At 70.6% G+C, this 57,671-nt stretch carries 51 protein-coding genes and 1 pseudogene (1 of these 52 running past the window's edge); 32 read left to right on the top strand and 20 right to left on the bottom strand.

The window, feature by feature from the left end:
* Positions 1-361, bottom strand: partial view of a hypothetical protein gene (locus KF840_14305; GenBank protein ID MBX3026076.1) — the beginning only. The gene continues 1,232 nt to the left of window position 1, outside the view; 361 of the gene's 1,593 nt are visible here — the first part of the coding sequence; its start codon is at positions 359-361; the stop codon falls past the left edge of the window.
* A 170-nt stretch (positions 362-531) separates the two neighbouring features.
* On the opposite strand from KF840_14305, the gene KF840_14300 reads away from it, so the two are divergent.
* Complete coding sequence (locus tag KF840_14300; protein MBX3026075.1) at positions 532-762, top strand: type II toxin-antitoxin system CcdA family antitoxin; 231 nt, start codon at positions 532-534, stop codon at positions 760-762.
* Positions 762-1,070, top strand: coding sequence for a CcdB family protein (locus KF840_14295; protein ID MBX3026074.1), 309 nt, complete (start codon positions 762-764; stop codon positions 1,068-1,070). The genes KF840_14300 and KF840_14295 overlap by 1 nt, the downstream gene beginning before the upstream one ends.
* 176 nt (positions 1,071-1,246) lie before the next feature.
* Here KF840_14295 and KF840_14290 read toward each other — a convergent pair whose 3' ends face one another.
* The 5 genes from KF840_14290 to KF840_14270 form a co-directional block, all read right to left on the bottom strand.
* Positions 1,247-1,849 (bottom strand): nucleotidyltransferase family protein, encoded by a 603-nt coding sequence (locus KF840_14290; protein MBX3026073.1) that lies wholly within the window; start codon positions 1,847-1,849, stop codon positions 1,247-1,249.
* Positions 1,842-3,011, bottom strand: coding sequence for an XdhC family protein (locus KF840_14285; GenBank protein ID MBX3026072.1), 1,170 nt, complete (start codon positions 3,009-3,011; stop codon positions 1,842-1,844). The genes KF840_14290 and KF840_14285 overlap by 8 nt, the downstream gene beginning before the upstream one ends.
* 4 nt (positions 3,012-3,015) lie before the next feature.
* The gene (locus tag KF840_14280; GenBank protein ID MBX3026071.1) at positions 3,016-5,244 is read right to left on the bottom strand and encodes a xanthine dehydrogenase family protein molybdopterin-binding subunit; all 2,229 of its coding nucleotides are present in this window, start codon (positions 5,242-5,244) and stop codon (positions 3,016-3,018) included.
* Between the two features lie 11 nt (positions 5,245-5,255).
* The gene (locus KF840_14275) at positions 5,256-5,687 is read right to left on the bottom strand and encodes a (2Fe-2S)-binding protein (protein ID MBX3026070.1); all 432 of its coding nucleotides are present in this window, start codon (positions 5,685-5,687) and stop codon (positions 5,256-5,258) included.
* A 597-nt stretch (positions 5,688-6,284) separates the two neighbouring features.
* A complete protein-coding gene (locus KF840_14270) occupies positions 6,285-7,316 on the bottom strand; it encodes a ferrochelatase (protein ID MBX3026069.1) in 1,032 nt (343 codons plus the stop codon).
* A gap of 468 nt (positions 7,317-7,784) precedes the next feature.
* Here KF840_14270 and KF840_14265 point away from each other — a divergent pair, with 468 nt between their 5' ends.
* The 11 genes from KF840_14265 to KF840_14215 all read left to right on the top strand — a co-directional run bounded on the left by KF840_14265 (position 7,785) and on the right by KF840_14215 (position 20,507).
* The gene (locus KF840_14265) at positions 7,785-9,509 is read left to right on the top strand and encodes an arginine--tRNA ligase (protein MBX3026068.1); all 1,725 of its coding nucleotides are present in this window, start codon (positions 7,785-7,787) and stop codon (positions 9,507-9,509) included.
* 11 nt (positions 9,510-9,520) lie between these two features.
* On the top strand, positions 9,521-10,141 hold the full coding sequence (locus tag KF840_14260) for an SPOR domain-containing protein (protein MBX3026067.1): 621 nt from the start codon (positions 9,521-9,523) through the stop codon (positions 10,139-10,141).
* Positions 10,142-10,151: 10 nt separating this feature from the next.
* Complete coding sequence (gene trpE / locus KF840_14255; GenBank protein MBX3026066.1) at positions 10,152-11,645, top strand: anthranilate synthase component I; 1,494 nt, start codon at positions 10,152-10,154, stop codon at positions 11,643-11,645.
* Entirely contained in the window at positions 11,636-12,205 is a 570-nt protein-coding gene (locus KF840_14250; GenBank protein MBX3026065.1) for an aminodeoxychorismate/anthranilate synthase component II, read from the top strand. The genes trpE and KF840_14250 overlap by 10 nt, the downstream gene beginning before the upstream one ends.
* Before the next feature lie 84 nt (positions 12,206-12,289).
* Positions 12,290-13,303 carry an anthranilate phosphoribosyltransferase gene (trpD, locus tag KF840_14245; protein ID MBX3026064.1) on the top strand — a complete coding sequence of 338 codons (1,014 nt, stop codon included), beginning with the start codon at positions 12,290-12,292 and terminating at the stop codon, positions 13,301-13,303.
* On the top strand, positions 13,300-14,082 hold the full coding sequence (trpC, locus tag KF840_14240) for an indole-3-glycerol phosphate synthase TrpC (GenBank protein MBX3026063.1): 783 nt from the start codon (positions 13,300-13,302) through the stop codon (positions 14,080-14,082). Before trpD ends, trpC begins: the two co-directional genes overlap by 4 nt.
* Positions 14,079-14,687 carry a phosphoribosylanthranilate isomerase gene (locus KF840_14235; GenBank protein ID MBX3026062.1) on the top strand — a complete coding sequence of 203 codons (609 nt, stop codon included), beginning with the start codon at positions 14,079-14,081 and terminating at the stop codon, positions 14,685-14,687. The genes trpC and KF840_14235 overlap by 4 nt, the downstream gene beginning before the upstream one ends.
* The gene (gene trpB, locus KF840_14230; GenBank protein ID MBX3026061.1) at positions 14,671-15,864 is read left to right on the top strand and encodes a tryptophan synthase subunit beta; all 1,194 of its coding nucleotides are present in this window, start codon (positions 14,671-14,673) and stop codon (positions 15,862-15,864) included. Before KF840_14235 ends, trpB begins: the two co-directional genes overlap by 17 nt.
* An 11-nt stretch (positions 15,865-15,875) precedes the next feature.
* A complete protein-coding gene (trpA, locus tag KF840_14225) occupies positions 15,876-16,694 on the top strand; it encodes a tryptophan synthase subunit alpha (GenBank protein ID MBX3026060.1) in 819 nt (272 codons plus the stop codon).
* A gap of 145 nt (positions 16,695-16,839) precedes the next feature.
* Positions 16,840-18,141: a bifunctional folylpolyglutamate synthase/dihydrofolate synthase gene (locus KF840_14220; protein ID MBX3026059.1), complete on the top strand. Its 1,302-nt coding sequence runs from the start codon at positions 16,840-16,842 to the stop codon at positions 18,139-18,141.
* Complete coding sequence (locus KF840_14215; GenBank protein MBX3026058.1) at positions 18,138-20,507, top strand: LPS-assembly protein LptD; 2,370 nt, start codon at positions 18,138-18,140, stop codon at positions 20,505-20,507. Before KF840_14220 ends, KF840_14215 begins: the two co-directional genes overlap by 4 nt.
* Positions 20,508-21,076: 569 nt before the next feature.
* Here KF840_14215 and KF840_14210 read toward each other — a convergent pair.
* Complete coding sequence (locus KF840_14210; protein ID MBX3026057.1) at positions 21,077-22,480, bottom strand: hypothetical protein; 1,404 nt, start codon at positions 22,478-22,480, stop codon at positions 21,077-21,079.
* Between the two features lie 50 nt (positions 22,481-22,530).
* Complete coding sequence (locus KF840_14205) at positions 22,531-23,787, bottom strand: hypothetical protein (protein ID MBX3026056.1); 1,257 nt, start codon at positions 23,785-23,787, stop codon at positions 22,531-22,533.
* A gap of 563 nt (positions 23,788-24,350) precedes the next feature.
* On the opposite strand from KF840_14205, the gene KF840_14200 reads away from it, so the two are divergent.
* From KF840_14200 to KF840_14185, 4 genes are all read left to right on the top strand, one after another.
* On the top strand, positions 24,351-25,505 hold the full coding sequence (locus tag KF840_14200) for a VCBS repeat-containing protein (protein MBX3026055.1): 1,155 nt from the start codon (positions 24,351-24,353) through the stop codon (positions 25,503-25,505).
* 90 nt (positions 25,506-25,595) lie between these two features.
* Positions 25,596-27,335, top strand: a complete 1,740-nt coding sequence (locus tag KF840_14195; protein MBX3026054.1) for an ABC transporter ATP-binding protein — start codon at positions 25,596-25,598, stop codon at positions 27,333-27,335.
* 71 nt (positions 27,336-27,406) lie between these two features.
* Positions 27,407-29,161, top strand: a complete 1,755-nt coding sequence (locus KF840_14190; protein ID MBX3026053.1) for an ABC transporter ATP-binding protein — start codon at positions 27,407-27,409, stop codon at positions 29,159-29,161.
* A gap of 41 nt (positions 29,162-29,202) precedes the next feature.
* On the top strand, positions 29,203-30,210 hold the full coding sequence (locus KF840_14185) for an aminopeptidase (protein MBX3026052.1): 1,008 nt from the start codon (positions 29,203-29,205) through the stop codon (positions 30,208-30,210).
* Between the two features lie 50 nt (positions 30,211-30,260).
* Here the strand turns inward: KF840_14185 and KF840_14180 are convergent, their stop codons facing one another.
* From KF840_14180 to KF840_14165, 4 genes are all read right to left on the bottom strand, one after another.
* Complete coding sequence (locus tag KF840_14180) at positions 30,261-32,036, bottom strand: hypothetical protein (GenBank protein MBX3026051.1); 1,776 nt, start codon at positions 32,034-32,036, stop codon at positions 30,261-30,263.
* Positions 32,036-32,800: an ABC transporter ATP-binding protein gene (locus KF840_14175; protein ID MBX3026050.1), complete on the bottom strand. Its 765-nt coding sequence runs from the start codon at positions 32,798-32,800 to the stop codon at positions 32,036-32,038. Before KF840_14175 ends, KF840_14180 begins: the two co-directional genes overlap by 1 nt.
* A 115-nt stretch (positions 32,801-32,915) precedes the next feature.
* On the bottom strand, positions 32,916-33,365 hold the full coding sequence (locus tag KF840_14170) for an MGMT family protein (GenBank protein ID MBX3026049.1): 450 nt from the start codon (positions 33,363-33,365) through the stop codon (positions 32,916-32,918).
* Positions 33,365-33,640, bottom strand: a complete 276-nt coding sequence (locus KF840_14165; protein MBX3026048.1) for a hypothetical protein — start codon at positions 33,638-33,640, stop codon at positions 33,365-33,367. The genes KF840_14170 and KF840_14165 overlap by 1 nt, the downstream gene beginning before the upstream one ends.
* Before the next feature lie 92 nt (positions 33,641-33,732).
* Between KF840_14165 and KF840_14160 the strand changes: the two genes are divergently transcribed.
* The 4 genes from KF840_14160 to KF840_14145 all read left to right on the top strand — a co-directional run bounded on the left by KF840_14160 (position 33,733) and on the right by KF840_14145 (position 37,339).
* Positions 33,733-34,821 carry a DUF3187 family protein gene (locus tag KF840_14160; protein MBX3026047.1) on the top strand — a complete coding sequence of 363 codons (1,089 nt, stop codon included), beginning with the start codon at positions 33,733-33,735 and terminating at the stop codon, positions 34,819-34,821.
* Positions 34,822-34,888: 67 nt separating this feature from the next.
* Entirely contained in the window at positions 34,889-35,815 is a 927-nt protein-coding gene (locus KF840_14155) for an SDR family oxidoreductase (GenBank protein MBX3026046.1), read from the top strand.
* A 101-nt stretch (positions 35,816-35,916) separates the two neighbouring features.
* Complete coding sequence (locus KF840_14150; GenBank protein MBX3026045.1) at positions 35,917-36,855, top strand: SDR family oxidoreductase; 939 nt, start codon at positions 35,917-35,919, stop codon at positions 36,853-36,855.
* Positions 36,856-36,880: 25 nt separating this feature from the next.
* Positions 36,881-37,339: a MaoC family dehydratase gene (locus tag KF840_14145; GenBank protein MBX3026044.1), complete on the top strand. Its 459-nt coding sequence runs from the start codon at positions 36,881-36,883 to the stop codon at positions 37,337-37,339.
* Positions 37,340-37,523: 184 nt separating this feature from the next.
* Here KF840_14145 and KF840_14140 read toward each other — a convergent pair whose 3' ends face one another.
* The gene (locus KF840_14140; protein MBX3026043.1) at positions 37,524-39,122 is read right to left on the bottom strand and encodes an acyl--CoA ligase; all 1,599 of its coding nucleotides are present in this window, start codon (positions 39,120-39,122) and stop codon (positions 37,524-37,526) included.
* Between the two features lie 158 nt (positions 39,123-39,280).
* Here KF840_14140 and KF840_14135 point away from each other — a divergent pair, with 158 nt between their 5' ends.
* Together KF840_14135 and KF840_14130 are read left to right on the top strand one after the other, a co-directional pair.
* Entirely contained in the window at positions 39,281-41,542 is a 2,262-nt protein-coding gene (locus KF840_14135; GenBank protein ID MBX3026042.1) for a hypothetical protein, read from the top strand.
* A gap of 13 nt (positions 41,543-41,555) precedes the next feature.
* Entirely contained in the window at positions 41,556-42,785 is a 1,230-nt protein-coding gene (locus KF840_14130) for a metallophosphoesterase (protein ID MBX3026041.1), read from the top strand.
* On the opposite strand, the gene KF840_14125 is transcribed toward KF840_14130, so the two are convergent.
* Together KF840_14125 and KF840_14120 are read right to left on the bottom strand one after the other, a co-directional pair.
* A complete protein-coding gene (locus KF840_14125) occupies positions 42,757-43,686 on the bottom strand; it encodes a DNA-processing protein DprA (protein ID MBX3026040.1) in 930 nt (309 codons plus the stop codon). The genes KF840_14130 and KF840_14125 overlap by 29 nt on opposite strands.
* Before the next feature lie 43 nt (positions 43,687-43,729).
* Entirely contained in the window at positions 43,730-43,924 is a 195-nt protein-coding gene (locus KF840_14120; protein MBX3026039.1) for a hypothetical protein, read from the bottom strand.
* Positions 43,925-44,190: 266 nt separating this feature from the next.
* On the opposite strand from KF840_14120, the pseudogene KF840_14115 reads away from it, so the two are divergent.
* The 7 genes and pseudogenes from KF840_14115 to KF840_14085 all read left to right on the top strand — a co-directional run bounded on the left by KF840_14115 (position 44,191) and on the right by KF840_14085 (position 52,750).
* Positions 44,191-44,439: pseudogene (locus KF840_14115) on the top strand (hypothetical protein).
* Positions 44,440-46,158: 1,719 nt separating this feature from the next.
* Positions 46,159-46,710, top strand: coding sequence for a hypothetical protein (locus tag KF840_14110; GenBank protein ID MBX3026038.1), 552 nt, complete (start codon positions 46,159-46,161; stop codon positions 46,708-46,710).
* A 372-nt stretch (positions 46,711-47,082) separates the two neighbouring features.
* Positions 47,083-48,540, top strand: a complete 1,458-nt coding sequence (locus KF840_14105; GenBank protein MBX3026037.1) for a hypothetical protein — start codon at positions 47,083-47,085, stop codon at positions 48,538-48,540.
* 34 nt (positions 48,541-48,574) lie between these two features.
* The gene (locus tag KF840_14100; GenBank protein MBX3026036.1) at positions 48,575-49,711 is read left to right on the top strand and encodes a hypothetical protein; all 1,137 of its coding nucleotides are present in this window, start codon (positions 48,575-48,577) and stop codon (positions 49,709-49,711) included.
* 64 nt (positions 49,712-49,775) lie between these two features.
* Entirely contained in the window at positions 49,776-50,891 is a 1,116-nt protein-coding gene (locus KF840_14095) for a hypothetical protein (protein MBX3026035.1), read from the top strand.
* A 63-nt stretch (positions 50,892-50,954) separates the two neighbouring features.
* Positions 50,955-52,238, top strand: a complete 1,284-nt coding sequence (locus tag KF840_14090) for a hypothetical protein (protein MBX3026034.1) — start codon at positions 50,955-50,957, stop codon at positions 52,236-52,238.
* Positions 52,239-52,363: 125 nt separating this feature from the next.
* Positions 52,364-52,750 (top strand): response regulator, encoded by a 387-nt coding sequence (locus tag KF840_14085; protein ID MBX3026033.1) that lies wholly within the window; start codon positions 52,364-52,366, stop codon positions 52,748-52,750.
* A 169-nt stretch (positions 52,751-52,919) separates the two neighbouring features.
* On the opposite strand, the gene KF840_14080 is transcribed toward KF840_14085, so the two are convergent.
* Positions 52,920-53,456: a hypothetical protein gene (locus KF840_14080; protein ID MBX3026032.1), complete on the bottom strand. Its 537-nt coding sequence runs from the start codon at positions 53,454-53,456 to the stop codon at positions 52,920-52,922.
* Between the two features lie 6 nt (positions 53,457-53,462).
* Positions 53,463-54,644: a hypothetical protein gene (locus KF840_14075; GenBank protein ID MBX3026031.1), complete on the bottom strand. Its 1,182-nt coding sequence runs from the start codon at positions 54,642-54,644 to the stop codon at positions 53,463-53,465.
* Here KF840_14075 and KF840_14070 point away from each other — a divergent pair.
* Positions 54,634-55,167: a hypothetical protein gene (locus KF840_14070; GenBank protein ID MBX3026030.1), complete on the top strand. Its 534-nt coding sequence runs from the start codon at positions 54,634-54,636 to the stop codon at positions 55,165-55,167. The two genes, KF840_14075 and KF840_14070, sit on opposite strands and share 11 nt — an antisense overlap.
* Positions 55,168-55,190: 23 nt before the next feature.
* On the opposite strand, the gene KF840_14065 is transcribed toward KF840_14070, so the two are convergent.
* On the bottom strand, positions 55,191-55,439 hold the full coding sequence (locus KF840_14065) for a helix-turn-helix transcriptional regulator (protein ID MBX3026029.1): 249 nt from the start codon (positions 55,437-55,439) through the stop codon (positions 55,191-55,193).
* A 236-nt stretch (positions 55,440-55,675) separates the two neighbouring features.
* Here KF840_14065 and KF840_14060 point away from each other — a divergent pair, with 236 nt between their 5' ends.
* Positions 55,676-56,326, top strand: a complete 651-nt coding sequence (locus tag KF840_14060; protein MBX3026028.1) for a hypothetical protein — start codon at positions 55,676-55,678, stop codon at positions 56,324-56,326.
* A 15-nt stretch (positions 56,327-56,341) separates the two neighbouring features.
* Here KF840_14060 and KF840_14055 read toward each other — a convergent pair whose 3' ends face one another.
* Together KF840_14055 and KF840_14050 are read right to left on the bottom strand one after the other, a co-directional pair.
* The gene (locus KF840_14055; GenBank protein MBX3026027.1) at positions 56,342-56,776 is read right to left on the bottom strand and encodes a hypothetical protein; all 435 of its coding nucleotides are present in this window, start codon (positions 56,774-56,776) and stop codon (positions 56,342-56,344) included.
* 90 nt (positions 56,777-56,866) lie between these two features.
* The gene (locus KF840_14050) at positions 56,867-57,604 is read right to left on the bottom strand and encodes a 5-formyltetrahydrofolate cyclo-ligase (GenBank protein MBX3026026.1); all 738 of its coding nucleotides are present in this window, start codon (positions 57,602-57,604) and stop codon (positions 56,867-56,869) included.
* Between the last annotated feature and the right edge of the window lie 67 nt (positions 57,605-57,671).

Below are 57,671 nucleotides of genomic sequence, written 5' to 3'. Positions count from 1 at the left end.
TGATCGGTTGGCGAGGGGCGAGCACCTCGGTCGCGTGCCCCGGGCAGGCGGCGCTGATCTCGAGCCAGCGCTCGGCGCCGGAGAAGTTGGCGCCGAAATCGAGTCCGACGGAGAACAGCCCCTTGTCGATGCCGACCGCGAGCGGCCCGACGGTCGCCAGCGCGGAGCCGCCGTTCGCCGCGCCGAAGAGGGCGAACTGCAGGTTGCAGACGCCATCGGCCGGTGCGCCGTCGACGCTCAGTTGGCCCTGGTAGGTGAAACTGGTTCCCACCGCCGCGGCGGGCGTCGCCGCCGGGACGCCAAGCAGCGCGGTCGTCAGCACCACCAGCAAGCCTCTGGCGGCGAGTGCCGTGCAGGACATGCGCTTCCTCCGGACCGGCCGATGTCACGCTTGTGGGAAGGGAGTCAATCGCCGGACGGCACGACGGCGCACAGGGGATCGGCTTCGCGCGCCGAGTCCAACGGCGTGCCTTGCTTCTGGCGTGGCATGCGCATACCGTATGCGTATCGTTCGCAGGGTGAGGAGCTTGTATGAGATCTGCGCGCAAGGTGGCGACAAACGTGTCGATTCGGGCCGAGGTCGTGCAGGAGGCGAAAGCACTGGGCATGAACCTGTCCGCGGTGTGCGAGGCAGCGGTGGTCGAAGCCGTGCGGCGCGGGCGGCAGGAAACGTGGCTCGAAGAGAACCGCGCAGCTATCGAATCGTACAACGCTCTGGTCGCGCGCGACGGCGTGTTGAGCGACCAGTGGCGAAAGTTCTGATGGCGCAGTTCGACCTCTTCCGCCTGCCGCGCAACAAGCGCTACCCGTTCCTGGTCGACCTGCAGGCCGACCTGTTACGTGATCTGGCGACGCGCGTGGTCGCGCCGCTGACTGCGGTCACGCGGCTGAAGGGCGGACCGATCAGCCGTCTGAATCCGGTCGTCGAGGTCGAGGGAACGACGTACGTCGTGTTGTTTCAGGAGTTGGCGGCGCTTCCCGTCAGCGCGCTGGGTGCCGCGGCCGGCAACTTGCGCAGCCGTCGCGATGAGCTGATTGCCGCGCTCGATCTGTTGTGCACGGGCATCTGACCTGACTCGTGCGGGCGTGCGCGCCTGGGGGGCATGCATCCGATGACGGTGCACGCCGCTCGCCTGCACGTGGACGGAATCCCGGGCTGCGTGGCCACCGCGGGGACGATAGGTGGCGCCGGAGATGAATCGTCCTCCAGGGCGCGCCGCTCGCCGCCGCGACGAGCGAGCGCGGATCACGCTGATGTCCCAGACCGGGAAGCTCGCATGCGCGCGTAGTCGGCGGCGGTGTCCACGTCGGTGGCGGCCTCCGGACAGTCGACGAATGTCGCCTGCGCGCCGGCGGCGAGGATGAGCGCCTTGCAGCCCCGGTCGCGGTCGAGGGCGAGGAGCTGCGGGAAGACCTCGGCGGCGAAGAAGGCGGGGACGCCGACCGTTGCGGCGTAGCGCGAGGCGACGATCGGGTGTCCGGTCGCAGCGCGGGCGGCGAGGAGGCGCTCGATGCTGGCGGCGGTCACCCGCGGCTGGTCGGCGAGCGCCAGGACGGCGCCGGCGGCGCCATGCGCGGCCGCGGCGGCGATGCCGGCGGCGATCGAGGTGCCGATGCCCTCGGCCCAGCGGCGGTTGTCGACGATCCGGACCGGCAGGCCCACGAGCGCGGCGGCGGTGCGGTCGCGCTCGGCGCCGAGCACGACCAGGAGCGGCCGGCACGGCGTGGCGAGCAGCGCCGACGCCGTGTGATGGACGAGTGTGCGCCCGCCGAAGGCGAGCAACTGCTTCGGCCGGCCGAGGCGGCGCGAGCCGCCGGCGGCGAGCAGCACCAGGGCGACGTCAGACATCCCCGACCGCGAGCGCGCAGACGGGATGCTCGGCCGGCTCTCCGAGCGGCGCCGCGCATCCGATCTCCTCGACGGGCCGGTGGATGGGCCCGTCGCGCAGCCGCATCTTGCCGCCAGCGCGGCCGCTGAGCTCCGCCTGGATCTCGGCCACGATCGCGAGCGCGATCAGCTCGGGGGTGTCGGCCCCGATGTCGAGGCCGATCGGCGCGTGCAGATCGGCCGCCGCGCCATCGATCTCGGCGAGCAGCCGTTCGCGCCGCGACTGCGAGCCGAGGACGCCGAGATAGCGCGGGCGCAGCGGCAGCAGGGCACGGAGCAGGGCGGCGTCCTGCGGGAAATTGTGGGTCATGAGGACGACGATACTGTCGCCGTCGATCGTCAGCCCGGCGAGTGGCTGCTCGCGGGAGAGCAGCACGACGCGATCGGCGCCGGGGAAGCGGTCCGCGCGCGCGAAGCCGCGGCGGCCGTCGGCGATCGTGACGTGCCAGCCGAGCTGCGCGGCCAGCGTGACCAACGGCAGCGCGTCGTGGCCGGCCCCGAAGATGACCAGCGCCGGCGGCGGCACGACGCACTCGACGAACACCGCTCCCGCGGGCGTGTGCACGAGGCGGCTGCGCCCGCCGCGCAACGCCTCGCCGGCCTGGGCGCGGAGCGCGGACTGCCACCCCGTGCCGCACAGCTCGCCGCCGCGCGGGGCGCCGCCCTCGTCGAGGAACAGCCGGTCGCCGACCGCGAGTGGCGAGTCGGCGGCGGCGTGAACCACCGTCGCCACGCATCCGGGTCGCCGCGTCGCGCGGCGGTCGGCGAGGAACGCCAGTGTCTGGCGCACGGGCTCGGTGTCGGCGCGCTCGAGCAGCACGTGCACGACGCCGTTGCAGCCGAGGCCGAACTCCCACGCCGCGTCGTCCTCGGACGTGGTGTCGTAGACGCGGAGCGTCGGCCGACCGCCCTCGGTCATCCACCACGCCCGGCGGCAGACGTCCGTCTCCAGGCAGCCGCCGCTGATCGAGCCGACATGACGGCCGTCGCGGCGGATCAGCATGCGGGCGCCCGGCCGGCGATAGGCCGAGCCCTGGACGTGCACGACGGTGGCCAGCACCGCCGCCTCGCCCGTGGCCTCGACCTCCCGCCAACCGGCGAGGATCGCCTCGGTTTCGTCCATGGCCTCAGAGCCCGCCCATGCGCGCGCCGGGGAAGAACGGGAGCGTGCGCACCCGCTGTCCAGTGAGCGTGAAGTAGGCGTTGGCGATCGCCGGCGCGATCGGCGGCACGCCCGGCTCGCCGATGCCGCCGATCGGCACCGACGGATTGGGCGGCATGATCTGCACCGTGATGTCCGGCATCTGGCGTAGTTTGACCATCGGATAGGCGTCGAAGTTTCGTACGCCCGCCTTGCCGGCGGTGAAGTTGATCTGCCCCCACAGCGCGGCACTGATGCCATGCACGATGCCGCCCTGCATCTGGGCCGTGATCTGGTCCGGGTTCACCGGCCGGCCGCAGTCGACCGCGCACCAGACGCGATGGACGCGGATCTGCCCGGCGGTCGGTATCGAGATCTCCGCGACTTCGGCCACGACGCTGTTGAACGCCCACGCCAGCGCGATGCCGCGCGCCCGGCCCGACGGCACGGCGCCGCCCCAGCCGGCCAGCGACGCGGCCTGATCGAGCACCGCCAGGCCGCGCGGATCGCTGCGCAGCAGTTGGCGGCGCAGGAGGTAGGGATCCATGCGGATCGCCGCCGCCAGCTCGTCGATCATGCTCTCGATCGCGAAGGTGTTGATGGAGTGGCCGACCGAGCGCCAGTAGCCGACCGGCACCGGCGACGGATGGACGACGTGCTCGACGAGACGGGCGCCGAGCTCGTAGGTGAGGCCGGTCGGCGTCGTGGCGCCGTCGATGGCCTGGCTGTCGACGGCGGTGAAGGTCGGCCGCCGCTGCTGGGTGATCGAGGGCGAGCAGTTGCGGTAGGCCCAGGCGGACACCGTGCCGTCGCCGCCGACGCGCGCGCGCACCCGCACCACCGCCATGGGGCGGAACTGGTCGCGCGTGAAGTCCTCCTCGCGCGGCCACATCAGCTTCACCGGCTTGCCGATCGCTTTCGCGACCTGCACCGCCTGGCTGATGAAATCCTGCTCGATCTTCCGCCCGAGCCCGCCGCCGAGCATGGTCGTGTGCACGGTGATGCGGTCCGGCGACAAGCCGGTGATCGCCGCCGCGGTCGCGACCGTCGCCAGTTGTCCCTGGGTCGGCGCCCAGATCTCGCAGCCGCCGGCGGTGATGCTGACGGTGCAGTTCAGCACCTCCATGGTGGCGTGCGCCAGATACGGCAGCCGGTAGGTGGCCTCGACCAGCGTGCCGCCGCCGTTGCCGATCGCCGTGTTGGCGTCGCCGATGGTCTCGGCGACGCGTGGCGTGCCGTTGGCGATCAGCGCGTCGGCCTGCGAGAAGAGCGCGCTGGTCGTGATCGACTGCGACGAGGTGGGGATCGACCATGACGCGTTCAACTGGTTGGCCAGTTTCATCGCCTTCCAGGTGTTGTCGGCGACCACGGCGACGGCGTTGACCATGCCGGTCTGCTCGCTGCCGCGGTCGGTTCCGGCGAGGACGGTGAGCGGCACGACGGCGATGGCGCCGGCGGGTTTCGCCGGCGTGCCGACCAGTCGGCCGCCGAGCGACGGACAATGCTTCACCACCGCGTACACCATGCCCGGTACGCGCACGTCGATGCCGTACGTGGCGCTGCCGTCAGTCTTGGACGGGATGTCGACGCGCGGCATCGACTTGCCGATGATGCGCAGGGCGTTGTCGGGCACCAGCGCCGGCGCGCTCGGCACCGGCATCGTCGCCGCGAGGGGGGCGAGCTCCCCATAGCGCAGCGCGGCGCTGGTGAGGGTGTTGATCACCGTGCCGTTGCTGGCCCGGCAGAGGCCCGGCGAGATCCCCCAGGTCTGCGCCGCGGCGGCGATGAACATGTCGCGCGCCGTCGCGCCGGCGAGGCGCAGCGCCTGGTAGTAGCCGCGGATGCTGGCGCTGCCGCCGGTGAGCTGGGTGCGGAAGAGGGGATTGGCGTAGGCGCTCCCGGCCGGCGCCGCCTCGGCCTTCACGCGCTTCCAATCGACCATGAGATCTTCCGCGAGCAACTGAGCCAGGCCCGTCATCACCCCCTGACCCATCTCGGAGCTGCCGATCAGCATGGTGATCGAATCGTCGGTGCCGAGCTGGATCCAGGTGTTGATCGTGGTCGCGGCCCCACCGGCGGCGCGGGCGGCGCGCGTCATGCCTTCGATGCTGAAGGTGAGCAGAAAAGCCCCGGCGGCCGAGGCGGTGACCAGGAATTGGCGGCGGGTCACGCCGGGAGTGGCGGCTTCGCCTTCGTCGACGGCTTCATTCGCCATGGCGTCCTCCATCACAGACTCTTCAGCGCATTGCGGATGCGCAGGTAGGTGCCGCAGACGCACAGATTGCCGAGCTCGTTCGCCACTTCGGCTCCCGGCGCGCCGGCGCGCAGCCGCGCCGCCGCGGCCATCAGCATCCCCGACTGGCAGTAGCCGCACTGCGGCACCTGGTGGTCGATCCACGCCTGCTGCAGCGGATGACTGTGATTCGGCGACAGCCCTTCGATGGTCGTCACGTTCTTCCCCGCCGCTTCCTTCACCTCGTAGACGCAACTGTGCTCCTCCTGGCCGTTGACGAGCACGGTGCAGGCGCCGCACAGCTCGCGACCGCAGCCGTACTTCGTCCCGGTGAGCCCCAGCACATCGCGCAGCACCCACAGCAGCGGCGTCGTCTCATCGACGTTGACCTGGTACGACTGGCCATTGACGTTCAGCGTGATCACCTCTCCCTCTCCTCTCGTTGGGCGCACGCCTGCGTTGCAGCACGCGCGCGATCGTCGTCGTTGATCCTGCCACTGCTCTCGTTTCGTCGTCCCCCGGCGGCTGCTCGCGCTGAGCAAGCGCGAGACCAGACGACACGGCTAACTGGAAGATGGCGGCACGTGCGATTGTGCTGCGTGCGATCGCCGATGCGCGTCGACGAACGCGTGAATCGCGCGACACGCATGACACTTTTCCATCGGAATATGAGAGACGGTTCATTTCGTTCTCATGGACCGTGTCGCGCGGACCGCTGGGGCGCCGACTGCCGAGGCGGCGGGAGCGAGCTCGGATGGAAGCACCGGTCGCAGTCGCCGCAGCACTGCGCATCAGGGGTGGCGGCGGTTACGACGATCCGATCGCACCACCGTGCGCGACGCCGTTCGACGGCCGCCGTGACGCGACGTCGACGATGCGCATGCCGCAGAGGTCGACGGAGACGCCGACACGCACCCGCAACCCGACGAGCCCGCGAAGGCGACCCCGATGGAGTCCCGGGCCGCGCCTTGGCGGACGCGCGTCGCCGGTTGGCGCCTCTCTGGGGGGAAGCCGCCCTGGCGTCAGATCGCCGGCGGCCGTTGCGGCCGGTAGGCGCAGCAGCCGGGAGGGCACGGGAACGGCCGCGGCCCGCGGCTGCCGAGGGCGCGCGGGGTGCGTCCGGCGATGTGTCCGGCGATCAGTTCGCGCAGCCCGGCGACGAAGGCCGGCGCCGCGCCCGCGGCGCGCGCGCGCGCCATGCGCAGCCCGATCTCGTCGGCGACCGCTCGTGCCTGGATGTCGAGATCGAACCGGACCTCCATGTGGTCGGCGACGAAGCCGATGGGGACCAGCACCACGGCCTCGACGCCGGCCTGACGGAGCGCCCGCAGGTGGTCGCAGACGTCGGGTTCGAGCCAGGGCTGCGTCGGTGGGCCGCTGCGGCTCTGGAAGACGAGATCGTGGGGCGTGCCCGCCGGCCCCAGGCGCTCGGCGACCAGCGCCGCCGCCTCGCGCAACTCGGCCTCGTAGTCGCAGGTCGCGGCCATCGCGGTCGGAATCGAGTGCGCGGTGAACACCAGGCGCGCCGGCGACGACGCGCGCCCCAGGCGCGCCAGGGCGTCGCGCGTGTGCTCCACCATGGTCTCGATGAATGCCGGGTGGTTGAAGAAGGGCGGCAGCTTCTCGATGAGCGGCGCGCGCTCGCCGACGGCGGTCCGGGCGCGCGCGATGTCCTCGAGATACTGGCGGCACCCCGAGTAGGAGCTGTACGCGGAGGTGCACACGGCGACGGCGCGGCGAATCCCGTCGTCGGCCATTGCGCGCAGGGTGTCGGGCAGCATCGGGTGCCAGTGGCGGTTGCCCCAGTAGACCGGAAGCGCCGGGCCGTTGCGCGCCAGCTCCGCCCGCAGGGCGGCCAGCAGCTTTCGGCACTCGTCGTTGATCGGGCTGACGCCGCCGAAGAGTCGGTAGTGCTGGCCGACCGCCTCGAGACGGGCGCGCGGGATGTCGCGACCCCGGGTCACGTTCTCCAGGAAGGGGATCACGTCGTCGGGTCCTTCCGGTCCGCCGAAGGACAGCAGCAACACGCCATCGAAGGGCGGCGGACCCGTCATGATCGGCAGCTCCCGGCTCGCTCCCGGCGTGGACGAGGAGGATCGGGCGGGCGCCGCGCCGACGCCGGGCGAGATCCGCCCCGCGGCGGCGCCGACGGCGTCAGGCCAACATCCCCGATCATGCCGACGTCGATGTGCAAGATGTCCTCTCCCTGAAGGCAGCCGGCCGCGCGCCGGCTGGCCGCGCGCGGTGGTTCCCGCGCGCCGAGACTATCGGCAGGGCCGCGTCCTGCAAGTCGGCAGGTCGCGCTCGGCGCGAATTTCCGCCCGCGGAACGGAGCCGATCGGCGTTGTCAGGCGTGGAATCCGGCTGCCTTGACCCCCCATAGGGCCTCCGATACAACCCCGGCAACGTGTTCACGACGGGACAGACTTCTGCGTCGCTGCGAAGCGACACCGGTGACGGCAGTGCGTGGCGCTGGCGGGCGGGGGATGAGACACCGGCTTGAGGGGCTGCTTCAGCACGCGTTGAACCGAGCCAAAGAGGGGGGAGCGCTGAAGTTGGAGAGCCTCCCCCCTTTGTTTTTCGAGGTCCCCAAGGACTCGGCCTTCGGCGATCTCGCGTCCACGGTGGCGCTCGGCCTGGCGCGCGGCGAGCGCAAGGCGCCGCGCGCGATCGCCGAGGCGATCATCGCCCACATCGAGGATCCCGAGGGGCTGCTGGCCGGGGTGGAGATCGCCGGGCCCGGCTACCTGAACTTCCGCTTCTCGCCGCGCTTCTGGGCGCAGACCCTGCGCGAGATCGAGCGGCCCGACTTCGGCCGGCCGGACCTGGGCCACGGGCGGCGGGTGTTGATCGAGTTCGTCAGCGCCAACCCGACCGGCCCGCTGCACGTCGGGCACGGGCGCGGCGCGGTGCTCGGCGACGCGGTGGCGCGGCTGCTCGCCTTCGCCGGGTACGACGTCACCCGCGAGTACTACGTCAACGACGCCGGCAAACAGGTCGCGACCCTGGCCCGCTCGGCGCACGCGCGCCTGCTGCAGGCCTACGGCGTGCGCGCCGAGATCCCCGAGGACGGCTATCCCGGCGAGTACCTGCGCGAGCTGATCATCGCCCACCGCGACGAGCTGCTGCACGACATCGCCGCCGCCACCGGCACCGAGATTCCCGGGCTGCTGCGCGGCGCGCCGCCCGTCCTGCAAGCGGGCGACGACGAGGCGGTGGCCGATGCGGCGGCCTCCTACCTGCACCTCGCCGGCGAGGTCGGCTTCACCGTCTGCGGCCGGCGCGCCGCCGCCTGGCTGCTGGAGCAGATCAAGGAGGACATGCGGGCGATCGCCGTCGAGATCGACGTCTTCGTCAGCGAGCGGGCGCTGCACGAGGCCGGCGTCGTCGGCCGGGCGCTCGAGGAGATGGCGGCGCGCGGCTTCATCTACGAGAAGGACGGCGCCCGCTGGTTCCGCTCCGAGCCGTTCGGCGACGAGAAGGACCGGGTCGTGCAGCGCAGCGACGGCGAGCTCACCTACTTCGCCGCCGACATCGGCTACCACGGCGAGAAGATCTCGCGCGGCTATGACGAGCTGATCGACGTCTGGGGCGCCGACCACCACGGCTACGTCAAGCGCGTCGCCGCGGCGATCGAGGCGCTGGGCAAGGATCCGGGCAAGTTCCGCGTCATCCTGGTGCAACTGGTGCGGCTCACGCGCGGCGGCGAGCCGGTGCGCATGGGCAAACGCACCGGGGAGTTCGTCACCCTGCGCGAGGTGGTGGACGAGGTCGGGCCGGACGCGACCCGCTTCTTCTTCCTGATGCGCAAGGGCGACAGCCAGCTCGAGTTCGACCTCGCGCTCGCCACCCGGCAGTCGTCGGAGAATCCGGTCTTCTACGTGCAGTACGCCCATGCCCGCATCTGCACGCTGTTCCGCAAGGCGCGAGACGCCTCGCTGGCGATTCCCGACGCCGCCGGCGCCGATCTCGAGGCGCTGGTCGAGGCGGAGGAGCAGGAGGTGGTGCGCCTGCTGGCGCAGATGCCGGACGTCATCGAGGACGCCGCCGCCGAGCGCGAGCCGCACCGCATCGTCTTCCACCTCATCGAGATCGCAGGCGCCTTCCACCGCTGCTACAACCGACACCGCATCCTCGACGTCGAGCCGCGGGTGCGCGAGGCGCGATTGTACCTGGCGCGGGCCGTGCAACGGGTCCTGCAACTGGGACTCGGGTTGCTCGGGGTCCGCGCCCCCGAGTCGATGTGAGGGGAGGGGGGATGGCGGAGCGACGCGAGCGACGGAGCGCCGGACTGGGTTTCGGACAGTTGATCACGTTGACCTTCGGCTTCCTCCTCGCCTCGCTGTTCATCTTCGTCTTCGGCTTCTGGGTCGGGCACGACATGGCCGACCAGCGGTCGCTGCACCAACGGCAGCCGCTGCGGGTGGCGCTCGACGCTCCGCCGACGCCCCTGCCGGTCGCCACCGCGCTGCCGCCAGCCGTCGCCTCGCCGGCGGTGCCGGCGGCACTGCCACCGACGGCCGCGCCGACCCACGCCGCGCCGGTGTTCAGCGCGACGCCGATGCCGCCGCCGGCGACGCCGACCGCGGCGCTCGCCGTCAGCACGGCGACCAAACGGCCGCCGCAGACGCCGACCGCGGCGGCCGGGAGCTGGACGGTGCTCGCCTACTCGACCAACGATACCGTGCGCGCCGTCATGCTGGCGCGCACGCTGCGCGCCAAGGGCTACGACGCCAGCACGGGCACCAAGCAGGTGGGCAACGCGACCTGGTACACCGTCAAGGTCGGTCGCTTCCGCGACCGCGCGGCGGCGAAGGCCATGGAGAACAAGCTGCGCGAGGCGGAGGGGCTGGAGGCGGCGACGGTGATGTCGCAGTGAGCGCGCCGCGATGACCGCCAGCCATCAGCCCGAGTTCGACGCCTTCTGCGCCCACGCCGCCGAGGGCAACCTGATCCCGGTGTACCGCGAGATCCTCGCCGATCTCGACACGCCGGTGTCCGCCTTCCTCAAGCTCGACGACGGCGGCGACGCCTTCCTCTTCGAGTCGGTCGAGGGCGGCGAGAAGTGGGCCCGTTACAGCTTCCTCGGCACCGGGCCGTCGCGGGTGCTGATCTGCCGCGGCGGCACGGTCTCCGACGGGCCGCCCGGCGGGCCGTTCACCAGCCGCGCGACGGCCGATCCGCTCGGCGAGGCGCGGGCGCTGCTCGCCGCCTATCGCCCCGTGCCCATCGCCGGGCTGCCGCGCTTCACCGGCGGGCTGGTCGGCTTTCTCGGCTACGACCTGGTGCGCAGCTTCGAGACGCTGCCGGCGACGGCGCGCGACGACCTCGGTCATCCCGACTACTATCTGATGCTGATCGACGCGCTGGTGGTGTTCGACACCGTGGCGCAGAAGATGAAGGTGGTCGCGCACGCCCTGGTCGAGCCGGGCGGCGACCTGCGGGCCGCCTACGATGCCGCGTGCGCTCGCGTCGACGCCGTGGTCGAACGCCTGCGGCGCCCGGTCGCGCCGCCGGCGCCGGTGCAGTGCGCGGGGCCGCCGCTGGTCCGCTCCAACTTCGAGCCGACGGCGTACGAGGGGATCGTCGAGCGGGCCAAGGAGTACATCCGCGCCGGCGACGTCATCCAGGTGGTCCTGGCGCAGCGCTTCCAGTGCCCCCTGCGCGCCCATCCCTTCGACATCTACCGCTGTCTGCGCACCTTCAATCCGTCGCCGTACATGTTCTTCCTGCGCACCGGCGGGCGCATCGTGCTCGGCGCCTCGCCCGAGGTGATGGCGCGGCTGGAGGGCCGCGAGCTGACGGTGCGGCCGATCGCCGGCACGCGGCCGCGCGGCACCGACGAGCAGCAGGACCGCGCGCTCGAGGCCGAGCTCGCCGCCGATCCGAAGGAGATCGCCGAGCACATCATGCTGGTCGATCTCGGCCGCAACGACGTCGGCCGCGTGGCGCGCATCGGCACGGTCGCCGTCACCGAGCGCATGGTGGTGGAGCGCTACTCGCACGTCATGCACCTGGTCTCGAACGTGCGCGGCGAGCTCGCCGCCGGATACGACTGCTTCGACGCGTTCCGGGCGACCTTCCCCGCCGGCACCCTGTCGGGCGCGCCGAAGATCCGCGCCATGGAGATCATCGAGGAGCTGGAGCCGATCCGCCGCGGCGTCTACGGCGGCGCGGTCGGCTACTTCGGCTTCTCGGGAAACATGGACACCGCGATCGCCATCCGGACGATGGTGATCGACGACGGCGTCATCTATGCCGAGGCGGGGGCCGGCATCGTCGCCGATTCCGATCCCGAGCGCGAGCACGCGGAGTGCGTGAACAAGGCGCGGGCGTTGTTCCAGGCGGTCAAGCTGGCGGAGTCGATGTCGCCATGCTGCTGATGATCGATAACTACGACTCCTTCACCTACAACCTGGTCCAGTACCTGGGGGAGCTGGGCGAGGAGGTGCAGGTGGTGCGCAACGATGCCATCACCGTCGACGAGATCGCCGCCCGGCGGCCGCAGCGCATCGTCATCTCGCCCGGTCCGTGCAGTCCGAACGAGGCCGGCGTTTCGGTCGCGGTGATCGAGCGCCTCGCCGGCCGCCTGCCCATCCTCGGCGTCTGCCTCGGCCACCAGTGCATCGGCGCCGCGCTCGGCGGCCGGGTGGTGCGGGCCGACCGCATCATGCACGGCAAGACCTCGCCGATCCTGCACGACGGCCGGACGCTCTTCCGCGACCTCTCCAATCCGTTCGACGCCACCCGCTATCACTCGCTGGTGATCGAGCGGGCGACCCTCCCGGAGGTCCTGGAGATCTCCGCCTGGACCGCGGAGGGCGAGATCATGGGCGTCCGCCACACGTCCCTGCCGCTGGAGGGCGTCCAGTTCCACCCCGAGTCGATCCTCACGCTGGAGGGCAAGCACCTCCTGCGCAACTTCCTGGAGCAGACTAGATAATTCACACGGAGAACGGAGCACCGGAGAGCGCTGAGCCCAGAAGCGAAGCTCCGTGTCTCCATTCTCCGCGTGAAGGCCTTTTCGATGGACATCCGTACCGCCATTGCCGAGCTGACGGCGCGCCGCGACCTCTCCGAATCGGCGGTGGAGGGCGTGGTGCGGACGATCATGGACGGGCAGGCGACGCCGGCGCAGATCGCCGGGTTCCTCATCGCCCTGCGCATGAAGGGCGAGCGGGTGGAGGAGATCGCCGGCGCGGCGCGGGCGATGCGGCGGCACGCGACCCGGGTGACGGTGACGCGCTCGGTGGTCGACACCTGCGGCACCGGTGGCGACATGCGGCACACGTTCAACATCTCCACCGCCGCCGCCTTCATCGCCGCCGGCGCCGGACTGGCGGTGGCCAAGCACGGCAATCGCGCCATGTCGGGGGCGGTCGGCGGCGCCGACGTCCTGGAGGCGCTCGGGGTGCGCATCGACCTCGACGCGGCCGGGGTGGCCGCCTGCATCGACGAGATCGGCATCGGCTTCCTGTTCGCCCAGTCCTTCCATCCGGCGATGCGCCACGTCGCCGCGGTGCGACGTGAGCTCGGCGTGCGCACGGTCTTCAATCTGCTCGGGCCGCTCACCAATCCGGCGGGGGCGCAGCGCCAGCTTCTGGGCGTCTTCGGGCGCGAGTGGGTCGAGCCGCTGGCGCGGGCGTTGGCCCGCCTGGGGAGCCATCGCGCGCTGGTGGTGCACGGCGAGGACGGTCTCGACGAGCTGTCGCTCACCGGGCCGAGCTGGCTGGCCGAGCTGCGCGACGGCGCGGTGCGGACCTTCCCGTTCGCGCCCGGCGAGGCCGGACTGGCGCCCTGCCGGATGGAGGACCTCGCCGGCGGCGACGCCGCCGCCAATGCGGCGATCATCCGCGCCATCCTCGGCGGTCGCGCCACGCCGGCGCAGCGCGACATCGCCCTGCTCAACGCCGGGGCAGCGCTGTACGTGGGCGGAGTCGCCGACTCGATCGCCGATGGCGTCGCCGCCGCTGCCCGGTCGGTGGACAAGGGCGAAGCGCACCGTAAGTTGGAGGCGCTGATCGAGCGGAGCAACCGATGATCCTCGACGACATCATCGCGGCGCGGCGCGGCGACATCGCGGCGGCGAAGCGGGCGCGGCCCCTGTCGGCCCTGCGCGAGCAGCCGGGGTGGGCCCAGCCGCGGCGCGGCTTCGCCGCGGCGCTGCGCGCCCGCCGGCCGGCGGTGATCGCCGAGGTGAAGAAGGCCTCGCCGTCGAAGGGCGTCATCCGCGCCGATTTCGACCCGGTGGCGATCGCCGGCCGCTACGCGGCGTGCGGTGCGGCGGCCATCTCCGTGCTCACCGAGGAGCGCTATTTCCAGGGCGCCCCGGCCCATCTCGAGGCGATCCGCGCCGCGGTGGAGGTGCCGCTGCTGCGCAAGGACTTCATCGTCGACGGCTACCAGGTGGCGGAGGCGCGCGCCTGGGGGGCGGACGCCGTGCTGCTGATCGTCGCCGCGCTCGACGACGGGGCGCTGCGCGACCTGCACGCCGAGGCGGTCGGGCTCGGGCTCGACGTGCTGGTGGAAGCGCATACGGCGGCGGAGGTCGATCGCGCCGCGGCGGCCGGGGCGACGCTGATCGGCATCAACAACCGCGACCTGCGGACCTTCGTCACCACCCTGGAGACGGCGGAGCGTCTGTTTCCGCGCCTGCCGGCGGGGGTATTGGCGGTGGCGGAGAGCGGCATCGAGACCGCGGCCGACATCGCCCGCCTGCGCCGCGCCGGCTACCACGTCTTCCTGGTCGGCGAATCGCTCATGCGCCGGGCCGACCCGGGCGCCGCGCTGCAGGCGTTGCTCGCCGAGGAGCGGCCGTGACGCGGGTGAAGATCTGCGGCGTCACCCGGCTGGCCGACGCGCTGCACGCGGCGCGCGCCGGCGCCGACGCCATCGGTCTCAACTTCTTCCCGCGCAGCCCGCGCTGCGTGTCCGTCGAGGCGGCGGCCGCGATCGCGGCGGCGCTGCCGCCAACGGTGTGCACGGTGGGGATCTTCGTCGACGCCGATCGCGACGCGATCGCCGCGGTCGCCGAGCGCGTCGGCCTGACCGCGATCCAGTTCCATGGCCAGGAGCCGGCGGCGCTGTGCCGCGGCTGGAACCGCAAGACCATCAAGGCGGTACGGGTCGACGGCCCGCAGGCGTTGGCCGCGGCCGCGGCGTATCCCGTCGACTACGTGCTCGCCGACGCCCACGTCGCCGGCCAGGCCGGCGGCACCGGGCGCCGGGTGCCGCTGGCATGGGTGGTCGGGGTGCCCAACGAGCGCCTGATCCTGGCCGGCGGGCTGACGCCCGATACGGTGGCCGACGCGGTGCGCGCCGTGCATCCGGCGGCGGTCGACGTCGCCTCCGGGGTGGAGTCGGCGCCCGGTATCAAGGACCCGGAGAAAGTGGAACGGTTCATCGCCAATGCCCGCACTGCCTGATCGCCTCGGACACTTCGGCGCGTTCGGCGGCCGCTACGTCGCCGAGACGTTGATGCCGGCGCTGCTCGAGCTCGACACCGCCTACCGCGCGCTGCGGCGCGACCGCGACTTCCGCCAGGAGGTGCGCGACTATCTGCGCGAGTACGCGGGGCGCGAGACCCCGCTCTACTTCGCGCGCCGCCTGAGCGAGCAACTGGGCGGGGCGAAGATCTATCTGAAGCGCGAGGACCTCTGCCACACCGGCGCGCACAAGATCAACAACACGGTCGGCCAGGGACTCCTGGCGCGGCGCATGGGCAAGCCACGCCTGATCGCCGAGACGGGCGCCGGCCAGCACGGCGTGGCGACGGCGACGGTGACCGCGCTGCTCGGCATGCAGTGCGAAGTCTTCATGGGCGCCGAGGACGTGCGGCGCCAGTCGCTCAACGTCTTCCGCATGAAGCTGCTCGGCGCCACCGTGCACCCGGTGCGCAGCGGCAGCGCGACGCTGAAGGATGCGGTGAACGAGGCGCTGCGCGACTGGGTGACCAACGTGCGCACGACCTACTATCTGGTCGGCTCGACGATGGGGCCGCACCCGTATCCGATGATCGTGCGCGACTTCCAGTCGGTGATCGGCATCGAGGCGCGCCGGCAGATCCTGAAGCGGGAGGGGCGGCTGCCGGATCTGCTGATCGCCTGCATCGGCGGCGGCAGCAACGCGATGGGGCTGTTCCATCCCTTCATCAATGACGCCGGGGTGGCGATGACCGGCGTCGAGGCGGCGGGCGACGGCGTCGACACCGGTCGACACGCGGCGTCGATCAGCGGCGGCATGGTCGGGGTGCTGCACGGCAAGAAGACGTACGTGCTGCAGGACGAGCTGGGACAGATCCGCGAGGCGCACTCGATCTCGGCCGGGCTGGACTACCCCGGCGTCGGCCCCGAGCACGCGTGGCTGCACGACACCGGCCGCGCCCGCTACGTCGCGGTCACCGACGCCGAGGCCGTGGCGGCGCTGCAGCGGCTCACCGCCACCGAGGGGATCATCCCGGCGCTCGAGTCGGCGCATGCCGTCGCGCACGCGATCGCCGTCGCGCCGTCCATGGGGCGCGACCAGATCGTCGTCGTCAATCTCTCGGGTCGCGGCGACAAGGACATGAACAGCGTCGCCGCCTATCTGGGCGTGACCCTCTGACGGAGAGGGAGATGAGCCGAATCGCGAATACCTTCGCCGCCCTGGGGCGGCGCGGCGAGGCGGCGCTGGTGCCGTTCCTGATGGCCGGCGATCCGGATCTCGAGGTGACGCGGGCGCTGCTGCTCGAGGCGGCGGAGGCGGGGGCCGACCTCATCGAGCTCGGGGTGCCGTTCTCGGACCCGACGGCCGACGGTCCGGTGATCCAGCGCGCCGGGCTGCGGGCGCTGGCGCGCCGCACGTCGCTGCGCCAGATCCTCGAACTGGTCGCCGAGCTGCGGCGCGGCGGCATGACGACGCCGATCATCCTCTTCGGCTATTACAACCCGATCTTCCACTACGGCCCGGCGCGTCTGGCCGAGGACGCGCGGCAGGCCGGCGTGGACGCGCTGCTGGTCGTGGATCTGCCGCCGGAGGAAGCCGACGAGCTGTGGAGCCCGGCGCGCGCCGCGGGCCTGGACATCATCTTCCTGCTGGCGCCCACCAGCGATGCCGGGCGGGTGCGGACGGTGCTGCGAAAGGCGAGCGGCTTCGTCTACTTCGTCTCGATGACCGGCATCACGGGCAGCAAGGCCATCGACGCGGGCGATGTCGAGCGCATGGTCGCCGACCTGCGCGCCACCTGCCGGCTGCCGATCGGCGTCGGCTTCGGCATCAGCACCCCGGCCGAGGCCGGCGCGGTGGCGCGCTATGCGGACGCGGTGGTGGTCGGCAGCGCCTTGGTCCGCATCATCGAGACGCAGGCCGGATCGCCCGGTCTGGTGGGCGAGGTTGGCCACTTCATTCGGGCGCTGAAGGGCGCCTGCCGGCGCACCACGCCCGCCGCCGGGTAGCCGCGGCCCGCGCGCCGCCCCCGCACCAGCGACGCGCACGAGCCGGAGCCGTGCGGCCAGCAGCCGGCGCGGTAGCGCGGCATTTCGGCGTTGCGTATAGGACAACGTCGGCCGCGACCGCGGACGGCACAACCGGCAGCGATAGATGACCGACTACCCGCGCACGCTCGACTGGCTGTACGCTCTCGAGGCGGCCAAGGGGATGGATTTCAAGCTCGAGCGGGTGGCGCTGGCGCTGCGCCGCCTCGGCGATCCCCAGCGGGCCTACCCGGCGCTCCACATCGCCGGCACCAACGGCAAGGGCTCGGTCGCCGCCATGCTCGACGCCTGTCTCGGCGCCGCCGGCTACCGCGTCGGTCGCTACACCTCGCCGCATCTCGTGGAGCTCGGGGAGCGCATCACCATCGGCGGCGTCGCGATGTCGCGCCAGGCGCTGGTGGCGACGGCCGATGAGGTCCGGGCGGCGACATTGGCGCACGGGATCGGCCTGACCTTCTTCGAGATCCTGACCGTGATGGCGTTCCTTCACTTCGCGCGCGTCGGGATCGACGTCGCGGTCGTGGAGGTCGGACTCGGCGGCCGCCTCGACGCGACCAACGTCATCGACCCGCTGGCAGCGGTCATCACGACGATCGGCCTCGACCACACCCAGTGGTTGGGGGACACCGTGGCGGCGATCGCCGTCGAGAAGGGGGGCATCATCAAGCCCGGGCGGCCGGTGGTGTTGGGGCGCATCGGCGGCGAGGCGCTGGCGGTTCTGTTGCGGCTGGCCCGGGAACGGGGGGCGCCGGTCCTGGCGGCGGGACGCGACTACCGCGTCGAGGGCGAGGAGCGGCTGTCGTTGCGCGGCGCGGGATGGACGCTGCGCGACCTCGAGGTCGGCCTGCGCGGGGCGCATCAGCGGGACAACGCGGCGACGGCGCTGGCGGCGCTGGGGGTCGTGCGCGCGGCGCTGCCGGTGAACGAGACGGCCGTGCGCCAGGGGCTGCGGTCGGTGCGCTGGCCCGGGAGACTCGAGGTGATCGGCCGGGCGCCGCTGACGATCGTCGACGGCGCCCACAACCGCGACGGGATCGACAGCCTGACGGCGGCGCTGCCTGGGCTGACCGGGGGGCGCCCGGTGGACCTGTTGTTCGCGGTGATGGCGGACAAGGACTGGCCGGCGATGGTGACGCGATTGGCGCCGTTCTGCCGCAGCGTCGTCGTCACCGAAGCGCTGCCCCGGCGGGCGGCGCCGGCGGCGGCGGTGGCGGCGGCATTTCCCGCCGCCTGTGCGGCGCGGGCGGAGCCCGACGTCGAACGCGCCTGGGGGCTGGCGCGGCAGCGCGCCGGGCGCGACGGCGTCGTGCTGGCCTGCGGATCGCTGTTTCTGATCGGCGCCCTCTATGAGCTGGGCGTCGCGCCGGGGGCGCCCGTCGCGTCGGCCCAGGGAGCGGCGCAGCCGTGAAGGGGGGATGCGGGCGCGGCGCCGCCGGGTGGATTCGCGGCGCCGCGGTGCTGCTCGCGCTGGCGACCGCCGGGGTGCGCGTCGCCGCCGAGGAGCCGGCGCGAAATGAGGAGATCACCATCGACGCGCAGTCACTCGACTACGATCAGCGCGGCGAGATCCTGTCGGCGACCGGCGACGTGCTCATCCGCCGCGGCGACACGACGCTGCAGGCGGACACCGTGGAGTTCAACCGCCGCACCAGCGAGGCGCGGGCGATCGGCGACGCGGTGCTGCTCAGTCCCGAGGCGCAGATCAGCGCCGATGCCATCTTCCTCGACATGAACAACGAGACCGGCGAGCTGCAGGGGGCGCACATCAACGCCGACCGGCTCGGATACTCGTTGAGCGGCGACCGCATCGAGAAGGGGTTGGGGCAGCGCTATCGCATCGAGAACGGCCGCTTCACCACCTGCAACTGCGAGGACGGGAAGCCGGACTGGAGCATCGCCGGCGACACCCTGGACGTGACCGTCGACGGCTACGGGACGCTCGAGGGCGGCACCTTCGACATCCTCGACGTTCCGGTGCTGTGGCTGCCGCGTGCCGCCTTCCCGGTGTTCCGGGAGCGGCAGAGCGGGTTGTTGTTTCCGCGCGTCGGCATCTCCAACCGGCGTGGCTTCCAGCTCCTCCAGCCCGGCTACTGGGCGATCGACAAGAACCAGGACCTGACCGTGAGCGGCGACATCGAGACGTCGCTCCGGGTCGGCGTCATTCCCGAATACCGGTACGCATTCAGCGAGGCGACACAGGGCCGGTTCCAGTTCGGCTACTTCAACGAGTTCTTCCGCGGCAAGACCAGCAACGTGAAGGTGCCTCCGGGCGCCAACCCCGACACCCCGGAGAACCGCTGGGGCATCATCGGCCACCATCAGCAGGGAATCCCGCAGATCGATGGCCTCTCCGGGTATCTCGACGTGTTGGCGGTGGGTGACGATTTGTTCCTGCGCGAGATGAACACCTTCGCGCTCGACGAGCAGGAGGAGGTGAGCCTGCGCACCAAGCCGTTCACGACCTCGCAGGGGGGGCTGCTGGAGGTGTGGAGCCGCGCCCAACTGCAGGCCGGAGCGATCTTCTACCAGGACCTGGTGGGACCGACGGTGGACTCGCCGACGCCGAGCTGCACCCCATCGCCGACCAACGACTGCATCACCCAGACCGAGAACGAATCGCTGGTCATCCAGCGGCTGCCCGAATTGCGCGTGATCAGCCAGAAGGATCTCGGGTTCGGCCTGCTGGGAGACTTCGGCGGCAGCTTCACCAACTTCCAGCGCTCGTTGGGCCTGGCCGGCGTCCGCGCCGACCTCAAGCCGCAGGTCGAGCTGCGGCTGCCGCTCGGGCGGTCGGTCTTCGGCTCGGTGCGCGCGGCGTTCCGGGAGACGGCGTATGGGCTGACCCAGAACCAGATGGCCGGCGGCTTCACCGGGCAGAATCTCGTGGACGGGCCCTACATCGACCTGCCGAGCGGCAACAGCCGCGAGCTCTTCGAGCTGCACGGCACCGTCGGCACCCAACTCGAGCGGGTGTTCGACTTCCCGTACTTCGGGCTCGACAAGCTCAAGCACACGGTGGAGCCGGAGCTGGACTACCTGTTCATCCCGGACGTGACCCAGTCGAACCTGCCGGTCTGGGACGGCATCGACAGGATCAATGAACGCAACCTGATCACCTACGGATTCGCCACGCGTCTGCTCGGACGGACCGCGGCGTCCACGGACGGCGAGCGCGGCGAGGTGTTCGAGCTCGGACGGCTGGCGCTCCAGCAGAGCTACGATCCGTCGCGCGACATCCCTCCGACCTCACAGCTCAATCCGACGACCGGGCAGCCGACCAATCCCGGGAAGCCGGGTGACCATCTGTCGGACATCGATCTGTCGCTGCGCGTGAATCCCGGACCGATCACCTCGATACGGGCCTACACCACGTACGACACGAGTCAGAACAACATCTCCTCGGCGACGGTGGGTCTGCGGCTCACCGAGCCGTTCCGTCGGTTCGATGAGGCCGGGCGGCGCCGTCTCTTCACCCGCGCCAGCTTCGCGGTCGAGTACCGGTTCATCACCGACAGCATCCTGCAGCTCGTCGACTCGTCGGTGGCCCTGCCGCTCACCGATCGCATCGCGCTCCTCTACACCATGCGGTACAACATCGACTCCGACACCTTTCTCGAGAACTACGCCGGCGTGCGGTTGCTCTCGAGCTGCAACTGCTGGGCGCTCAACCTCGGCGTCACCGACACCAGCAATCCCAACGAGGTGCAGGTGCAGGCGCAGTTCACGCTCGCCGGTCTGGGCAACTCTCCGGGCGGCGGCTTCCAGGCGTACTGAGCAGGGCGGGGGGCTCGCTCCTCCGGCTGAGCCGCGCCGCTCCGCGCTGCCCCGCGCGGCGCACCGCGGAAAGGGGAGTCCAAGCCCTCCGCTCGCTGAGTGGGGGAGCGAGCCGCGTGGAGGCGGGCTGCTCTCAGCGAGCCCTCTGGTCGCTGCCTTGGGGGCGGTGCCTTCCAACCTGATTGCACGCCAACAGGGCAATGGTCTGTTCGGCTCCGGCGATCGCCTTCCACGTGCGCCCAGCGGGCGAGGGGAGGCATCTCCCGTGCGTGGTTTCACACCCCACCCACGCCGGTCCCAACCTTGATTGGTGGGGGGAGTGGCGCTCTCCCCGGTGGCGCGTCGACGGGACTGCCGGTGGTACCCCGTTGCCGGTTGCAGGGGCGACGCTCGCGGCGCGCCCTGGGGCGGAAATGGCCGAGTCGTCTGTGGCGCGGGACGGAGGGGCAAGCAGGTGGCGACCTGGACCGCTCGGCGGCGGGGGCGGAGTCGAGGGACCGATCCTGAAAACACGAAGGCCCGGGGGATTGCTCCCCCGGGCCTTCGGACCGGTCAGGTTTCGGATCAGATCAGGGCAGCGGGATCAGGATGCGATCGCCCTGCGGCCGCGAGCCCTGGAACTGAACGTTGGCATCGGCCGTCGCCACGAACGGGTTGGTGCAGCTCGAACCCTGCGGGCAGTCGGAATCCGTGGCGCAGAGCTGGAGTCCAGGCTGCGGGATGCTGGCGCCCGCGCTCCCCAGGGGCGAGCACACACCGGCTCCCCAATTCTCGCCCACCAGGGCGAGGATGGTGCGGCCGTCGTAGCCGTTGACGTTCGGCCCGGCGACCGAGCGCAGGCGGGACATGCCGGTGAGGGTGCCCTGGACGCCGACCGAGAAGATCGACGACGAGTCGCCGGCCGGGCCGGGGCGGGTGTCGATGTCGGACAGCGGCGTCTCCTTGTAGCAGTCGACGCGGGTCGAGGTGGAGAAGCGCTGCTCGAACTCGTTGTAGATCAGGAACTGGACCGTCGCGCCCGGCTCGTTGCCCGTCTGCGTCAGATAGTCGCGCTGGCAGGGCACGATCGTCAGATCGGTGCGCACCCGCGAGCCGAGGTCGCCCCGGTGGGTGATGACATTGGCGCCGTCGAAGAAATGGTTGACGGTGAGGACGTTCGGGCAACCCGTGAACGGCGGGTCGACGTTCTCGTTGATGACGCCGTACTCGGCGTCCGGGCCGCCGATGTTCAGCACGCCCGGCGTGCCGTCCTGGCGTCCCTCGATCGCCTTGATGCCGATGGCGTTGTACTTCGCGTCGTCGATGCGCTCCCCGACGCTCTTCACGATCGACGCCTCACCCTTGAGGTCGTTGCGGTCGGTCGGCTCCTCGGTGGTCACGTCGACCTGCACGCAGAGGAGCTCGCCGGTGAACGGCACTTCGAGCACCGGCGGGATGCTGCCCTGGTTGAACTGCGGCGGCGAGCCCTGACCCGGGGTCGAGGCCAGAGGCAGGGAGGAGAGGCCCTGGTTGACCGACCACGAGATCGGCTGGCGCTTGGTGAGCGTCAGCCGGAAATCGGTCTCCTGCCAGCCCTGCACGCAGAGGCCGCCGGCGGGACAGACGGAGCGGAAGTTGGCGTCCGTGCAGATCGTCTCCGGTGAGTTGCTGCAGTGGCTGTTGGTGTTGGTGTAGAAGCAGTGCACCTTGGTCAGGAACTCCGAGGTGTTGGTCAACTGGACGATCGTGTCGACGCCCGCGACCGCCGGATTCTGGCAGTCGGAGTTCGTCGAACACGAGGCGCCGTTGAGCGAGCAGGTGCCCGCGATGCAGGTGTTCAGATCGACCTTCAACTTCGGGTACAGGACGATCGCCGCCGATTCGTTGGTCGTGACGCCGGTCGGGTCGATGACGCGCGCACTCGCCGTGCCAACGGCCAGCAACACCACCGCTCCCGCGAGCGCCCCCCGCCAGATCCCCATCTTCGTGCTCATCACTAGTCTCCTTTCCTCACCCGTGGAGAACACCACTTACCCGATGCCGCTCAGAAGCTCTCGGGGATGGTGATGGTGTCCACCACCGGCCCGCCCGGCAGATTCACAGTCGCATCGAAACGATTCCCCGTCTGCTGCAGGTTCCAGGCGCCACGCGCCACGCGGATGTCGGGGCTCGCGCCGACGTTGTTGTTGTACATGTATTCCTCGGCGACGCCGATCACGCCGCCGTCGAGGTCAACCGGGCTGATGCGGGTGAAGGCCGAACCGCCACCCAGGGTGCCCAGCGAGAAGACGCTGTTCTTGTTGCAGAACCCCTGGCCGCTCTGGATGCACTGCGAGTCGCGGGTGCACGGGGCGCTGTTGCCGGTGCAGGTACCCGTCGGCGCGTCGATGTCGGCCAGGCGGGTCGTCTTCCAGCAGGTGACCGTCGTGCTCGCCGAGAAGACCTGCTCGAACTCGTTGACGATCGCGAACTGGACCGTGACGTCGGCCGGCACGTTGTTCTCGAAGTCCTCGGAGCAGGGCACCAGCGTCAGGTAGGTGCGGATCGGGCACAGGCCGTCGGCGCAGGCGGTCGGATTCAGCGAGGTGTTTCCAGCGATGACCGGGTTGTTGTAGCCGTCGACGAAGTGGTCGAGGTAGAGCTGGTTCGGGCAGGCGTTGTACTCGCCGTCGTTCTGCGGCGTGTTGTTCAGCAGCAACTGGTTGGCGGGCGAGTCGCCAGCGAGGTCCGGGTTGGCCAGGATCGCGACCGCGTTGTGCTTGCTGACGTCGCCGTCCGCCGACTGGATGACGGCCTCACCCTTGAGGTTGTTGCCGCCAAAGGGGGTGCCCGAGGCGTCGATCTGGACGCACTTGAGCTCGCCCTGGAAGCCGGACGGAACCGGCGGCACCGCGCCCGGATCCAGACCGGAGCCGTTCTGGCCGGGAGGATAGTTGTCCGAAGGATTCACCTGACGGCCCTCGCTGGCGACCCAGTGGGTCGGCTGCTGGCGGGTCAGCCAGATGGTGAAATCAGTCACCTGCCAGAGCGGATTTCCCAGCGCATCCGGGGCGCCGTTCACATAGAAGCAGTGGGCGTGCACCAGGTTGTTGCTGGTGTTCGAAATCTGGATGACCGTGTCGCGGCCGTCGTTGCCGCTGTCGACCATCAGCCCGCCGTCGAAGACGACCTTCGGGAACACCAGCACCGACCCGCTGACATCCGTCGAGACTTCTGCCCGCGCCACCGAGGCCAACGCCAAGACGCTTCCCAGCACTCCGCAGAGGCCCCACACACAGCGCATCCCCAGTGCCTTGCTCATCACCCGTCTCCTTTCGTGGCGGAGAAGAATTCTCGCTCTCCTGTACCGCCTCAACCGTGTCCGACTATCTTACGAGTCGCCCTTCGCGCAAACATACAGCCGGCAGGTCTATCCCGGCTGGTCGAAAGCTGCCTCCGATTACTCGAAGGTCTCAAAGTTGTCAAGCGGAAAAGGGCGGCGCTTGTTGCAAAACCGTGGACCTCGACGCGGCTCCGACCTTTTGGGATACGCGGTCCATCCGTCCGGGGCGCGATTTCTTGACCCCTGGGCGCGGGCTCTGGTAATCCGGCGCCTCGTTTCCTGCCGTTCAGCCCCCAACCCGGCCGAATAAACGGGCCGCGTCGCAGTCTGTGGCACATCGGAGGTTTTACATAATGAGGATGGGTATCGGATGGGTGTGTGGTGTGGGCGTCCTGGCCGTCGGTCTGGCCGGGTGCTCGATGTTCGGGGGCAAGCCGGCGGCGCCGGCGAAAAAGGGGGTCGCGGAGGTCGGCGCGCCGGCGCCGATGGCTTATACGGAGGCGGACAACGGTCTGCCGGCGGGACGGATCTGGAAGTCCCAGATGGCTCTCGGGGACGTCAACGGCGACGGCCTGGACGACATCGGCGTCGTCTCCCGGCTGGCCGACGGTCCATGGATCTTCGTGGGTGACGGCCAGGGCAACTGGCGCGAGTTCGCCAACGGCCTGCCGCGCGAGCCCTTCTGCGGCGGTGGCATGGACTTCATGGATGTCAACAAGGACGGCTTCATGGATGTTGCCATCGCCGACCACTGCAAGGGCGTCTACGTCTTTCTCGGCGACGGCCAGGGCAACTGGCGCACGGCGTCCTCGGGGCTGCCGACCATCGGATCGGAGGACGTGACGCTGGGGGACTTCAACAACGACGGCTGCCCCGACCTGGCCTCCGTCGCCGCTGCCGAGGAGGGCGTGCGCGCCTTCCTCGGGAACTGCAAGGGCGTGTGGAAGGAGAGCTCGAAGGGGCTGGCGCTCACCGAGTGGGGCAACGCCATCGAGCTGCGCGATCTCAACGGCGACGGCAACCTCGACATCGTCGCCGCCTATTCGGCCGGGCCGCGCGCCTGGCTGGGCGACGGCAAGGGGCAGTGGACCGAGGCGTCGCAGGGGCTTCCGGCCCCAGAAATCCACGGCTTGTTCTGGGGCATCGATGTCGGCGACGTCAACGGCGACGGCAAACTCGACATCATCTCCGGCTCGCAGATGCCGCCGCTGCCCGAGGGGTGCGGACCTGGCGGTCCCGTCTGCTCCGGCGGCGGCGTCGAGGTCTTCCTCCAGCAGGCGGACGGTAGCTGGGTGGCCGCCAACGAAGGGCTGGTGCCGATGAACGCGCTCGGTGTCACCCTCGCCGACCTCAACAAGGACGGGAAGCTCGACGCCATCGCGGTCGGCAAGCGCGCCCTCGACGAGATCGGCGGCGTCTACGGCGTCTACACCTACCTCGGCGACGGCACCGGCAAGTGGACCGCGGTGGTGCCCGCCGGTCTGCCGCAGACCGGGAAGGAACGCGCCTGGGGCGTCGGCGTCGGAAACATCGACAACGACGGCTGGGGCGACATCGCGGTCGCGTTCGGCGACGTCGTGGCGCCCTCCTGGAAGTCCGGTCCGGTCAAGCCGGGTGAATCGGGGCCCGATCAGAAGGCGCCGCAGCGCGGCAAGTTCGGATCGATCGGCGTCTGGCGCGGCGGCCCAGCGCAGTAAGTCGCTTGCGCGCGGCGGCGGAGGCCTGCCCTCCGCTGCCGCGCCCACCGCCGCGTTGATTCGCGCCGACGCGGCGACCATGATGCCGGGGTGACACGCCTTCTCGGCTACCTGCGCCGCTATCTCGTGCGCTACGCCGTCGGCGGCATCTGTCTGCTGATCACCGCCTCGCTCGCGATGGCGGTGCCCTACCTGCTCAAACGCGGCATCGACGCCATCCAGCGCGGCGAGCCGTTCCGCGTCGCCGCCGAGCTCGCCGCCGCCATCGTCGTCATCGCGATCGTGCAGGCGGTGACCCGTACGCTATCGCGCGCCTTGATCTTCAACGTCGGCCGCGACGTCGAGCGCGACCTGCGCGCCGACCTCTTCGCCCACCTGCAGCGGCTGCCGCTGACCTACTATCAGCACCAGCAGACCGGCGATTTGATGTCGCGCCTGGTCAACGACGTCACCGCCATCCGCATGCTGCTCGGCGTCGGCGTTCTGAACCTGGTGAACACGCCGATCTACTACGCCTACGGCCTCACCATCATGCTCACCCTCGATCCGCTGCTGACGCTGCTGTCGCTGCTGCCGTTCCCGGTGCTGCTGTTCGCGGTCAAGCGGGTCAGCCGCACCCTGATGGAGCAGACGATGCGCGTCCAGGAGGGGCTCGCCAGCCTGAGCAGCGCCGTGCAGGAGAACATCAGCGGCATCCAGGTGGTGAAGGCCTACGCGGCCGAGGACGTCGCCGTGGCGCGCTTCGCGCACCTGAACGAGGCGTTCACGCGGCAGAGCGTCGAGCTGGCGCGCGTCCGCGGCCGGCTCATGCCGCTGATGAAGCTCGCCGCAGGCGCCGGCACGCTCGTGGTGCTCTGGGTCGGCGGTTGGCAGGTGATCGGCGGCCGCATCGGCCTCGGCGACCTGGTGGCCTTCATCGGCTACCTCAACCTGCTCGCCTGGCCGACGATGGCGCTCGGCTGGATGCTGTCGATCGTGCAGCGCGGCCGGGCGGCGTTGCTCCGCCTCGAGCACATCTTCGCCACCGTGCCGGCAATCGCCGACGCCGCCGATGCCGCTCCGCTGCCGGCGGTGCGCGGCGCCGTCGAACTCCGCCACGTCAGCTTCGCCTACCCCAGTCCCGACAACGGCCATCCGGTGGTGAACGATCTGTCGCTCACGCTCGAGGCCGGGCAGAAGCTCGGCATCGTCGGACGCACCGGTGCCGGGAAGAGCTCGCTCGTGCAACTGCTGCCCCGTCTGTTCGACGTCTCGGAGGGCGCCGTCCTGCTCGACGGGCGCGACGTCCGGACGCTGCCGCTCGCGCAACTGCGCCGCGCCATCGCGGTCGTGCCGCAGGATCCGTTTCTCTTCTCCCGCCGCATCCGTGACAACATCGCCTTCGCGCTCGACAACGCCGATCCCGACACGGTGCGGCGGGCCGCCGAGATCGCCGGCGTCGCGGCCGACATCGAGGCCTTTCCGCAGGGCTACGACACCGTCGTCGGCGAGCGCGGCATCACGCTCTCCGGCGGTCAGAAGCAGCGCCTGACGCTGGCGCGCGCCATCGCGGCGGCGCCGCGCGTGCTGGTGCTCGACGACGCGCTGTCGAGCGTCGATACCCGCACCGAACACGCGATCCTCGCCCGCCTGCGCGAGGCCATGGCCGGCTGCACCCGCATCGTCATCGCCCACCGCGTCTCGACGGTGATGGACGCCGACCACATCGCGGTGATCGACGACGGCCGCATCGTCGAGCTCGGCACCCACGCGGCGCTGGTGGCGCGCGACGGCCTCTATGCCGAGCTCTACCGCCAGCAGCAGATGGAAGAGGAGATCGAGGCGCTGTGAGCGCGTCGGCCCCCGTCGTCTCCGACCTGCAGCGCGAGGTCGACATCGGCAAGGCGTACGACGCCCGCCTGATGCGGCGCCTGTGGGCCTACATCCGCCCGCACCGCGCCACCTTCTGGGCGGCGATGCTCTGCCTGCCGCTCACGTCGGCGTTCTCGCTGGCACAGCCGTATCTGCTCAAGATCGCCATCGACCACGCCATCGCGGAGGCGGATCGCGCCGGCCTGCTGCGCATCGGGGCGCTCTACGGCCTCGCCATGGTGGCCGAGTTCGGCCTCCTCTACCTGCAGTACTATCTGATGATGCTGGTGGCGCAGCGCAGCCTCGCGGCATTGCGCGTCGATCTCGTCAGCCACCTGCAGACGCTGCCGACGACGTTCTTCGATCGCAATCCCGTCGGCCGCCTGGTCACGCGCCTCACCACCGACGTCGACGTCATCAACGAGATGTTCGCCGCCGGGGCGCTGACGATCCTCATGGACGTCGCGACGCTGCTCGGCATCGTCGCCATCATGATGGCGATCGAATGGCACCTGGCCCTCGTGACGCTCGCCGTCGTGCCGGTGGTGTTCGTCGCGATCAACTACTTCCGCGTCAAGGCGCGGCAGAACTACCGCGCCATCCGCGATCGCCTGGCACGCCTCAACGCCTACCTGCAGGAGGCGCTCGCCGGCATGACGGTCATCCAGTTGTTCGCCCGCGAAGAAACCAGCCAGCGGCGGTTCGACCGCCTCAACGAGGACTTTCGCGACGCCAACCACTACGCGAACATCTACGAGGCGGCGCTGTTCTCGATCATCGAGGCGATCAGCTCGGTCGCCATCGCGCTCATCCTCTGGTACGGCGGCGCCGGCATCGTCGCCGGGACCTTCGCCTTCGGCACCCTGGTCGCCTTCATCGAGTACATGCAACGCTTCTTCGTGCCGATCCGCGACTTCTCGACCAAATACGCGGTGATGCAGTCGGCGATGTCATCGGCCGAACGAATCTTCGAGCTCCTCGACCAGCCGGTGCCGATCGCCAGCCCGGCGGCGCCGCGCGTGCCGTCGACGGTTCGCGGCCGCATCGAATTCGACCGCGTCTGGTTCGCCTACGTCGACGAGGAATGGGTGCTGCGCGACCTCTCGTTCACGGTGGCGCCGGGCGAGACCATCGCGCTGGTGGGTCCCACGGGCTCGGGCAAGACGACGATCATCAAGCTGCTCAATCGCAGCTACGACGTGGCGCGGGGGCGGGTGCTGGTCGACGGCGTCGACGTGCGCGACTGGGACCTGGCGGCGCTGCGCCGGCACATCGGCGTCGTGCTACAGGACGTGTTCCTCTTCAGCGGCACGGTGGCGAGCAATCTGACGCTCGACCGCGCCGACATCTCGCGCGACACCGCGGTCGCCGCCGCCCAGGCGGTGCACGCCGATCCGTTCATCCGCCGCTTGCCGCGCGGCTACGACGAGCCGGTGCGCGAGCGCGGCAACAATCTCTCGATCGGCCAGCGCCAGTTGCTCTCGTTCGCCCGCGCCCTCGCCTATGCGCCGAGCGTGCTGGTGCTCGACGAGGCGACGTCGAGCATCGACAGCGAGACCGAGACGCTGATTCAGGACGCCCTGCGCCGGCTGCTCGCCGGCCGCACCTCGCTGGTCGTCGCCCATCGCCTCTCGACCATCGAAGACGCCGATCGCATCCTCGTGCTGCACGCCGGCGCGCTGCGCGAATCCGGGACGCACGCCGAGCTGTTGCGGCATCGCGGCCTCTACTATCGACTGTACCAGCTCCAGTACGCGGCGGGCGATCGCGCCCGCGCCGACGCGCACTCCGTCGCCGCGTCATGAACCGCCGCCAGCGGCGCGGCATCGGCCGCGCGGGCGCTGCCGTGGCAGCGGTCCTGACGCTCGCCGGCTGCGGCGTCGGCTACGTCGCCCGGGCCGGCTACGAGGAGGCGCGCATCCTGTGGCGGCGCGAGCCGATCAGCGCGGTGCTCGCGCGCCCGGATCTCGATCCGGCCACCCGCGCCAAGCTGGCGCTCGTCGAGCCGATCCGCGCATACGCCCGCGACGCCCTGGGGCTGCGCGTCGGCGGCAGCTACCGCACCGTCGCAGCCGTGGATGCGAGCCAGGTCGTGCACGTCGTCACCGCCGCGCCGCGCACCCGCCTGCAGCCGCTGACCTGGTGGTTCCCGATCGTCGGCCGCGTGCCCTACCGCGGATATTTCGACGCGGCGGAGGCCAGCCGGTTTGCCGGCGACCTCGAACGCCGGGGCGACGACACGATGGTGCGCCCGGCGGTCGCCTTCAGCACCCTCGGTTGGTTCGACGATCCGCTGCTCTCGACGATGCTGCGCGACGATGAGACGGCGCTCGCCGAGACGCTCCTCCACGAGCTCACGCACGCCACCCGCTACGTGCCGGGAGAGGTCGCGTTCAACGAATCGTTCGCGATGTTCGTCGGCCTGTGCGGTGCCGAGCGCTTCTTCCTCGCCCGCGGCGACGCCGACCGCGCCGCGCGCGTCGCCGACCGCTGGGCCGACGCGCAGACGTTCTCGACGGCGTTGGCCGAGGTCGTCGCCCGGCTGCGGATGGCCTACCAGCAGCCGATCGACGAGCCGGCGCGCCAGGCACTGTTCGTCGCCCTGCAAGAGGACATGGCCGGGCGCGCCTGGCGCACCTCGGAGTACGCGGGATTCTGGCGCCGCCCGATCAACAACGCGGTGATCGTCCACGACCAGCTCTATGCCGATCGCCTGCCGCTCTTCGCCGCCGCGCTGGCCTGCCGCGCCGGCGACCTGCGCGCCACGGTCGACGCGATCCTCGACCGCCTCGCCGCGGACGACCCGTACGCCGCCGTCGCGGCGCTGGCCGGCTGCGGCGGCGCCGACGGCTGACGTCGCCGCGCGGCGGCGTCCGGCGACCGCGCCGTGGCGCGGCCCGGCGCCTACGGCTCGATCGCCTCGAGGTGCCTGATGCCGCTGCGCACCGAGATCACCAGCACGGCGATGGTCAGCGACACGACCGCGAGGAAGGACGCGGCGATGGACGCCCAGATGGCGGGCGAGACGGCGGCGCCGCGGAAGCGGGCGGAGAAGAGCGCGTACACCGGCCAGGCCTCCAGCATCACCACGGCGCCGATGAACGACATGCAGAGCACCATGTAGACCAGGCCGCCGGCGCCGGCGGCGACGCGGGCCGCGTTGTCGGCGTCGAGCCGCGGGTAGGCGGCCCCGACCGCCAGGGCGAGGGCGACGATCGCGAACACCAACCCCCCCAGGGTCGCCGCGGAGAGCCACATCATGAAGGGCATCACCTGCAGGTAGGAGTTGGTGGCGATCACCAGCAACAGCCCGAACAGCAGCAGGGGGACGACGCCGACCCAGAATTTCGCCCAGAAGAGCCGGCGCGCCGGCAGCGGCGCTCCCTTGAGCAGCCACAGCGCCCGACCTTCCATGCTGAACGAGGGGAAGACGAAGCGCGCCGCCACCGAGGCGATGACGAACGCGGCCAGCGCCAGGTTCAGGAAGGCGATCACGTTCTTGAAGTAGAAGGTCACGAGCGGACTGCCCTGCAAGGGCAGGACGCTGAAGTTGTAGAGGTACACGACGACCAACGCGCCGAGCAGGATGAGCTGCGACCACTGGCTGGTGTCGCGGAAGAAGGTCTTCACTTCCTTGACGACGATGATGCGCGTCTGCACGGGGAAGATGCGGGTCAGTGCGGTCAGGCTGCGTTCCCACAGGGCGCGCTGGGTGAAGCGCGCCTGTCGGCCCTCCTGCGCTTTCGTCCACCCGTGCAGGAACAGGCGCACCACCACCGCCTCGCATGCCATGACCGCCACGGCCGCGGTCGAGAGCAGCAGCGCGTAGTAGAAGAGCGAGCTGCCGTCGCGCAGGCCGAGCAGCGGAAACAGGACCTCCGTCGCCCAGGTGCTCGGCAGGAACGACGCGTCCGGCGTGCGCATGGCGGCGAGGAAGGCGCCGAAATCGGCGAAGCCCTCGGGGTTCACCAGGCGCTCCGGCCGCACCAGGCGGAACAGCAGGTACAGCATCGCCACCGCGACCACGGAGAGCAGGACGAGGATGTCCTTGGTGCGCCGCGCCGGAAAGACGTTGACCAGCACCGTCGTCGTCATCACTCCGAGCGCCGCCGGGATGAGGACGAAGGGCGGCAGGACCAACACCGTGGCAACGTAGAAGGCGGGGCCGGTGGCGTGCACGACCCCGTAGGCCAGAAAGGCGGGCAGGGCGAAGAGCAGCAGCATCCAGGACGAGTCGATCACCGTCTCCGCCAGCCGCGCATAGAAGAGCTGGCGCACCGAGATGGGCGCCGCCACCAACCGATCGAGCTCGCGCGAGAGGAAGAAGCTGGAGAGCGCGGTGACGATGTTCGAAAAGAGCAGGATCGAGAAGAAGGTGACGAACACCATCCCCAGCAGCTTGTAGGTGAGCACCGGTCCGAACTCGGGGACGCTCACGAAGTAGCTGAGGGCGCGGTAGAAGAAGACGAAGATCGCGGCGCCGAAGGCGAGCGCCAGGGCGAGAAAGCCGGCGAGGCGCCAGCGGCCGGCGCGCGACAGGAGACGCCAGCGATTGCGCGCCGCGAGGCGGCGCGGCGCCAACAGTCGCGCCACGGCGCGCACCGGGTGTGTCGACCTCGGCCGCGGCGCCGCGAGCGCGGAGCCGAGGTCGAGGGGCGAGGAGGCGCTGCGCTGTGCCATCAGACGGGCAGGGCGTCGCCGCCGCCGGCGAGATCGATCTCGGCGCCGGTGAGGTGCAGGAAGACCGCCTCGAGCGTCGAGTGGCGCTCACGGCCCGCCTGGGCGCGCAGCTCGTCCACCGAGCCGAGCGCGATCAGATGGCCGCGCTGGATGATGCCGATGCGGTCGCAGAGCTCTTCCGCGACCTCCAGGCTGTGGGTCGACATGAACACCGTCGCGCCGGCGGCGGCGAGGTCGCGGAAGATCCGCTTCAGCAGCCGCGCGCCGCGCGGATCCATGCCCACCGTCGGTTCGTCGACCACCAGGATGCGCGGCGCGTGCATCAGCGCCCCCGCCATCACCAGGCGCTGCTTCATGCCGTGGGAGTAGCTCTCGGCGAGCTCGCCGCGCCACTCGGCGAGATCGAAGAGCTCGAGCAGGCGCTCGCGCCGCCGCTGTTTCGCCGCCTCGTCCACGCCGTACAGGTCGGCGGTGAAGTCCAGATACTCGGCGCCGGTGAGCTTCTCGTACACGTGCGGCCGGTCGGGGACGAAGCCGCAGAGCGCTTTCGCGTGCAGCGGCTGCCGGTGCAGGTCGTGGCCGCCCAGCTCGACGCTGCCGCCCGACGGCTGCAGGAGGCCCATCATCATCCGGATGGTGGTGGTCTTGCCGGCTCCATTGGGGCCGAGGAAGCCGAAGATCTCGCCGGCGCCGACGGAGAGCGAGAGGCGATCGACGGCCGTGGTGTGTCCGTAGCGCTTCGTGAGCTCCCTGACTTCGATCATCGCCGCTCCATGTTGCCGGGTGACTGGCCACCCAGCAACTTCGATGCCCGCGCCCCCGGCTGGGGGACAGCGGGTCCAGGGCGCGGCCGCGGCGGGCGCTGGCGTGGCGCCGTCGTCAGGAACGCGGCGTTTTGACTCTGCGTCGCCGCGCCCGACGCGGCTGGCGTCCGGCGCTCAGGGGCAGCTCGCCGCGCAGCGCCACCGGTCGCTCGCGGCGCGGGCCGCTCCAGCGGAAGCGGGCGAGGTCGACCCGTCCGCCGCGCACCGCCACCCCCTCCATCGCCAGCAGCTCGCGTTGCTGATCGGGCCGGTGCACGTCGCCACGGGCGCTGATGCCGCCGGCGGCGTTGATGACCCGCTGCCAGGGGACGATGCGGATGAGCGTCTCGGGGAGATTGGCCAGCGCCGTCCCCACCGCCCGCGCCGCGCGTGGGTGGCCGAGGATCGCCGCCACTTGGCCGTAGGTGACGACGCGGCCGCGTGGCACCCGGCGCACCAGCGCGTAGACGGCGCGCGCGAACTTGGGCGTGCGGGCCGCTGCGGCCCGCGGGCGCCGACCCGCCATCAGTCGTGCGGGAAGACGCGCAGGAACGGGTGCACCTCGACGCGCTCGAAGATGCCGTTGGTCACGTACGGGTCGCGGCCGACGAGGTCCCACACCTCGGCCAGCGAGTCCGCCTCGACGACGATCAGGCTGCCGGCGCCGTCGGTGAGCGGGCCGGCGAGAATCACCCGCCCCGCCTGCGCCAGCGGTTCGAGGTGGGCGAGGTGCGCGGGGCGGGTCGCCGGGCGGCGCTCCCGCGCGTCGCGCGCGTCGTGGCCAATGATCACGAACAGCATGGGGGACCTCCCAGACCGTGCCCACTAGCAGACCATCACGGGGCAGCGGAACGGTGCTTTCATCTTCATCGCCGCGTCCCTAGGGTGGCGCCATGCAGCGGCGGGGGGCCGGAGCCGTCGGCATCGCGCTGGCTATGTTCCTCGCCAGCGCGTCGTCGTCGAGCGCGGCCGAGTTCGATTTCACGCCGCCGGTGCCGACGCGCAACTTCGCCCCGCTGCAACTGATCTTTCTCAACCCGCCATTCGAGCGCGCCGCCACCCTGCCGCCCGGCGACTTCGCCCTCCTCGTGTCCACCGCCGAGAGCAACATCATCGCCACCAGCCAGGGCTCGATCGACGCCACGCTGAAGTTCGAGCAGAACACGACGAACTTCGGCGCACGCTACGGATTGTGCGAGGATTGGGAGCTCGGGCTCGATCTGCCGTTCATCTCTCGATACGGCGGCTTCATGGACCCGATGATCAACTGGGTGGAGGACCTGTTCGGGGCGCAGAACCCGGAGCGCAGCCTCTTTCCCGACAACACCTTCGGCGGGTACGAAGTCTACCGCGGCGACACGGTGCTGTTCCATGGCGACGAGGTGACCTTCCAGCCCGGCGATCTGGTGATGTCGGTGAAGCACCAGTTCCACCTGCCGCGCCAATGGCCGCGTCTGGCGGTGCGCGGCGCCATCAAGGCGCCGACCGGGAACCCCGATCAGGCGTTGGGCAGCGGCAAGCCGGACTTCGGCATCGGCGGCGCCGCCGACTACAGCCCGTGGTCGCGGCTCATGTTCTACGCCAACCTCAACCTGGTCTATCCGGTCGGCCCGATCACTGCCGGCGATCTGACTCTCAATCCGATCTTCACCGAATCGTTCGCTGCCCACCTGGCGCTCTCGCAGCGCTGGTCGGTGATGTTGCACCAGGCGACCTACACCAGCCCCTACCACGGCACCGGCGCCAGTCTGCTCGACGGCACGGTGGTCGAGCTCGGTTTCGGCATCGGCTTCGCCTGGTCGGAGCGCTTCAATGCGCAACTCCTCGGCATCCAGAACATGAGTGGCGTCGAGCAGTCCGCCGACTTCACCCTGATGCTGGCGATGCAGTGGCGTCCGTGGGCGATTCCCACCGATCTGCCGCCGCTGGCCCCGCTTCCGCCGCCGCCGACGTTGCCGCCGGTCGGCCCGCGCTCACCTTGACCGCGTCGCCACCGGCTGCGAAGAGAGCGGCCCACAACGGACAGCGAGGAGCTCGATCGTGGGAGAGATGTTGCGCGGCAGGGTGGCCGTCGTCACCGGCGCCGGCCGCGGCATCGGGCGCGGCGTCGCGCTCGAGCTGGCGGACCAGGGCGCACAGGTGGTGGTGAACGACTACGGCGTCAGCCTCGACGGCCGCGAGCCGACCAGCGAGCCGGCGGAGGCGGTGGTGGCGGAGATCCGCGCCGCCGGCGGTGAGGCCGTCGCCAACGCGTCGTCGGTCGCCGAGTGGGGGAGTGCCAAGACGATCATCGATCAGGCGGTGGAGCGCTTCGGCCGCCTCGACATCCTCGTCACCTGCGCCGGGTTCCTGCGCGATCGCATGGTCTTCAACATGAACGAGGAGGAGTGGGACGCGGTGGTCGGCGTCCACCTCAAGGGGACCTTCAACTGCGTCCGCCACGCCGCGCCGCTGATGCGCGCGCAGCGCGGCGGCCGGCTGATCACCTTCTCGTCGGGGGCCGGCATGTTCGGCAATCCGGGGCAGGCGAACTACGGCGCCGCGAAGGCGGGGATCAGCGGCCTCACCAAGGTGGTGGCGCGCGACCTCGGACGCTACGGCGTCACCGCCAACAGCATCTGTCCGGTGGCGGCGACGCGGATGACGATGACCGAGGCGACGCTGAAGGCGCGCGAGATCCGCAAGCAGCAGGGCATCGTCCGCGAGGAATCGGCGCTGCGCCAGCTCGAGAACCTCAAGCCCGAGGACGTCGCGCCGCTGGTCGCCTTCCTCGCCAGCGACTTCGCCGCCAACGTCAACGGCCAGATGTTCCTCTGCGCCGGGACCTCGTACTCGCTGCTGTCGTTGCCGCGCGCCGAGAAGACGCTCTACAAGGAAGGCCGCTGGACGCTCGACGAGCTCGACGCGCTGGTGCCGCAGACGCTCACCGAGGGCCTGCTCAATCCGGCGCCGCCGAGGGCGAAGACGGGCGCGTGAGCCACCCGCGTCAGTGAGCCGGTGCGCCAGGGGCTTCGTTCGTTCCGTGTCGACTGGCGCACGGGCCCCCTGGCGCCCGCAGTGATGAATTCGGAGATCTCATGGGCAATCGACTGAAGGACAAGGTGGCCGTCGTCACCGGCGCGGGCCGCGGCATCGGCCGCGGCATCGCCATGTTGATGGCCGCGGAGGGCGCGGCCGTGGTGGTGAACGACCTCGGCGTCAGCCTGGACGGGCAGGGCCGGGACACCTCGGCGGCGGACGAGACCGTCGCCGCCATCGAGGCCGCCGGCGGCGCCGCGGTCGCCAACGACGACAGCGTCGCCGACTTCCGCGCCGCCGCGGCGATCATCGACCGCGCGGTGGCGGCGTTCGGGCGCATCGACATCCTGGTCAACAACGCCGGCATCCTGCGCGACCGCATGATCTTCAACATGAGCGAGGACGACTTCGACGCCGTCATCGCCGTCCATCTGAAGGGCACCTTCAACTGCAGCCGCCACGCCGCCGTCCGCATGCGCGAGCAGGGGAGCGGGCGCATCATCAGCATGTCGTCGACCTCCGGCCTCTACGGCAATCCCGGGCAGGCCAACTACGGCGCGGCCAAGGACGGCATCGCCGGCTTCACGCGCGTCATCTCGCGCGACCTCGGCCGCTACGGCATCACGGCGAACGCCATCGCGCCGGCGGCGTCGACGCGCATGACCGCCGCGGTGAGCGACAGCGCGCGCCAGGCGCGCGCCAAGGCCGGCATCGCCAGCATGGGCGCCGAGGCGCGGCAGCTCCTGCCGCGGCCGCAGCGCGAGCCGGAGGACGTGGCCCCCTTCGCCACCTACCTGGCGACCGACGCCGCGGCCAACATCAACGGCCAGATCTTCGTCGTCATGGGCGGCATCATCTCGCTGGTCAACTATCCCGCGCCGGTGCGCACCATCACCAAGGCGACGCGCTGGCGACCCGAGGAGGTGGCGGCGTTGTTTCCCTCGACCCTCGGCATGGACCTGTTCAACCCGGCGCCGGCACAGGCGCCCACGGCGTGAACGGCGGCGAGCGACGGCGATGACGATGCAACACGTGTGGGGACGGTACTTCGAGGACTTCACGGTCGGCGAGGTGATCACGCACTGGCCGGGGCGGACGATCCGCGATGCCGACGATACGTGGTTCACGCTGCTGACGATGAACACCAACCCGATCCACTTCGACGACCACTTCGCCAGCCAGTCGCAGCACGGGCGCTGTCTGGTGAACGGCACCCTGGTGTTCTCGATCGTCGTCGGCATGTCGGTGCGCGACATCAGCCAGACGGCGATCGCCAATCTCGAGTACGAGCTCGTTCGCCACCTCGGTCCGACGTTCCACGGCGACACGCTGTACGCCGAGTCCGAGATCCTGGCGACCACCCCCTCGTCGAAGGGCGATCGCGGCGTGCTGCACGTCGAGACCCGCGCCTGGAACCAGAAGCGGGAGCCGGTGCTGTCGCTGCGTCGCAAAGTCCTGTTGCCGCGCCGCCCGGCGCCGTGATCTCGTGCGCGACCGCGCTGCTGGCGCGGGCGCGCCGCGCGGTGGATCCGCACGCGACCGCGCGCCTCGCCGCCATCCGGTCCGAGCTCGAACCGGAGGCGCGGGCGGTGATCGACGCCCACGGGGGAGACCGCCGGCGGAACGGCTGCGCTCGCCGTCGCCATGTGACGGGTGGGCGCCGCGCTCACTCCGTCGCGTCGCGCGCCAGCTCGCTCGCGACCGCCCGCAGGCGCTGCCGATCGACCTTGCCGCTGCCCAGGGTCGGCAGCTCCTCCTCGCCGACGAAGAAGACGTGGCGCGGCACCTTGTAGCTGGCGAGCGTGGCGCGACAGTGCGCCTGCACATCCGCGGCGGTGCATGCGGCGTCGCGCCGCACCACGAACGCGGCGATGTTCTCGCCCCGGCTCGGGTGCGGCACCGGCACGACATGGGCGACCTTGACGCCGGGGTGGCGGAGCAGCGCGGCTTCCACCTCCGCGGCGGCGACGTTCACCCCGGCCGTCTTGATGACGTCGCGCAGGCGGCCGACGAAGTGCAGCCTTCCCTGCGCATCGAGGCGGCCGCAGTCCCCGCTGTGGAAGAACCCCTCGCCGTCGAAGCAGGTGCGCGGCTCGCGCTTGTAGTAGGTGCGCAGCAAGCTCGGGCCGCGCAGGATGATCTCGCCCTCCTGTCCCGGCGGCAGCGGCGCGCCGCTCTCCGCATCGACGACGCGCAATTCGAGGCCGGGCATCGGCCGGCCGTGCGCGCCGGCGCGGTCCTCGAGCGGCTCGTCGAAGCGACTGCAGGTGGCCATGGGACCGGTCTCGCTCATGCCCCAACTGCCGACCGCCTGGTGGTCCGGCTGCAGGAGCGCGGCGGCCCATTTCGTGTTGGCGCCGGGACCCTTGCGCAGGCAGAGGCGCGAGCGGTCGAAATGCGGGTGGCGGATCAGAGCCTCGGCCTGGTGCGGCCAGGCGAACAGCGTCGTGCAGCGGTGCTGTTCGAGCAGGCGGAGGGTCTCCTCGGCGTCGAACACCTCCTGCAGCAGCAGCGAGCCGCCGCGCGACAGGGTCGCCAGCGTGACGCCGACCAGGCCGCCGTTGAAGAAGAAGGGGAGGTAGCCGTAGGTGACGTCGTCGGCGGTGAGGCCGAGGCGGTCGGCGACATTGTCGGCGCCGACGAGCATGCTGGCGTGCGTGTGCACGACGCCCTTCGGCGTCGCGGTGCTGCCGGAGGTGAAGAAGATCGCCGCGTCGTCGGTCGCCTCCACGGCGTCGAGGACGGCCGCGCTCCACGGCGTGGAGCGCGGATCGCCGCTGGCCAGGAAGTCCTCCCACGCCACCACGCCGCGCGGCAGTTGCTCGCCGTCGCAGACGACGTGCCGCAGGCACGGCAGCGACTCGCTGCGCAGCGGCGGGGCGTGATCGGCGAGGTCGGGGCAGAGGTCGAGCAGGAGCCGGATGTAGTGGTGGCGGAGGAAGTGGCCGACGGTGATCAATACCGCGACGTCGGCGTGGCGCAGCGCCTCGCCGAGCTCCGGGCCGCGGTAGAGGGTGTTGATCGGCACCACGATCGCGCCCAGGCGCCAGGCGCCGAACGCGCAGCGCAGCCAGTCGGGCCGGTTCGGCATGAGGATGCCCACGCGCGTGCCCTTGCCGACGCCGAGAGCGGTGAGCGCGGCGGCGACGCGGCGCGCGTCGGCCGCGAGCTCGGCGAACGAGACCAGGCCGCCGGCGGTGCGCAGCGCCGCGCGGCTGCCGTGCGCGGCGGCCAGCGCCTTCAATCTGTGTCCGATGCTGTCCATGCCCGCGCCGGGACCAGTCGGCGCTTACCCCCGGCGCCCGGCGAAGGCAATGCGACGGCCGCCCGGGTGAGGGGCGGTCGAGCGGTGGCGGCAGCCGCCACCGCGTCGCGCCGCCGCGGGTTCCGCGGCGAGGCCGCGTTGGGCTAGGAAGCGGCGCCATGGCGGAGGGCTCGACCCCACGGCCGGCCGGCGCGGTGGCCGCCCTGCTGGCGGCGGCATTGGCGGCGGCCGCGCTGGGACAGTACGCGTTCGCGCGCGGCCATGCCGCGGTCACCGGCCAGTACGAGGACCTGGTGCGCGGCCGCGCGCTCGGCCTGCTGGGCTTCGCGATCGCGGCGGTGCTCATGGCGGCGCTCTGCCGGCGCACGCGCGGCTGGCCGCCGGTCGTGCCGCGCCGTCTCGCCGCGGCGGCGGTGCTGCTGCTGGTCGCGGTCGGCGGCGGTCTGCGCTTCTACCGGCTGCACGAGCTGCCGCCGGGGCTGTGGATCGACGAGGCGCTCAATGGCGTGCAGGCGATCGAGATCGCGCGCGCCGGGTGGCCGCGGGTGGCGCTGCCGCCGGAGGACGTGCGCACCGGGCTCGGCGCCGGCTTCGTCGATGTCGCGGCGCTGGTGTACGTCTTCGGCGATCCCGACGACGGGCCGTGGGCGCTGCGCGCCGTGGCCGCGGTCCTCGGCACCCTGGGCGTCGCCGCGGCGGCCGCCCTGGCGTGGATCTGGTTCGGACCGTTGGCGAGCCTGGCGGCGACCGCGTGGCTGACGGTCTCGCAGTGGCACCTGAACTACTCGCGCTGGGGCGAGATGCCGATCATGTCGCCGCTGTGCGAGACCCTGGTGGCGCTGGGCGTCACCGCCGGCGTGCGCGGCCGCGGCTGGCGGGCCAACGCCGGCTGGCTGCTGGCGGGAGCCGCGCTCGGCGGCGGCATCTACACCTACCAGACGTTCCGTCTCTGGGCGCCGCTGGCGCTCTGCCTCGGGGCGGCGTCCGCATTCCGGTGGCGCGCGGCGCTGCGCGGTCGTTGGGCGGGGATCGCTGCCGGCGGCGGGCTCGCCATCCTCGTGGCCCTGCCGATGCTGCGGTACATGGTCGAGCAGCCGACGGACTTCGGCGAGCGCGCGACCGGCACGCTCATCTTTCTCCGCGACGACTGGCGGCAGCAGCTCGCGGAATCGGTGCCGCGTTCGCTGCTCGCGTTCCAGTTCGTCGGCGACGACAACCCGCGCCACAATCTGCCCTTCGCGCCGCTGCTCGGCTGGGGGGCGGCGATCCTCGCACCGCTCGGGTTGGTCACCTGCGCGGTGCGCTGGCGCGAGCCGGCGTGTGCGGCGACGCTGCTGTGGTTCGCGGCGGCACTGGTTCCGGCGGTGATCACGCTCGAGGCACCGCACGCCACGCGCCTGCTCGACGCGATCGTGCCGCTGGCGCTGATGGTCGGCGTCGCCAGCGATCTCGGCGCCACGGTGCTGCGCGGCGTCGCGCCGGCGCGGGCGGTGCGCGCCGCCGGCCTCGTCGCGCTGGCGCTGGCGGCGCTGGCGGCGCGCGACGAGTGGCGCACCTACTTCGTCGAGCGCGAGCGGCTGCCGCAATTCGTCGACGCCTTCTTCCCCCGCGAATCGGCGGCGGCGCGCTACCTGGCGACGCGGGCACCGGACGCGACGATCTACCTCGATCCCGATACCTACTGGCATCCGGCGTTGCGCTTCGTCGCCCGCCGCTACCTCGACGAGCCGAACGACATCCGCCTACTGCACGTCGCGCACGACGTCCCGCCGCGCGAGCCGCTGGCGCGCGACGCCCTGTACCTCCTGCCCACCCCGTACGTATCGTTCGCGGCGGTGTTGCACGCCCTCAGCGACGAGACCCGTTGCGAGGAGGTGCGCGACCGCTTCGGACGGGTCGAGCTCGCGGCCTGCCGCGTGCCGCGCGACGCGATCAATCGCGCCGTCGCGCGCGCGGCGCCACCGCCCATCGGCCTCGCGGGCCAGGTCTGGGACGATGCCGAACAACGCACGCCGCCGCGGGCCGCGCCCCTGCCGTTCACCTACGTCGCCTACTCGTTGGAGGCGCCGCCGCTCGGCCATTTCGCCCTCGGCGAATGGTGGGGCACGCTCGACGCGCCGCGCGACGGCGAATACCTGTTCCGGCTCCATCCCGACAGCACCACCTTGACGATCGACGACCACATCGTGCTCGCCGACGCCGGCGAGCAGGCGTTCGGTGGCAGCCACGACGGGCGCATCGCGCTGACGGCGGGCCCGCACCGGGTGCGCATCACACTGCGCCCCGGGGCGCGGGGCTTCTACTTCCTCTGGTTCTACTGGCAGCCCCCGGGTGCTCCGGGCGGGTGGGTGCCGGCGTCGGCATTGCGGCCACCGACGGACGATGAGGATCACCTTGCCCCGTCGCCGCCGCCTGGCTAGCGTTCCCGGCACCATGCGATGGATTGCCCAGGCGCGCGCCGCGATCGCGCGGCGCTTCTTCCGCTCCTTCTTCACGCTGCTTCTGCTGGCGGTGAGCGCCGCCCAGTGGGCGGTTGCGGCGTGGGTTCTCGCGCTCGGCGCCGGCCTGGCGCCGGGGTGGCCCGCGCACCTGGCCGGTGTCGGCGGCGTGTACCTCCTCAATCGCCGCCTGACCCTCGCCGGCCGCCCCTGGCGCGGCGCGCCGGTGTTCCGCTTCTACACCGCCACCGCCTTCGTCTCGCTGTTCTGCGCCGCCTTTCTCGCCGCGGCCTGGATCGCGTTCGCGGCCCTCGACGGCGCGCTCGGGGTGCTGAGCGCACAGGCGATCGGCGCCGCGGGCCAGACGGCGGTGCAGGCGGGGGTTGGCGATGCGTTCCGCTGGACGGCGTCGATGGGCATGGCCGGGATCGCGCTGCTGATGGGCTATGGCTACATCGCCGGCCAGCACGAGCTCCGCGTGCAGCGCCAGGCGGTGCCGGTGCGCGGGTTGCGCCGGCCGCTGACCGTCGCGCAGATCAGCGACATCCACATCGGGCAGAATCTGACCATGGCGCAGCTCGAGCGCTTCGTCCGATTGGTCAACGACACCGCGCCCGACCTGATATGCATCACCGGCGATATCGCCGACTCGCCACTGGCCGATCTCGACGCCTTCTTGCCGATCCTGGGCGGGCTGCGAGCCCGCTACGGCGTCTGTGCGATTCTCGGCAACCATGACCACGGCACCGGCGCCGATCGGGTGGTGGCGGCGCTGCGCCGCTGGACGACCTTCCGCGTGCTGCGCGACGCGGCCGTGACGCTCGATTGCGATGGCGCGCCCCTGCACGTGATCGGCCTCGACGATCGCGGGCGCGATTGGGCGCGCGGCATCCGATCGGATGCGCGCCTGGCGGAGTTGCTCGACGCGGCGCCGGCGGACGTGCCGGCGCTGCTGCTCGTCCACCGTCCCGACCTCTTCGAGCAGGCCGCGGCGGCGGGCGTGCCGCTGACCCTGTCGGGGCACACCCACGGTGGCCAATTGGCGATTCCCTGGTTCGGCGGCAGGCACCGCAATCTCGCCGAGTTCGTCACCGCCTTCGATCGCGGGCTCTACCGGCGCGGCGACGCGCACCTGTACGTGAACTGCGGTCTCGGGGTCACCGGCCAGCGGATCCGGCTGTTCACGCCGCGCGAGATCACCGTCGCCGAGCTGATGCCGGCCTGACGAGTGCTGCCAGCGCGGTGGCGAGCCCCGGCTCGTCGAGTGCCAGGCCGCCGGCGGCGACCAGGCCCCGATTGTGCGCGCGCCAGACCGCCACCCGCTGACCGCGTGCCAGGGCGGCGTGACAGACGCGCTCGATCTCGCCACCGGGACGGGCGTGCACCGCGACCACGAGGTCGGCCAGCGCGGCGATCAGCGCATCGCGGCGGCGGCCGGAGCGCGGCACGGCGTGGTCGTCGGGACGGAACGACGAGAGCACCAGCGTGCCGGTCGGATCGAACGGTGCCCGCCGCGGTCCGAGACCGAAGGGATCGCGATCGAGGTGGCCGCCGAACGCGGCCAACAGGCCGCGGTCGAGGACGATGAGGCGCGGCGCGCCGAGGTTGCGCGCGGCGGCGGCGGCGACTCGATGGGTGGTCTTCATGCCGCCGACGGCCAGCGCGCAGCCCGCCGCCGCCACCGCCCGCGCCAGCCGCAGCGTGCCGGTGACCGTCGTTGCGTCGACCAGGCGCGAATGGAGCAGGGCGACGATCGGCCGGCGCAGCAGGCCGGGATCGCCGTGCAGGTAGGCGAGGGGCGGAGGCGGTGCCCCGCATCGCGCCCACCCGGGCGGATACTGTGGATCGCCGAGCGGGCAGAGGCGGACGCCGGCGTCGGCGAGCGCCGCAGCGAGCGCGGCGCAACGCGTGGCGTGGTGGACGCGTTCGTCGCGCAGGCGGCGGATGGCGGCCCAGGGCAGCGCCAATTCCTCGCGCAGGGTGGCGGTCGGCAGATCGGCGAGAAGGGCGAGGGGCAGGCGGCGGCGTTCGGCGTGTTCGCGCAGGCGTTGCAGGCGCCGCTCGCCGACGCGCGGCAACTCGGCGATGGTCAGCAGGGCGAGGGCGGCGTCGGGCGCGATGGCCACGACGCGATGCTAGACTCTTGTGTCTATGAGATCAATAGGCGAGTCAGCGCAGCGGCCGCTGCTTCGTGTAGAGGTCGCTCTTCTCGCGCCGCAGCGCCGACAGCCGGGCATCGGCCTCGCGCTGCATGCGCGGTTTGCGGGTCAGCGCGATGTAGCAGATGATCGCCGCGGCGATGATCCCGCCGCCGATCAGCGGATTGGCGCGCAGCGCGGCGAAGATGGGAGTGAGGGCCTCCATGGCGAACCTCCGAGTGGGGGAAGGGTAGACCCGGGCGGGCAGGCCCTCAAGCGGAATTCCGCCCAGCGATCAACCGCCGTCCGAAACGATTTTTCGGTTTCGGCGCAACAATCGGGACCGAGTTTGCATCATTTGCGATGCGCTCCGATGCTACGGACCAATGCATTGCAAACGCCGGAAAGCTGTCGCATACGATCTCTCCAGTCCATCTCGGACCGGGGTAAGGGCAGGGGATTGATGCGACGCGCGGTCGAGGCGGTACGGAAATGAGTCGACGTCCCTGGTCTTCCGCCCGCTGGTGGGGCGCTGGTCTGTGCGCGTTGGTGCTGGTTCTGGGGGCCACGGCGCGGGCACAGGTGGCCCCCGGCGATGCGAACTGTGATGGCATGGTCGACGCCGATGACCTGCCGGTCCTGGCGCATGCGCTGTTCGCGGGGTCTGACTGCGGCGGTGCGGATGTCAACGGTGATTCCCGGCTGAATGCGGCGGATCTCGTGGCGCTGATTGAGCTCCTGGGGGCCGAGCCGACGGCGACGCCGGTCTCCACGGCGACGTCGACCGCTACCGCGGTGGCGACGCCGTCAACGACCGCGACAGCGAGCGCGACTGGCTCGCCGACCGTGCCGGCGCCGACTGCGAGCGGCACGACGACCGCCACCGCCCCGCCCACTGCGACCGCCACGACGGCGTCCGGGACCGCCACCGAGACGGTTCCCCCGACCACCACCGCGACGGTGCTGGGCACCGCCACCGAGACAATGCCCGCGACCGCCACTGCGACGGTGCCGGCGACCGCGACCGAGCCGGTTCCCGCGACCACCACCGCGACGGCGCTGGCGACCGCCACCGAGACCGCCGTGCCCGCCACTGCGACCGGCACGCCGGCGCCGCCCTCGGCAACCGCAACTGCGAGCGAGACCGCGACCGGCACGCCGCCAACCGCCACGGCGACGGTCACCGGCACGCCGCCGACGGCGACATCGACGGCGACATCGACATCGGCGGCGACATCGACGGCGACATTCACGGCTTCCGCCAGTATCACGGCGACCGCCATGCCACCGACGGCATCGCCGACCGCGAGTGGCACCACGGTCGCGACCGCGACGAGCCCGCCGTCGCCGACCGCGAGCGCGCCACCCACCGCATCCTCGACGGCGTCCGCCTTCCCCAGCACGGCTACCAGCACCGCCACGATCACCGGCACCGCGACGCCGACGGTGACCGGCAGCCGGCCGCCAACGCCTACCGCGACGGCAACCGCTCCACCTACTGCGACGGCAACCGAAACCAGAACGTCGACGCCGAGTGCGACGGACACGCGAACCGCCACCGCAACGCGGACCGCTACCGCCACGCTCACCGCGACGGTCACGCGCACGCTCACGCCGACCGCCACCGTACCTCCGGGCAGCACGGCGACGTTCACCGCGACGGTGACGCGCACCGCCACGGAGACGCGCACCCCTTCGTTCTCATCGACGCCGACGGTGACGCGAACGGTGCCTCCGCCCAGCGCGACCCAGACGCCGAGCTTCTCGGTCACGCCGTCGCGCACCAGCACCCCGACCGCGCCGCCGTCGGCGACCGCGACGGGCGTGCCGACGGTGACGCCGTCGCCGAGCGGAACCGCCCTGCCGACGCGCACCTCGACGCCCTCGGCGACGTGGACGCGGAGCCTGACACCGACGCGCAGCGAAACGGCGACGCGCACCCCGACCGAGACGCGCAGCGCGACGCCGTCGCCGACGAGCAGCTTCACCCCCACCAACACGCCGAGCGGCACGCCGACGCGCAGCGAGACGCCGACGCGCAGCGCCACCACGACGCGCACCTCGACGTCCACACCGACGCCGATCTTCACCGCTACGGTGACCTTCACCGGGACCTTCACGCGCACGGCGACGCCGAGCCCCACCGGCACCGCGACGTTCACGCCGCTCTTCTCGTTCACGCCGACGCCGACTCGCACCGACACGCCGACGCGCACGGCGACCCGCACGTCGACCAACACGCCCTTGCCCACCAGCACGTGGACCGGCGTCCCCTCGCGGACCAGCACTATCACCCGAACGCCATCCAACACGCCGACGGCGTCGCGCACTTCGACGGTGACCCTGACCCCGACGGTCACGCGCACGCCGACGCCAACCTCGGCGCTGGCTGGGCCGGTGGTCGCCTACGCCGCGGCAATCGCGCAGGACGGGTGCCCGTTCTGCTGCGAGTTCTCCTGCATGCTGACGCCGACCCCGACGCCCTTCATCAATGAAGACGGGCGCGAGGTGTTCACGCATCGCGTCGGGCAGTTCCTGCTCGTCATCGAAGGCCGGCGCGGGCGGTCCAACCTGAACCCGGGCACGAATCTATTCCCGCCCAGCACCGATCGCGGCGACTTGCAGGTGCTGGTGTCGAGGCCCATCGGCGACATAAGGGATCCGGTCGGGTTCGGCAGCACGCGCGTGTGTGACATGGGTCCGCCCCCGACGCCGTTCGGCGGCGTGCCGGGGACCAATCCGCCGGTGTTTGCTTCCGGCCAGTCGATCACCAACGCGATCCGCGACATGGAGTGTCGCTTCACGATCCAAGAAACCACCGCCGTCGCCTGCACGCGGACTCGATTCGGTGATTTCGGCTATTTGGGGACTGGGACGCGGACGCAGTTCTGCTATCAAGTGCCCATGACTGCTGCGTTCCAACCCGGCGACACCGTTGTGGCGATTCAGCTCCGCGACAGCGCGGGGAACCTCGGACCCAGCAAAGAGATCGTCGTCCGCGTTCAGCCCTGAGGCTTCGCGTGGTCGCGCCCCCTCGGACGAGCGGCATTGCGGTGGCGGTGGCGCCCTCCGTGAACGCTCAGCAAAATCCAGTTTCTTTGCTGAGGCTTTTGTGGCATAAGCCGTGCGTGCGTCGTCCGGTGGCCCGCGCGTCGGGCGGCTTTCAGGGATGGGAGTAGATGGCAACGGACGGTCGACAGACGGCGGCGGAAGAATCTTCCAGGCGGAAGCCTAAACCTAGGACAGCCGCAATCTCCTGTGTCGCGGACATCTTCTGTTTTCCGCTTGACAGCTAGGCAGCAAATTGAGATAAGCCGTGACGCGTTCGAGGTCAGAAGCCCGAACCCCGACGCAATGGGTGCAGTTACCGAAAGGAGGCGTGCAATGCGAGTGCAGAAGCGAAGCCCGTGGCTGAACAGCCTGGGAGTGGTGCTGGCGGCCATGGCGCTCTGGGGGGCGCAGGCCCAGGCGGATGTGTCCTCCGACAAGCCCGGGTCGGTGGTGATCTGGCCGAAAATCATCGCGGACGGAACACGCGACACCCTGATCTCGCTCACCAATACCCGGAACGAGCAGGCCTACGCGCATTGCGAGTACGTGCAGGCGCTGGGTCTCTGCTCGGTGACCGGGAGCTTCTGCTCCGTGCCCAACGCGGCCCCAGGGTCGCCGGGTGCATGCGAGCCGATCCAGGGAAACGTCTGCACCCAACAGTGGCAGTCGGCTGACTTCGATGTCGCGCTGACTCGCCAGCAGCCGACGATCTGGCGGGTTTCCACCGGCCGGGTCGATAATCCATTCCTCCCGGCTGATGGTGCCTGCGACCTCGTTCCTCCGGCCAACCCGGGCGACGCCACGCGTCAGAGCTGCCCGGGCCTCTTCCTGATCGGCCAGGTGCCACCGGCACCGGATCAGCCCTTCCGCGGCCAGCTCACCTGCATCCAGGTCAACGTGGACGGCAGCACCAACGGGTCCAACGGCCTGAAGGGCGAAGCGACCATCGAAACCCTTGGTAGCGAGCAGATCAGCACGTACAACTCGATCAACGTCGAAGCCATCGAGGGGGCGTCGGTCGACGGCCTCATTCGCCTGGACGGCGTCGAGTACAGCGCTTGCCCGCCGGCGGTCGAGGTCTCGCACTACTCGCAGGGGGCGCCCGACGTGGTGGCGCCGGAGATCGACCAGGCGGTCTGCGGCGGTACCGATTGCCCCGTCGAGACCGAGATCACGGTCGTGCCCTGTCGCGCCGACTACATCCTCGAGGACGCGGCCCGCTGGGCCACCGATATTCGTTACACCAACGAGTTCGAGCAGACGCTCTCGATCGAGACCACCTTCGAGTGCTGGGCGAGCTTCGACCTCCGCGACCTCGGCTTCGCGCCCGCTGCCTCCACCGGGTCAACGTTCCAGCGTACGCGCCTGACGCCCACCGGCTCCGGTCGCTGCATCCTTGGCAACGTCAACGCGGCATGCACCTCGGACGCCAACTGCGGCACGGGGGGTGTCTGCGGCCCCGTCACCGGGATCCTCGCCGTGGTTGAGGAGTTCCACAATACCGCGGCCTCCCTGGCGGCGCCGCCGACCGGGCCTGCTGGTACCGCGGCGTCCAACGGGTACTCGGTCGCCTTCGACGGGTCCCTGCAGCGCGCCGGTCGCTGTCGTGGCAGTCTTTCCACGCGCTGCCGCTCCGACGCGGATTGCCCGGCGGGTCGTTGCCGCAAGTCGGGAGCCCAGTGCTCCACCGACTTCGACTGCACGGATCCAGGGGACTTCTGTGATCGCTGCATGAATGACGAGATCCAGTTCGAGACCGGTCCGATCGCGCTGCCCACGCCGGCGCAGTGAGCAGCCACGCGGAATGAGGAGAAGGAGAAAGACGATGCTGACCATCAAGAAGCTGAGTCTGCTCGGGGTCGCGGCCGCCGCTTGGTTGGTCTGCGCACCCACCGCGCAGGCGGAGACCTTTTCCGACACCGGCGCCGCCGTCCTGATCTGGCCGAAGATCGTCGTCGGTCCGCAGACCGACACGGTGATCCAGATCACCAATCAGGCGAGCGTCCGCAGCTCCGCCCACTGTTTCTACGTGAACGCCAACAATCGCTGCAGCAATACCGGCCAGACGTGCTCGTCGTCGTCGCAGTGCCTCCAGGACGGCTTCTTCGGCGCCTGCCTCCCCGGGTGGATCGAAGTGAACTTCGACGTCAACCTGACCCCGGACCAGCCGATCGCCTGGAGCGCCGCGAGCGGTCTCGCCAACCCTGATCTGCCCTGCCCGGGCGGGATCGGGTCGAAGTGCTCCGGCAACGGCGGCACGCGCGTTCCGCCCGTCGGGGAGACGCCGTTCATCGGTGAGCTCAAGTGCATTCAGTCCGACCCGATCACCCGACTGCCCATCCCGTGCAACGACGACCAGGGCCCGCCGTGCCGCAACGACCTCGAGGGTGGCGCTACGATCACCAACGTCGCGAACGGCGGAATCGATCCCCTTCGTTACAACGCCGTCGGGTTGCGGTCAGCCGGTCGCAACGACGGCAACAACGTGCTCGTCATCGGTGGCACCGACGCTGAGTACCAGCCGTGTTCGCAGGTGCTCGTCTTCAATCATCTCTTTGACGGCGCGATCGATCCTCTCGATCCGACGGAGACCGCTGGGGCGCGCTCGACGCTCAGCCTGGTTCCCTGCACCGAGGATTTCCTGATCCAGAAGGTGCCGAGCGTGACCGCCCAGTTCCTCGTCTACAACGAGTTCGAGCAGCGGTTCTCCACCAGCCGCCTGGTCCGTTGTCTGCTCGACAGCCCGATCTCCCTGATCGACACGACGCAGCCCTCCCGCTCCATCTTCAGCGCCTCGGTCTCCGGCACGGTCGGCGGTCAGACCCGCATCACAGGGGTCGGCGGCGGCCTCGTCGGCTCCGCCACCCTGAGCTTTGACGGGGAGAGCGGCATCGCCGGCGCGGCGTACAACCTGAACCAGTTCGCCGATCGGGACCAGGCCGACATCATCCGCATTCCGTGAGCGGGGAGCCGACGATCGTCGCGGCGGAACTGTGGATCGCCTGTCCTTTCAAGGAGGAGAACCCATGAGTAAGGTCAAGGGAGTGCGAGCCAGCCTGATGGCGAGCATCCTGGCTGGGGCGGCGCTCGCGACGGGCGTGGCCCAGGCGCAGGGCGTCTCGACGGAGCGGCCTGGTTCGATCCTGATCTTCCCGAAGGTCGTCAACGAAAGCGCTGACACCATCATCCAGATCACGAACACGACCAATTCGCTGACCTACGCCCATTGCTTCTACGTCAATGGTGACACGTTCAATGGTCAGCCGTTGTGGCAGGTGACCGACTTCGAGCTCGCCCTCACCCGTCAGCAACCGACCCACTGGGCGGCGAGCCGGGGCCGCGCGGTCAACCCGCTCGACAATGCCCCTCCGGGCCAATCGGGTGCGGGTCTCGACCCCGGCCTCGTACCGCCGGTGGTCCCGGGATTCACGGGCTTTCTGACGTGCGTTGAGACAACGGCGGACGGAACCCCTGTCAGTGGCAACTCGCTGATCGGCACCGCTGTCATAGGCGCGATCAGCGGAACCCCCGGTGGGAATTCCGCCAGCAAGTACAACGCGGTCGCGATTCCGGGTTGCCTGAACGACAACGGACCGTGTGGCGACACCGGCTCCGCCAACAACGGCGATAACATCCTCGAGCTCAACGATGTCGAGTACGCGCGCTGCCCGGGAGGTCTGTACCTGAACTTCCAGTCGGAGGGCTCGTCCGACCCAGCGATCGACGGTGCGGCGAACATCCCCTCGACGGTCAGCACGAACCTCTCGCTGGTGCCCTGTGGTATCGACTTCGAGAACCTGGAGCCGACCAACACGACGATCGGCGTGGAGATCCGGGACGAGTTCGAAAACCGCACCTCGGTCTCCTCGGGTATCCCAATCGATTGCTACTACGAGGGTTCTCTGGGTGATCCAGTGTTTGGTGGACAGATGAGTCTGCCCACGGCATTCGGTTCGGCAATCCTGCGGCCGTCCGCCGGTACGAACCTGCCGCCGGTCCTCGGCGTGGCGAATGTGCTGCGGACGGCTGGGGACGGCACGTCTGATACGGCAGCCACCAACCTCCATTTCTGCACGGACGAATCCGCTCCCGCATCCTGCACGGGCGTCGACACCGAGATTCGCCTTCCGACCTTCCATTGATGTGAGGACGGGATGACGAAGGGTGCAGCGATGAAGTGCGCAGGCAGGGAAAGGAGTAACGAGATGCGTACGGTCAATGCCAAGAAGAGCGTCGTCGTAACGGCGGCGGCTCTGGCGACCTGGCTGGTGCTGCTCGGTTTCTCGAGCGGCGCGTCAGCGCAGACGGTGGTGGCGCAGTCGGACTATACGGCCGGTTACATCGTGCTGCCAAAGGTGCTGGTGCACACCAGCGGCTCGCCGAGCAATCCGGTCCTGCCGGGGCAACAGGCGACCGACACGCTGGTGCAGATCACCAATACCAACCAGAGCGACGAGATCCGAGTCGATTGCTGGTGGGTGAACGCGAATGGTCACTGTGGCAGTGACGCCGGCCCGATTTGCACGACGAACGCTGACTGCACCAACGCGGGTTTACCCGGTGTGCAGTGTGTGCAGGGTTGGGCGCCGCTGGACTTCCAGATTCTCCTGTCACCGGGGCAGCCGATCGGATTCACCGCCTCGAGTGGGCTGAATCCGTTGTTCTGTGATCCCGACCGACCGGGTCCTGGGTGCATCGGCAATTCCGGCGGTTCGGTCCGGCCGGTGCCGGAGGATCCGTTCCGCGGTGAGCTCAAGTGCGTGCAGGTGGATGACAGCGATGTTCCGGTGGTTGCGAACGATCTGAAGGTCGAGGCGACGATCGTCACGACCACGGTTGGTGGCGGCGGCACGGCAACCACTGCGGCCTCCTACAATGGAATCGGGTTCCAGGCCGAGGATGACGGAACCGGTGGACCGACCTCGCCGTTGTGTCTGGGGAGTCTGCCGCCGGGAACGCCGCAGAACGTGTCGTGCGCTGCGACGTATGCGCCGTGTCCGGGTGTTCTCCACATGGAGCACTTCTTCGAGAATGCCTACACGGAGATCGGCAGCTACGCGACGACGGATCTGACGCTGGTGCCGTGCAGCGAGGATCTTGGGCAACCGGCGAATCAGGCGAACCTGACGGTGACGGCCCAGATGCTCGTGTACAACGAGTTCGAGCAGCGCTTCTCGACCAACAGCCGCGTGAGCTGCTACCAGGCGACCCGGCTGTCGGACATCGACACCCAGCCGGGCCCGGCGGGCGATCAGTACTCGATCTTCAACGTGGGCGTGCAGGGCACGATCACGGGGCAGACCCGCATCCGCGGCGTCCGCGGTCCAGACGGGCGACTCGGTTATGGCCTCCTCGGTGTGGGTTGCGAGATGCACGCCGGGACTCCTGGCGGGCCGGCGCTCGCGACGACGGCGTTCAATCTGCAGCACGTGGGCTTCCGGCCGGAGGGTGACGCGGTCTACAAGACTCAGTTCCCTGCGGGCCAGTGAGACGGCGCTGAGGCGCGATCGTCGGGGCCGGAGTGGGTTTCCACTCCGGCCCTTTTTTTTCCCGCGCACGAGGGGGCAATTGGCGCTACACTGGGTCGGTAGCGTCCGGCGAGGGGCGAGTGACTATGGCGGCAAAGCGGATCTTGGTGGTCGAGGACAATCTCGATAATCGGCGCATCCTCGTCTACCGCCTCAAGCGGATCGGGGAGTTCGAGATCGTCGAAGCGAGCAACGGCGAGGAGGCATTGGCGATCGTGCAGACGCCTCCCACACCGGATCTCATCTTCATGGACTTGAAGATGCCGGTCATGGATGGGTGGGAGGCGACGAAGAAGATCCGGCAGCTCGAGGTGGGAAGGGCGATTCCGATCATCGCGCTGACCGCGCAGGCGATGGCGGGGGATGAGCAGAAGGCCCTGGCCGCGGGTTGCGACGATTATCTCGCGAAGCCGATCGTCGACCTCAGCGTCGTCCGCACCAAGATGGACCGGCTGTTGAGTCGGGGGCAGTGATGGTGTCACCGCTCCGGCACGCGCCGGGAGCCGGCCAGTAGGCTGTTCTGTCGACTGGCATTGGGTCGCGCACGCGGCCCATGATGCCGGTGATGGTGGGAGCTCACGCCACGGCAGGCGCGAGGAGGGTCGCGGCGCCGAGGAGGGTCGCGGCGCCGTTGATCGCTGCCTATCTCCTCGTTGCGCCGGCGAGCTGGGCAGTCTGCGAGCCTGGCCCAGCGCTGCGGGTGGAAACGGTTGACGCCGTTTTCGCCGGGGAGCCGGCGACTTGTGACGCGAATGAAGACGGGGTGATCTCTGCCGCGGACGTGGTGGCGGTGAGCGGGCAGGGCGTGGTGCCGACTCCAACCGCTAGCAGCACGGAGGTCGGCGCAGCGACGGCGACAGCGACGGCGGTTCCCTCGGCGACCGCGCCGCTCCCATCACCGACCGCGATGGCGACTCTCACGGTGGCGGCGACCGTCCTCGCCACGGATACGCCGCCCGCGCCGTCGCCCAGCCTGACCGCCACCGTGACGGCAACAGGAACGACAGCGACGGTGACGGCGACGGCGTCAGCGTCGCCGACCAGCTCGCCCGGAGTGGCGACCCCCTCGCCGACCGCATCGGGCGCGACGCCCTCGGAGAGTGCGACGCCGGCCGACACCGCAACGCCAGGCGGCACGGCGACCCGCCTGCCCACGGGCACGTGGACGGCGTCGTACACCCCCGATCAGGCGACGGCGGTGCCGACCACATCGCGGACGCCGTCGACCACGGCGTCGCCGACCTGGACCGCCGTCGAGGTCGCCAGCGCCACCGCCTCGGCGAGCGCCACTGCCTCTGCCAGCGCCACTGCCTCTGCCAGCGCCACTGCCTCTGCCAGCGCCACCGCCTCTGCCAGGCCCACCGCCTCTGCCAGCGCGACCGCCTCGGCCAGGGCGACTGCCTCGGCCAGCGCCACCGCCAGTCGCACCGCAGGGGGGCCGCCGTCCGCGACGGCGAGCGCGACGCGGACGGCGGTGCCGGCATCGGCGACCCGGACGATGACGCAGTCCGCGACCCCGACGCGAACGATTACCCCGACGCACAGCCCGTCTCCCCCCACACCCCCCGCGACGTCCACCAGGACGGGCAGCCCGACGAGCACCGCGACGCCGTCGCGCACCATCACCGGCACCCGTCCCGCGACGCCGACTCGGACCCCGAGCACGACCCCGAGTGCCAGCCCGACACGCAGCCTCACTTCCAGCAGCACGGCGACCGCCACCGCCACGGCCACGCGCACCGTCACCCCGACGCGCTCGGCCATCGCGACGCGCAGCGCGACGGCGACTGCGTCCGTGCGGCCCAGCGCGACCCTGACCGAGATGCCGACGGCTACCCGGACGGCGACGGGATCCCGCACCGCCACCGCGTCGCCAACCGCAAGCCAATCGCGCACCCGCACTGCGACGCCATCATTCACCCCGACCACCACCGCCACCACGACACGCACGGCGACCCTGGTTCCGGGCTCTCCGACGGCGTCGCGCACGACGACCGCCACCCCATCGCTCACCACGCCGCCGACCTCCACGGCGAGTCCGATCCCCACCGCCAGCCGCAGCAGCACGCCCACGATCTCGCCGCTGCCGTCGGCGACCGCCTCTCCGTCGGCCACCCCGCCTCCGTCGGCCACCGCGTCGTTCACCATCACGCCCGTGCCCTCGGCGACCGGTACGCGGACCGCGACCCCGACGCGTACCGGCACGGCAACCCAGAGCGCGACGCGGACGGCCACGCCGACGGTCACGCGGACGCCAAGCCGCACCGCCACCGGCTCGCCGACACGCACCTTCACGCCACTCACCATCGGTGGCGTGATCACCGCGTTCGGTGTCGCCAGGGCCGACGGGCTTCCGGTGTCGTCCATCGGCCCGCAGGACGACGGCTACCTGACGTACGTGCGTCCCCCGAGCGGCTTCCTGATCTACATCGAAGCGCGCCCAGGCATCAGCGGCCGCCCGGTCGGGGTCACGACGTTCAATTCCTCACCGACCGATCCCAACGTGCTGCCGGACCTGCAGGTGCTGGTCTCCCGCGCCCTCGGCAATGGCAGCCCAGCAGTCTGCGACGAAGGCCCCGCACCGCCGATCGGCGGCGTGCCCGCCAGCAACACGCGCGTCTTCGACGGCACCCAGGCGGTCGCCAACGCGATCAACGACCTGAGCTGCCGCTTCGACGCGCGGAGCACGTCGATCCAGGCGTGCACACGTGACAGCTTCGGAACCTACGCGTTCACCAACCCCACATCGACGGTGCAGTTCTGCACCAGTCCGGGAGTAGGAGTGGAGCTGTCCTTCCCGCTCGGGGACACCATCGTGTCGGCGCGCGTCCGCGACGTGGTCGGCCAGCCGGGGCAGCCGAGCAGCATCGCCATTCGCGTGCGCGAGTGAGCGCCTCCGGGGCGCGCAGGGGCTCAGTGCATCGGCTTGTCGCCGTCGCCGCTTCCGAGCTCGGGCGCTTCCGCCTCCCCCTGGAAGGCGACCCCGTGTCGGCGGGCGAATTCGAGGATCGTCGCGCGCGCGAGCTTGCTGGGCCGAAAGCGCCCGTTCTCCCACCGGTTCACCGTGCCCACAGTGATGCCGAGCGAATGCGCGAACTCTTCCTGGGTCATCCCGAGCTGGCGGCGTAGATGGCGGATGAAATCGCTCATGTTGTCGTCCATGACCTCCAAGGCCTCCGAACCCCGCCTGACACACCGCGGCGGCTCGTCAGGACATGAGCAAGCGATATGCCACGGGTTCCCGACTTTGGTTCGGCACCTGGCACGGCATGTCGCCGTCACCCGGATGCCGTTCGGCACGAGCGCATAGCGTCCGCAGAGACGGCGCGACGTCGCCTCATCCGCGGACGACACGTGCCAATTGACATGCTTCGGCAGCCTTGTGCATGGTGACGGGCATGTCCGGTCGTCGCCTCTGCCTGGTGGGCGCGCTCATTGCCGCCGTCATCAGCCTGACGGTTCCCGCCGTGGATGCACTGCCGGCGGGCGCCGAGGACATGCTGGAGTTCGAGGCCGCGGCGGTGATGCTGGTGCAGGGCGACTCCATCGACGGGCAGATCGGCGGCGTCGTGAAGGACGTCATCCGCGGCGTCCGCCGCTCCTGGAAAACGGTGCAGTGGATGTTTTCCAAGGCGGCGGCCTGGTGGGGGCAGTGGCTCCGCCGCGGCGCCTTCTCGCTCGCGGTCGCCGTGGTGGCGTCGCTCGCCGACACGGGCCTGCTGAACGCCTTCCGGCTCGAGGGGCTCCGCGCCCTCCTCACGTACGTCCCGCTGATGCTGTACGTGTACGGGCGGTTGTTGTTCTCGCGTGGCGTCAGCCTGGTGCCGAAGCTTCTGTTGCTCGGCGCGCTGGTCTATGGCGCGGTGCGGCGCGACCTGCTGCCGGACACCCGCCTCTCCGGGCGGGTCGAGGACATCATCCTCATCGTCATCGCGACGCGCGCCTTCATCTACGCCTGCCCGGAAGAGTTGGTGAACCACTACGCGCAGCGCGCCATCCGCTTCCGCCAGCGCCTGGCGCAGATCCAGCAGCGCTCGCGCCGGGTCTGAGGCCGCGGCGGCGCGTCAACTGTCGAATGTTCCGTCGCGGGCGCGTTGCGGCAGACTGGCCGCGTCGCCCTGCGGCCGGACGTCCTTGTGCTCGAGGTCGACGCGGAACAGCGCCGTTTTCGAGCGACCCTGCTCCTTCCAGAGCAGCGTCACCTCGTACTCGGGCCCATCCTTCTGTACCGAGCTCCAACTGAACTCGCCGACGTAGCCACCCTTGTCCTTCACCTTCAGCGAGTAGCCCTTCAGCAGGTCTTCCATCGTCTCGGGTTGTCCGTCCGGCTGGTACGCCTTGACGAGATCGATCGCCTCCTTGCCGCGATCCGACCACTCCTCGCTGGCGCGCAGTTGCGAGATCACGATCCACGCGAAGCCGACCGCGAACAGTGCCAGGCCGCCCCAGCCCAGGATGGCCGGCAGCGCGCTCTCTTTCTTCTTTTCTGGTTGCGACATGCGAGACCCCTCGACGAATCGGCTGGGCTAAATGCCGGACGCTATCGGACGGCAGGCGCGCTGGCAACACCGGCGCGCGCCTCGCGGACGTCAGACCTGTCCGGGGGTGAGTGAGCCGCGGCCCTCCCGCCGTCCCTTGCGCAGCGCCGGAATCGCTCGGATGCGCTCGTCGGGCAGCAGGTCCCACAGGATGCCGCGCGGGCGGGGATAGAGGCTCGGCGCCGCCACGACCTGGTCCGGGGTGATCAGGAAGTCGACCGGGATGTCGTGCGCCCGCATCGCGATCCGGTCCTCGATCACCTGCAGCGGATGCACCGTGGTGACGATCGGCGTGTACTCGCGCACCTTGCCGGCGCGACGGAGCAGCGCGTACTCGAGGTCGGCACTGCCCGAGCCGCGGCCGACCCGCGCGCCCTGGCGCGAGACCGCCACCGAGCCGACCAGCACGAGATCGATCGGGTGCAGCTCGTGCGGGGCCACCGGCCGGCCATGGGCGAGCGCGCCGCGCAGGCTCGCCGCCCGCCACGCGTTCCCCTGCAGCCGCGCCGGATCGACCTCGAGGAAGCAGCGCTCGCTGCGCAGGCCAGGAATCGCGATGTACAGGATCTTCCCGTCGGCCAGCGCGGCGCGACGCAAGGCGTGCTGCGGCGCGCCGAGATCGACCTTGAGCGCCTTGGCGCGCTTCCAGATCGTCAGTTGGCTCAGCAGCTTGGCGGCCCGATCGGCGCCGATGAAGTTGGGGACGCGACCATAGGCGCCGGGAAACCGCACCACGCCCGCGGCGGTCACCCGCGTCCACACCTTGTGGCGGATGGCGTCCTTCGTCATGCGCTGGGGGGAAGCGCTCGTCAGCTACTACAGCCGCTTTCGCGGAGTCAATCAACGACCCGACGGC

This window comes from bacterium (assembly GCA_019637795.1).
GTDB lineage: Bacteria > Desulfobacterota > Binatia > HRBIN30 > CADEER01 > JAHBUY01.
This window is presented reverse-complemented; position numbering and strand designations above follow the sequence as displayed.

Bases quoted from the DNA above. Each gene is read 5' to 3' on its own strand.
- KF840_14300 (MBX3026075.1), top strand. From the start codon at position 532: ATGAGATCTGCGCGCAAGGTGGCGACAAACGTGTCGATTCGGGCCGAG.
- KF840_14295 (MBX3026074.1), top strand. From the start codon at position 762: ATGGCGCAGTTCGACCTCTTCCGCCTGCCGCGCAACAAGCGCTACCCG.
- KF840_14290 (MBX3026073.1), bottom strand. From the start codon at position 1,849: ATGTCTGACGTCGCCCTGGTGCTGCTCGCCGCCGGCGGCTCGCGCCGC.
- KF840_14285 (MBX3026072.1), bottom strand. From the start codon at position 3,011: ATGGACGAAACCGAGGCGATCCTCGCCGGTTGGCGGGAGGTCGAGGCC.
- KF840_14280 (MBX3026071.1), bottom strand. From the start codon at position 5,244: ATGGCGAATGAAGCCGTCGACGAAGGCGAAGCCGCCACTCCCGGCGTG.
- KF840_14270 (MBX3026069.1), bottom strand. From the start codon at position 7,316: ATGACGGGTCCGCCGCCCTTCGATGGCGTGTTGCTGCTGTCCTTCGGC.
- KF840_14260 (MBX3026067.1), top strand. From the start codon at position 9,521: ATGGCGGAGCGACGCGAGCGACGGAGCGCCGGACTGGGTTTCGGACAG.
- trpE (MBX3026066.1), top strand. From the start codon at position 10,152: ATGACCGCCAGCCATCAGCCCGAGTTCGACGCCTTCTGCGCCCACGCC.
- KF840_14250 (MBX3026065.1), top strand. From the start codon at position 11,636: ATGCTGCTGATGATCGATAACTACGACTCCTTCACCTACAACCTGGTC.
- trpD (MBX3026064.1), top strand. From the start codon at position 12,290: ATGGACATCCGTACCGCCATTGCCGAGCTGACGGCGCGCCGCGACCTC.
- trpC (MBX3026063.1), top strand. From the start codon at position 13,300: ATGATCCTCGACGACATCATCGCGGCGCGGCGCGGCGACATCGCGGCG.
- trpB (MBX3026061.1), top strand. From the start codon at position 14,671: ATGCCCGCACTGCCTGATCGCCTCGGACACTTCGGCGCGTTCGGCGGC.
- trpA (MBX3026060.1), top strand. From the start codon at position 15,876: ATGAGCCGAATCGCGAATACCTTCGCCGCCCTGGGGCGGCGCGGCGAG.
- KF840_14220 (MBX3026059.1), top strand. From the start codon at position 16,840: ATGACCGACTACCCGCGCACGCTCGACTGGCTGTACGCTCTCGAGGCG.
- KF840_14210 (MBX3026057.1), bottom strand. From the start codon at position 22,480: ATGAGCACGAAGATGGGGATCTGGCGGGGGGCGCTCGCGGGAGCGGTG.
- KF840_14205 (MBX3026056.1), bottom strand. From the start codon at position 23,787: ATGAGCAAGGCACTGGGGATGCGCTGTGTGTGGGGCCTCTGCGGAGTG.
- KF840_14200 (MBX3026055.1), top strand. From the start codon at position 24,351: ATGGCTCTCGGGGACGTCAACGGCGACGGCCTGGACGACATCGGCGTC.
- KF840_14190 (MBX3026053.1), top strand. From the start codon at position 27,407: ATGCGGCGCCTGTGGGCCTACATCCGCCCGCACCGCGCCACCTTCTGG.
- KF840_14180 (MBX3026051.1), bottom strand. From the start codon at position 32,036: ATGGCACAGCGCAGCGCCTCCTCGCCCCTCGACCTCGGCTCCGCGCTC.
- KF840_14175 (MBX3026050.1), bottom strand. From the start codon at position 32,800: ATGATCGAAGTCAGGGAGCTCACGAAGCGCTACGGACACACCACGGCC.
- KF840_14170 (MBX3026049.1), bottom strand. From the start codon at position 33,365: ATGGCGGGTCGGCGCCCGCGGGCCGCAGCGGCCCGCACGCCCAAGTTC.
- KF840_14165 (MBX3026048.1), bottom strand. From the start codon at position 33,640: ATGCTGTTCGTGATCATTGGCCACGACGCGCGCGACGCGCGGGAGCGC.
- KF840_14160 (MBX3026047.1), top strand. From the start codon at position 33,733: ATGCAGCGGCGGGGGGCCGGAGCCGTCGGCATCGCGCTGGCTATGTTC.
- KF840_14155 (MBX3026046.1), top strand. From the start codon at position 34,889: ATGTTGCGCGGCAGGGTGGCCGTCGTCACCGGCGCCGGCCGCGGCATC.
- KF840_14150 (MBX3026045.1), top strand. From the start codon at position 35,917: ATGGGCAATCGACTGAAGGACAAGGTGGCCGTCGTCACCGGCGCGGGC.
- KF840_14145 (MBX3026044.1), top strand. From the start codon at position 36,881: ATGCAACACGTGTGGGGACGGTACTTCGAGGACTTCACGGTCGGCGAG.
- KF840_14140 (MBX3026043.1), bottom strand. From the start codon at position 39,122: ATGGACAGCATCGGACACAGATTGAAGGCGCTGGCCGCCGCGCACGGC.
- KF840_14135 (MBX3026042.1), top strand. From the start codon at position 39,281: ATGGCGGAGGGCTCGACCCCACGGCCGGCCGGCGCGGTGGCCGCCCTG.
- KF840_14130 (MBX3026041.1), top strand. From the start codon at position 41,556: ATGCGATGGATTGCCCAGGCGCGCGCCGCGATCGCGCGGCGCTTCTTC.
- KF840_14120 (MBX3026039.1), bottom strand. From the start codon at position 43,924: ATGGAGGCCCTCACTCCCATCTTCGCCGCGCTGCGCGCCAATCCGCTG.
- KF840_14110 (MBX3026038.1), top strand. From the start codon at position 46,159: ATGCTGACGCCGACCCCGACGCCCTTCATCAATGAAGACGGGCGCGAG.
- KF840_14105 (MBX3026037.1), top strand. From the start codon at position 47,083: ATGCGAGTGCAGAAGCGAAGCCCGTGGCTGAACAGCCTGGGAGTGGTG.
- KF840_14100 (MBX3026036.1), top strand. From the start codon at position 48,575: ATGCTGACCATCAAGAAGCTGAGTCTGCTCGGGGTCGCGGCCGCCGCT.
- KF840_14095 (MBX3026035.1), top strand. From the start codon at position 49,776: ATGAGTAAGGTCAAGGGAGTGCGAGCCAGCCTGATGGCGAGCATCCTG.
- KF840_14090 (MBX3026034.1), top strand. From the start codon at position 50,955: ATGCGTACGGTCAATGCCAAGAAGAGCGTCGTCGTAACGGCGGCGGCT.
- KF840_14085 (MBX3026033.1), top strand. From the start codon at position 52,364: ATGGCGGCAAAGCGGATCTTGGTGGTCGAGGACAATCTCGATAATCGG.
- KF840_14075 (MBX3026031.1), bottom strand. From the start codon at position 54,644: ATGGACGACACCGGAAGCCCGTCGGCCCTGGCGACACCGAACGCGGTG.
- KF840_14065 (MBX3026029.1), bottom strand. From the start codon at position 55,439: ATGGACGACAACATGAGCGATTTCATCCGCCATCTACGCCGCCAGCTC.
- KF840_14060 (MBX3026028.1), top strand. From the start codon at position 55,676: ATGTCCGGTCGTCGCCTCTGCCTGGTGGGCGCGCTCATTGCCGCCGTC.
- KF840_14055 (MBX3026027.1), bottom strand. From the start codon at position 56,776: ATGTCGCAACCAGAAAAGAAGAAAGAGAGCGCGCTGCCGGCCATCCTG.
- KF840_14050 (MBX3026026.1), bottom strand. From the start codon at position 57,604: ATGACGAAGGACGCCATCCGCCACAAGGTGTGGACGCGGGTGACCGCC.